General features: G+C 73.9%; 58 protein-coding genes, 1 tRNA gene and 1 pseudogene (2 of these 60 running past the window's edge). 45 read left to right on the top strand and 15 right to left on the bottom strand.

Features of this window, described 5'->3' with window-relative positions:
• The 5 genes and pseudogenes from O2W16_RS02590 to holA all read left to right on the top strand — a co-directional run.
• A protein-coding gene (locus O2W16_RS02590) for a histidine phosphatase family protein (RefSeq protein ID WP_269157232.1) crosses the window boundary here: on the top strand, nt 1-755 show its 3' portion. It extends 16 nt beyond the left edge of the window; only the last 755 of its 771 coding nucleotides appear in the window; the start codon falls outside the window, past its left edge; its stop codon occupies nt 753-755.
• A 46-nt stretch (nt 756-801) separates the two neighbouring features.
• On the top strand, nt 802-1728 hold the full coding sequence (locus tag O2W16_RS02585) for a DegV family protein (protein ID WP_269157231.1): 927 nt from the start codon (nt 802-804) through the stop codon (nt 1726-1728).
• Nucleotides 1729-1866: 138 nt separating this feature from the next.
• A complete protein-coding gene (locus O2W16_RS02580) occupies nt 1867-2742 on the top strand; it encodes a ComEA family DNA-binding protein (RefSeq protein ID WP_269157230.1) in 876 nt (291 codons plus the stop codon).
• A gap of 2 nt (nt 2743-2744) precedes the next feature.
• Nucleotides 2745-4895, top strand: a pseudogene (locus O2W16_RS02575) (ComEC/Rec2 family competence protein); the annotation flags it as partial.
• Nucleotides 4896-5133: 238 nt separating this feature from the next.
• Nucleotides 5134-6258 carry a DNA polymerase III subunit delta gene (gene holA / locus O2W16_RS21640; protein ID WP_442928899.1) on the top strand — a complete coding sequence of 375 codons (1125 nt, stop codon included), beginning with the start codon at nt 5134-5136 and terminating at the stop codon, nt 6256-6258.
• A gap of 111 nt (nt 6259-6369) precedes the next feature.
• Here holA and rpsT read toward each other — a convergent pair whose 3' ends face one another.
• A complete protein-coding gene (gene rpsT, locus O2W16_RS02565; protein ID WP_036336679.1) occupies nt 6370-6630 on the bottom strand; it encodes a 30S ribosomal protein S20 in 261 nt (86 codons plus the stop codon).
• 212 nt (nt 6631-6842) lie between these two features.
• Here rpsT and lepA point away from each other — a divergent pair, with 212 nt between their 5' ends.
• Entirely contained in the window at nt 6843-8690 is a 1848-nt protein-coding gene (gene lepA, locus O2W16_RS02560; protein ID WP_269157227.1) for a translation elongation factor 4, read from the top strand.
• Nucleotides 8687-9340, top strand: coding sequence for an MOSC domain-containing protein (locus tag O2W16_RS02555; protein ID WP_269157226.1), 654 nt, complete (start codon nt 8687-8689; stop codon nt 9338-9340). The genes lepA and O2W16_RS02555 overlap by 4 nt, the downstream gene beginning before the upstream one ends.
• 4 nt (nt 9341-9344) lie before the next feature.
• Here the strand turns inward: O2W16_RS02555 and O2W16_RS02550 are convergent, their stop codons facing one another.
• A complete protein-coding gene (locus O2W16_RS02550; protein WP_269157225.1) occupies nt 9345-10310 on the bottom strand; it encodes a zinc-binding dehydrogenase in 966 nt (321 codons plus the stop codon).
• Nucleotides 10311-10365: 55 nt separating this feature from the next.
• Nucleotides 10366-11373, bottom strand: a complete 1008-nt coding sequence (gene selD, locus O2W16_RS02545) for a selenide, water dikinase SelD (RefSeq protein ID WP_269157224.1) — start codon at nt 11371-11373, stop codon at nt 10366-10368.
• 208 nt (nt 11374-11581) lie between these two features.
• Between selD and O2W16_RS02540 the strand changes: the two genes are divergently transcribed.
• The 10 genes from O2W16_RS02540 (at nt 11582) to O2W16_RS02495 (ending at nt 22840) form a co-directional block, all read left to right on the top strand.
• Nucleotides 11582-12580: a LacI family DNA-binding transcriptional regulator gene (locus O2W16_RS02540; protein ID WP_269157223.1), complete on the top strand. Its 999-nt coding sequence runs from the start codon at nt 11582-11584 to the stop codon at nt 12578-12580.
• Nucleotides 12581-12945: 365 nt separating this feature from the next.
• Nucleotides 12946-14298, top strand: a complete 1353-nt coding sequence (locus O2W16_RS02535) for an extracellular solute-binding protein (protein ID WP_269157222.1) — start codon at nt 12946-12948, stop codon at nt 14296-14298.
• A 103-nt stretch (nt 14299-14401) separates the two neighbouring features.
• Nucleotides 14402-15358 (top strand): carbohydrate ABC transporter permease, encoded by a 957-nt coding sequence (locus tag O2W16_RS02530; protein WP_269157221.1) that lies wholly within the window; start codon nt 14402-14404, stop codon nt 15356-15358.
• Nucleotides 15355-16281 (top strand): carbohydrate ABC transporter permease, encoded by a 927-nt coding sequence (locus O2W16_RS02525; RefSeq protein ID WP_269157220.1) that lies wholly within the window; start codon nt 15355-15357, stop codon nt 16279-16281. The genes O2W16_RS02530 and O2W16_RS02525 overlap by 4 nt, the downstream gene beginning before the upstream one ends.
• A 145-nt stretch (nt 16282-16426) precedes the next feature.
• Nucleotides 16427-17938 carry an arabinosylfuranosidase ArfA gene (arfA, locus tag O2W16_RS02520; RefSeq protein WP_269157219.1) on the top strand — a complete coding sequence of 504 codons (1512 nt, stop codon included), beginning with the start codon at nt 16427-16429 and terminating at the stop codon, nt 17936-17938.
• A gap of 80 nt (nt 17939-18018) precedes the next feature.
• Nucleotides 18019-19092, top strand: a complete 1074-nt coding sequence (locus tag O2W16_RS02515) for an ABC transporter ATP-binding protein (RefSeq protein ID WP_269157218.1) — start codon at nt 18019-18021, stop codon at nt 19090-19092.
• A 64-nt stretch (nt 19093-19156) separates the two neighbouring features.
• Nucleotides 19157-19252, top strand: a tRNA-OTHER gene (locus tag O2W16_RS02510).
• Nucleotides 19253-19312: 60 nt separating this feature from the next.
• A complete protein-coding gene (selA, locus tag O2W16_RS02505; protein ID WP_269157217.1) occupies nt 19313-20650 on the top strand; it encodes an L-seryl-tRNA(Sec) selenium transferase in 1338 nt (445 codons plus the stop codon).
• Nucleotides 20641-22416 carry a selenocysteine-specific translation elongation factor gene (gene selB / locus O2W16_RS02500; RefSeq protein WP_269157216.1) on the top strand — a complete coding sequence of 592 codons (1776 nt, stop codon included), beginning with the start codon at nt 20641-20643 and terminating at the stop codon, nt 22414-22416. The genes selA and selB overlap by 10 nt, the downstream gene beginning before the upstream one ends.
• Nucleotides 22417-22465: 49 nt before the next feature.
• The gene (locus tag O2W16_RS02495) at nt 22466-22840 is read left to right on the top strand and encodes a PH domain-containing protein (RefSeq protein WP_036336656.1); all 375 of its coding nucleotides are present in this window, start codon (nt 22466-22468) and stop codon (nt 22838-22840) included.
• Nucleotides 22841-22864: 24 nt separating this feature from the next.
• On the opposite strand, the gene O2W16_RS02490 is transcribed toward O2W16_RS02495, so the two are convergent.
• Together O2W16_RS02490 and O2W16_RS02485 are read right to left on the bottom strand one after the other, a co-directional pair.
• The gene (locus O2W16_RS02490) at nt 22865-23026 is read right to left on the bottom strand and encodes a hypothetical protein (RefSeq protein WP_269157215.1); all 162 of its coding nucleotides are present in this window, start codon (nt 23024-23026) and stop codon (nt 22865-22867) included.
• Between the two features lie 98 nt (nt 23027-23124).
• Nucleotides 23125-23910 carry an enoyl-CoA hydratase-related protein gene (locus O2W16_RS02485; protein WP_269157214.1) on the bottom strand — a complete coding sequence of 262 codons (786 nt, stop codon included), beginning with the start codon at nt 23908-23910 and terminating at the stop codon, nt 23125-23127.
• 39 nt (nt 23911-23949) lie between these two features.
• On the opposite strand from O2W16_RS02485, the gene hemW reads away from it, so the two are divergent.
• Nucleotides 23950-25182, top strand: a complete 1233-nt coding sequence (hemW, locus tag O2W16_RS02480; protein ID WP_269157213.1) for a radical SAM family heme chaperone HemW — start codon at nt 23950-23952, stop codon at nt 25180-25182.
• Nucleotides 25183-25254: 72 nt separating this feature from the next.
• On the opposite strand, the gene recQ is transcribed toward hemW, so the two are convergent.
• Complete coding sequence (gene recQ / locus O2W16_RS02475) at nt 25255-27108, bottom strand: DNA helicase RecQ (protein ID WP_269157212.1); 1854 nt, start codon at nt 27106-27108, stop codon at nt 25255-25257.
• Nucleotides 27109-27213: 105 nt separating this feature from the next.
• On the opposite strand from recQ, the gene O2W16_RS02470 reads away from it, so the two are divergent.
• The 4 genes from O2W16_RS02470 to O2W16_RS02455 are packed head-to-tail and all read left to right on the top strand — an operon-like array spanning nt 27214 to nt 30619.
• Complete coding sequence (locus tag O2W16_RS02470; protein WP_269157211.1) at nt 27214-28116, top strand: ATP-binding cassette domain-containing protein; 903 nt, start codon at nt 27214-27216, stop codon at nt 28114-28116.
• A complete protein-coding gene (locus O2W16_RS02465) occupies nt 28113-28853 on the top strand; it encodes an ABC transporter permease (protein ID WP_269157210.1) in 741 nt (246 codons plus the stop codon). The genes O2W16_RS02470 and O2W16_RS02465 overlap by 4 nt, the downstream gene beginning before the upstream one ends.
• A gap of 36 nt (nt 28854-28889) precedes the next feature.
• Nucleotides 28890-30014, top strand: a complete 1125-nt coding sequence (locus O2W16_RS02460) for a sensor histidine kinase (RefSeq protein WP_269157209.1) — start codon at nt 28890-28892, stop codon at nt 30012-30014.
• A complete protein-coding gene (locus tag O2W16_RS02455) occupies nt 30011-30619 on the top strand; it encodes a response regulator transcription factor (protein ID WP_269157208.1) in 609 nt (202 codons plus the stop codon). The genes O2W16_RS02460 and O2W16_RS02455 overlap by 4 nt, the downstream gene beginning before the upstream one ends.
• Before the next feature lie 4 nt (nt 30620-30623).
• Here the strand turns inward: O2W16_RS02455 and O2W16_RS02450 are convergent, their stop codons facing one another.
• Entirely contained in the window at nt 30624-30989 is a 366-nt protein-coding gene (locus O2W16_RS02450; protein ID WP_442928898.1) for a type II toxin-antitoxin system VapB family antitoxin, read from the bottom strand.
• 246 nt (nt 30990-31235) lie between these two features.
• Here O2W16_RS02450 and hrcA point away from each other — a divergent pair, with 246 nt between their 5' ends.
• From hrcA to O2W16_RS02435, 3 genes are read left to right on the top strand one after another with little or no spacing between them, the layout of a single operon-like run.
• Nucleotides 31236-32258 (top strand): heat-inducible transcriptional repressor HrcA, encoded by a 1023-nt coding sequence (hrcA, locus tag O2W16_RS02445; protein ID WP_269157207.1) that lies wholly within the window; start codon nt 31236-31238, stop codon nt 32256-32258.
• A gap of 16 nt (nt 32259-32274) precedes the next feature.
• Nucleotides 32275-33414 carry a molecular chaperone DnaJ gene (gene dnaJ / locus O2W16_RS02440; RefSeq protein ID WP_269157206.1) on the top strand — a complete coding sequence of 380 codons (1140 nt, stop codon included), beginning with the start codon at nt 32275-32277 and terminating at the stop codon, nt 33412-33414.
• Entirely contained in the window at nt 33411-34169 is a 759-nt protein-coding gene (locus tag O2W16_RS02435; RefSeq protein WP_269157205.1) for a 16S rRNA (uracil(1498)-N(3))-methyltransferase, read from the top strand. The genes dnaJ and O2W16_RS02435 overlap by 4 nt, the downstream gene beginning before the upstream one ends.
• Nucleotides 34170-34233: 64 nt before the next feature.
• Here O2W16_RS02435 and O2W16_RS02430 read toward each other — a convergent pair whose 3' ends face one another.
• From O2W16_RS02430 to O2W16_RS02415, 4 genes are all read right to left on the bottom strand, one after another.
• A complete protein-coding gene (locus O2W16_RS02430; RefSeq protein ID WP_269157204.1) occupies nt 34234-35850 on the bottom strand; it encodes a PhnE/PtxC family ABC transporter permease in 1617 nt (538 codons plus the stop codon).
• Nucleotides 35847-36536: a phosphonate ABC transporter ATP-binding protein gene (locus O2W16_RS02425; protein WP_269157472.1), complete on the bottom strand. Its 690-nt coding sequence runs from the start codon at nt 36534-36536 to the stop codon at nt 35847-35849. The genes O2W16_RS02430 and O2W16_RS02425 overlap by 4 nt, the downstream gene beginning before the upstream one ends.
• 53 nt (nt 36537-36589) lie before the next feature.
• Nucleotides 36590-37552 carry a putative selenate ABC transporter substrate-binding protein gene (locus O2W16_RS02420; RefSeq protein WP_269157203.1) on the bottom strand — a complete coding sequence of 321 codons (963 nt, stop codon included), beginning with the start codon at nt 37550-37552 and terminating at the stop codon, nt 36590-36592.
• A 142-nt stretch (nt 37553-37694) separates the two neighbouring features.
• Entirely contained in the window at nt 37695-39254 is a 1560-nt protein-coding gene (locus tag O2W16_RS02415) for a GAF domain-containing protein (RefSeq protein ID WP_269157202.1), read from the bottom strand.
• Between the two features lie 153 nt (nt 39255-39407).
• Between O2W16_RS02415 and O2W16_RS02410 the strand changes: the two genes are divergently transcribed.
• The 8 genes from O2W16_RS02410 to O2W16_RS02375 all read left to right on the top strand — a co-directional run bounded on the left by O2W16_RS02410 (nt 39408) and on the right by O2W16_RS02375 (nt 45976).
• Nucleotides 39408-39779 (top strand): histidine triad nucleotide-binding protein, encoded by a 372-nt coding sequence (locus O2W16_RS02410; protein ID WP_269157201.1) that lies wholly within the window; start codon nt 39408-39410, stop codon nt 39777-39779.
• Nucleotides 39780-39872: 93 nt separating this feature from the next.
• Nucleotides 39873-40997 (top strand): PhoH family protein, encoded by a 1125-nt coding sequence (locus tag O2W16_RS02405; protein WP_269157200.1) that lies wholly within the window; start codon nt 39873-39875, stop codon nt 40995-40997.
• Nucleotides 40998-40999: 2 nt separating this feature from the next.
• Complete coding sequence (ybeY, locus tag O2W16_RS02400; RefSeq protein WP_269157199.1) at nt 41000-41497, top strand: rRNA maturation RNase YbeY; 498 nt, start codon at nt 41000-41002, stop codon at nt 41495-41497.
• Nucleotides 41494-42834 (top strand): hemolysin family protein, encoded by a 1341-nt coding sequence (locus tag O2W16_RS02395; RefSeq protein ID WP_269157198.1) that lies wholly within the window; start codon nt 41494-41496, stop codon nt 42832-42834. Before ybeY ends, O2W16_RS02395 begins: the two co-directional genes overlap by 4 nt.
• An 87-nt stretch (nt 42835-42921) precedes the next feature.
• Nucleotides 42922-43254, top strand: coding sequence for a cytidine deaminase (locus tag O2W16_RS02390; RefSeq protein WP_269157197.1), 333 nt, complete (start codon nt 42922-42924; stop codon nt 43252-43254).
• A gap of 108 nt (nt 43255-43362) precedes the next feature.
• Complete coding sequence (locus tag O2W16_RS02385) at nt 43363-44244, top strand: UbiA family prenyltransferase (protein WP_269157196.1); 882 nt, start codon at nt 43363-43365, stop codon at nt 44242-44244.
• Entirely contained in the window at nt 44241-45320 is a 1080-nt protein-coding gene (locus O2W16_RS02380; RefSeq protein ID WP_269157195.1) for a sensor histidine kinase, read from the top strand. The genes O2W16_RS02385 and O2W16_RS02380 overlap by 4 nt, the downstream gene beginning before the upstream one ends.
• Nucleotides 45317-45976, top strand: coding sequence for a response regulator transcription factor (locus O2W16_RS02375; protein ID WP_269157194.1), 660 nt, complete (start codon nt 45317-45319; stop codon nt 45974-45976). Before O2W16_RS02380 ends, O2W16_RS02375 begins: the two co-directional genes overlap by 4 nt.
• On the opposite strand, the gene O2W16_RS02370 is transcribed toward O2W16_RS02375, so the two are convergent.
• Complete coding sequence (locus O2W16_RS02370; protein WP_269157193.1) at nt 45977-46576, bottom strand: hypothetical protein; 600 nt, start codon at nt 46574-46576, stop codon at nt 45977-45979.
• Between the two features lie 75 nt (nt 46577-46651).
• Here O2W16_RS02370 and era point away from each other — a divergent pair, with 75 nt between their 5' ends.
• From era to O2W16_RS02355, 3 genes are all read left to right on the top strand, one after another.
• Nucleotides 46652-47569 carry a GTPase Era gene (gene era / locus O2W16_RS02365; RefSeq protein ID WP_269157192.1) on the top strand — a complete coding sequence of 306 codons (918 nt, stop codon included), beginning with the start codon at nt 46652-46654 and terminating at the stop codon, nt 47567-47569.
• Nucleotides 47570-47653: 84 nt separating this feature from the next.
• Nucleotides 47654-48400, top strand: coding sequence for a DNA repair protein RecO (gene recO, locus O2W16_RS02360; RefSeq protein ID WP_269157191.1), 747 nt, complete (start codon nt 47654-47656; stop codon nt 48398-48400).
• Entirely contained in the window at nt 48397-49161 is a 765-nt protein-coding gene (locus O2W16_RS02355; protein WP_269157190.1) for an isoprenyl transferase, read from the top strand. The genes recO and O2W16_RS02355 overlap by 4 nt, the downstream gene beginning before the upstream one ends.
• 58 nt (nt 49162-49219) lie before the next feature.
• Here O2W16_RS02355 and O2W16_RS02350 read toward each other — a convergent pair whose 3' ends face one another.
• Nucleotides 49220-49591: an ArsR/SmtB family transcription factor gene (locus O2W16_RS02350; RefSeq protein WP_269157189.1), complete on the bottom strand. Its 372-nt coding sequence runs from the start codon at nt 49589-49591 to the stop codon at nt 49220-49222.
• 66 nt (nt 49592-49657) lie between these two features.
• On the opposite strand from O2W16_RS02350, the gene O2W16_RS02345 reads away from it, so the two are divergent.
• The 4 genes from O2W16_RS02345 to O2W16_RS02330 all read left to right on the top strand — a co-directional run bounded on the left by O2W16_RS02345 (nt 49658) and on the right by O2W16_RS02330 (nt 52224).
• A complete protein-coding gene (locus O2W16_RS02345) occupies nt 49658-49933 on the top strand; it encodes an antibiotic biosynthesis monooxygenase family protein (protein ID WP_269157188.1) in 276 nt (91 codons plus the stop codon).
• Between the two features lie 72 nt (nt 49934-50005).
• The gene (locus tag O2W16_RS02340) at nt 50006-50452 is read left to right on the top strand and encodes a DUF1622 domain-containing protein (RefSeq protein ID WP_269157187.1); all 447 of its coding nucleotides are present in this window, start codon (nt 50006-50008) and stop codon (nt 50450-50452) included.
• A 16-nt stretch (nt 50453-50468) separates the two neighbouring features.
• Entirely contained in the window at nt 50469-50732 is a 264-nt protein-coding gene (locus O2W16_RS02335) for a hypothetical protein (RefSeq protein WP_269157186.1), read from the top strand.
• Between the two features lie 79 nt (nt 50733-50811).
• The gene (locus tag O2W16_RS02330) at nt 50812-52224 is read left to right on the top strand and encodes a glycine--tRNA ligase (protein ID WP_269157185.1); all 1413 of its coding nucleotides are present in this window, start codon (nt 50812-50814) and stop codon (nt 52222-52224) included.
• A 90-nt stretch (nt 52225-52314) separates the two neighbouring features.
• On the opposite strand, the gene O2W16_RS02325 is transcribed toward O2W16_RS02330, so the two are convergent.
• The gene (locus tag O2W16_RS02325) at nt 52315-53019 is read right to left on the bottom strand and encodes a hypothetical protein (RefSeq protein ID WP_269157184.1); all 705 of its coding nucleotides are present in this window, start codon (nt 53017-53019) and stop codon (nt 52315-52317) included.
• Complete coding sequence (locus O2W16_RS02320; RefSeq protein WP_269157183.1) at nt 52980-53384, bottom strand: type IV toxin-antitoxin system AbiEi family antitoxin domain-containing protein; 405 nt, start codon at nt 53382-53384, stop codon at nt 52980-52982. Before O2W16_RS02320 ends, O2W16_RS02325 begins: the two co-directional genes overlap by 40 nt.
• Nucleotides 53385-53624: 240 nt before the next feature.
• Here O2W16_RS02320 and dusB point away from each other — a divergent pair, with 240 nt between their 5' ends.
• From dusB to dnaG, 5 genes are all read left to right on the top strand, one after another.
• Nucleotides 53625-54782 carry a tRNA dihydrouridine synthase DusB gene (dusB, locus tag O2W16_RS02315; RefSeq protein ID WP_269157182.1) on the top strand — a complete coding sequence of 386 codons (1158 nt, stop codon included), beginning with the start codon at nt 53625-53627 and terminating at the stop codon, nt 54780-54782.
• 36 nt (nt 54783-54818) lie between these two features.
• Nucleotides 54819-55277, top strand: a complete 459-nt coding sequence (locus tag O2W16_RS02310; RefSeq protein WP_269157181.1) for an Rv0361 family membrane protein — start codon at nt 54819-54821, stop codon at nt 55275-55277.
• Between the two features lie 70 nt (nt 55278-55347).
• Nucleotides 55348-55977 (top strand): YdcF family protein, encoded by a 630-nt coding sequence (locus tag O2W16_RS02305; protein WP_269157180.1) that lies wholly within the window; start codon nt 55348-55350, stop codon nt 55975-55977.
• An 8-nt stretch (nt 55978-55985) separates the two neighbouring features.
• Entirely contained in the window at nt 55986-56483 is a 498-nt protein-coding gene (locus O2W16_RS02300; protein ID WP_269157179.1) for a hypothetical protein, read from the top strand.
• On the top strand, nt 56483-56666 hold the 5' end (the start) of the coding sequence (dnaG, locus tag O2W16_RS02295) for a DNA primase (RefSeq protein ID WP_269157178.1). It continues 1703 nt past the right edge of the window; only the first 184 of its 1887 coding nucleotides appear in the window; it begins with the start codon at nt 56483-56485; its stop codon lies beyond the right edge, outside the window. Before O2W16_RS02300 ends, dnaG begins: the two co-directional genes overlap by 1 nt.

Raw genomic sequence — 56666 nt, 5'->3', positions numbered from 1 at the left:
ACGCCCCGGCGGTGTCCCGCCTCCTCGTGTGGCGGCACGGCCGTACCGAGTGGAACGCCGCCGGGCGCTTCCAGGGTCAGCTCGACCCGCCGTTGGACGCCGAGGGGCGGTCCCAGGCTGCTCGCACCGCACCCCACCTCGCCGCCCTGCTGGACGGGCAGGAGGCGCTGCTGGTCTCCAGTGACCTGCAGCGCGCGGTCGACACGGCCGGGGCGCTCGCCCCGCTGCTGGGCGTGCCGCTGCGCATCGACGAACGGCTGCGCGAGCACGGACTGGGCAGCTGGGAGGGCCTGACCCGTCACGAGGTGGCCGACCGGCACCCGGACCAGTACGCCGACTGGATGGCCGGCCGGCCGGTGCCCGGACGTGGTGGAGAGGCGCAGGCCGACGTCGCCGCCCGGGCCCTCGCCGCGGTGGCCGACCTGCCGCCGGCGGCCACCGCCGTGCTGGTGACCCACGGGGGCACGGCGGGCCGGTTGATCGAAGGGCTGCTGGGGCTGGGCGCGGAGCACAAGCGCGTCTTCGGCCCGCTGGGCAACTGCCACTGGAGCGAGCTGTCCTTCCAGGCCTCGGGGTGGCGGCTGATGCGGCACAACCTGTCGGCCCTGACACCCGAGCGCACGGAGGGCGGCGTGCGATCGCCCGGTGACCGCGGGCCCTTCCCCGAGCTGTCGGCCACCGACGCCCCCGACGCACCGCGGGCGGGGGCCAGCCCCGAGGAGGGTGCCCCCGTGACCGATGCCGACGCGGGCTGACCGGCCACCCCCGCAGCGCTGCGCCGCACGCGGCTAGCCTCGCGCCATGTCCGTCGCCGTGGTCACCGACTCGACGGCCTACCTGCCGGCCGACGTCGTCGAGCACTACGGCATCGAGGTCGTGCCGCTGTACGTCGTGCTCGCCGGGCGTTCGGGCCGGGAGGGCAGCGACGTCACCTCCGCCGAGGTCGCCCGTTCGCTCTCCGTGCGGGGCGGGCACGTCAGCACGTCGCGCCCGACGCCGGGGGACTTCGTGGCCGTGTACCGGCGGCTGCTGGACGGCGGCGCCGACCGGCTGGTGTCGGTGCACCTGTCCGGCGAGCTGTCGGGCACGTGGGACGCCGCCCGAGTGGCGGCGGCACAGGTCGGTGAGCACCTGGTGACCGTGCTGGACTCCCGGTCGGCCGCGATGGGCACCGGGTTCGCCGTGCTCGCCGCCGCCCGGGCCGCCGCCGCCGGTGCCTCCGCCGCCGAGGTGGCCGACGCGGCCCGGGAGACCGCGGCAGCGACCCGCACGTTCTTCGTCGTCGACACCCTGGAACACCTGCGGCGGGGTGGACGGATCGGCGCCGCCGCCGCGCTGCTCGGCAGTGCCCTGGCGGTGAAGCCCGTGCTGCACGTGACCGACGGCCAGGTGGTCGCCCTGGAGAAGGTGCGCACCTCGGCCCGGGCGCTGAACCGGCTGGTCCAGCGCGCGGCCGACGTAGCCGGTGACGCCCCGGTGGCCGCCGCGGTGCACCACCTCGCCGCCCCGGAGCGCGCCCAGCGGCTCGCCGACCAGCTCGCCGACCGGCTGCCGGCGCTCACCGAGCTGTACGTGAGCGAACTGGGGGCCGCCGTCGGGGCGCACGTCGGGCCGGGGGCGGTCGGTGTGGTCGTCGACCCGACCCCGCGTCCGGGCGCCGAGCCAGGTCAGCGGCGCGAGGACGGGCCACCACCGTCGCCGGACCCGTCGGAGCAGGTCCAGGACTGAGAACGGGAGGCCGGGCACCCGGTCACGGTCGGGTGGCGCCGGCCGTGGACGCGCGCCGCCGTCCACAACGGTGCGCCCCGTCCACAACCCGGCCGCGGCCCTCGTCGGTGGTGGAGTCGGCTCCCTAGCGTCCGTGCCGTGCGCCCTCCTGCCCGTCGCAGCGACGACTCCGACGTGATCCGGGCGCGGCTGCGGGCGTTGCTCGCCGAGGGGCAGCACGGCAGCGGCTGGGTCCCCGACACCGACGAGCCGGACGAGCTCCCCGGCGACGACGGCGACTGGTCGGCCGACGAGGACGACCGCACGACCCAGCCCGTCGAGCCGGCGCACCTCCCCGCTGGGCTGGGCCGGCACCGCGCACCCGGGCGGGCTGCCCGCCTCGACCCCGGCCGTCCCGGCGCCTGGGCGTTGTGGACGGTCGCGGTGGTGGCGGCCGTCGTGGTCGTCGGCTGGACGTGGGTCGGCCGCCCGGTCGTCGACCAGGTGCCGGCTGCCGCGGCGAGCGGCGCCCCGGCCGCGTCGGTGGCCGCACCGCCGCCCACCCCGACCGACCCCTCACCCGTGGGGGAGGACCCCGAGGGCGCGGCCACCGGCACGGTCGTGGTGTCGGTCGTCGGGCTGGTCGGCGCCCCGGGGCTGGTCACCCTGCCGGCCGGCGCTCGGGTGGCCGACGCGCTGGCGGCGGCCGGTGGGCTGCTGCCCGAGGCCGACCCGGCGTCGGTGAACGCCGCGGCGGTGGTGAGCGACGGCCAGCAGATCGCCGTCGGGGTGCCCGGGGCGGTGCTCGGCACGGGTGGCCCGGATGGGCCCGGAGCAGTCGGCGCGGTGCTCGACCTGAACACGGCCACCGTCGCGGAGCTGGACGCCCTGCCGGGGATCGGTCCCGTGCTCGCCCAGCGGATCGTCGACCACCGCTCCACCCACGGGCCGTTCACCAGCGTCAACCGGCTGGACGACGTCAGCGGCATCGGCCCGGCGATCTTCGCCGAACTCGCCGAACGGGTGCGGGTCTGACGATGCCACCGTCCGGTGCGGGACGGCCGGTCCACCGCGTGCAGACGACGGACCGGTGGTCTTGGCTCGACCTGCGCCTCGTCCCTCCTGCGCTCACCGTGTGGGTGCTGACCCTGCTGGCACCCCACCTGCCCGCCGGCCTGCTCCTCGCCCTCGCGGCGGCCTCGGCCCTGGGCGCCGCCGGCCTGCTGCTGGCCGGCCGGTCCCACGGCGCACGCCGGCAGCTCGCGGCGCGCGGGGTCGTCATCGGTTGCCTGGCCGCGGTCACCGTCACCGGAGCCACCTCGGCGGTCCGGGCCCAGGCGCGGGCGGCCGCCCCGCTGCTGGCGATCGCCGACCGCGGGTCGGTCGTCGAGGTGCTCCTGGAGCTGACCGACGACCCCCGGCCGGTGGCCGGCGCCGGAGCAGCCCGGGTGCTGGTCCACGGCATCGCCTCACTGCCCGGGGACGAGACGGGCGGCGGCGACCCGGTGCTGCTGTTCGGCGCCGCGGAGGAGTGGGCCGGGCTGCTCCCCGGTCAGTCGGTGCGACTCCACGCCCTGGTGCGGCCGGCGGAGCCGGGGGACGACGTCGTGGCGGTCCTGTCCGCGCGCTCGCCACCGGACCCGGTGGGTGGGCCCGGCGCGGTGCAGGACGTGGCCGGGTCCCTGCGCACCGGCTTGGCCGAATCGGCTGCCCGGACCCTGCCCGACCGCGCCGCCGGGCTGCTCCCCGGCCTGGTGGTGGGGGACACCAGCGCCATGGACCCCGCGCTGGTCGAGGAGTTCCGGCGGGCTGGTCTGGCCCACCTCACCGCCGTCTCCGGGGCCAACGTGGCGATCGTGGTGGGCCTGGTGCTCTGGCCGCTGCGGGCCCGGGCCGTCGACCGGCGGTGGCAGGCGCTGGCCGCGGCGCTGGCGATCGCCGGGTTCGTCGTCCTCGCCCGCCCGGGGGCCAGCGTGCTGCGGGCTGCGGCCATGGGCGCGGTGGCGGTGCTGGCGCTCGCCTCCGGCCGGGTCCGTGCCGCGGTGCCGGCGCTGGCGGTCACCGTGCTGGTGCTGCTGCTCCTCTCACCCGGGCTGGCCGGCGACGTCGGGTTCGCCCTGTCGGTCGCTGCCACGGCGGCGATCGTGCTGCTGGCCCCGGGGTGGTCCCGGGCGCTCCGCCGGCACCGTGCTCCCCGGCCCGTGGCCGACGCCGTGGCGGTCAGCGCGGCCGCCGGCCTGGCCACCGCACCGCTGGTGGCCGGTCTCGCCGGGCTGGTCAGCCTGGTGTCCCTGCCGGCCAACCTGCTGGCGGCGCCCGCGGTGCCACCGGCGACCGTGCTGGGCGTGCTGGCCGCCCTGGTGTCGCCCGCAGCGCCCTGGCTGGCCGACGTGCTCACCTGGCTGGCCGGCTGGCCGGTGCGCTGGCTGGTCGTCGTCGCCGAGCGCGCCGCGGCGGTGCCCGACGGCACCACCGGCTGGCCGGCCGGCACCCGGGGTGCGGTCCTGCTGGCCGTTCTCCTCGCCGTCGTGGTCTGGGCGCTGTGGCGGTGGCCCCGGCTGCGTCCGCTGGCGGTGGCCGCCCTGGTGGGGGTCGTGCTGGTCGGCTGGCCGTTGCGCCAGGCCGGCCGGGGGTGGCCGCTGCCGGACACGGTCGTGGTGGCCTGCGACGTCGGGCAGGGGGATGCGCTCGTGCTGCCGACCGGTCCGGACGAGGCGGTGCTGGTCGACGCCGGGCCGGATCCCGTCCTCGTCGACGGCTGCCTGCGCCGGCTGGGCGTCGACCGCCTGCCGCTGGTCCTCCTCTCGCACCTGGACGCCGACCACGTGGGCGGGCTGGCCGGTGCGCTGGCCGGGCGGGACGTCGGGGAGGTGGCGACCGGGGCGTTGACGCCGGACGACGAACGGGTGCCGCGGCTGGACCGGGCGGTGGCCGAGGCCGGTGCGCGGCACGTCGTCCTGCGGCCGGGGGACCGGCGCACGGTGGGGAGCGCCGGCTTCGAGGTGCTCGCACCCGATCCGGCCGAGGCGGTCGCCGGGGCCGAGCCCAACGACCTCAGCCTCGTCGTGCGGGCCACCCAGCGGGGCCTGCGGGTGCTGCTCACCGGCGACCTCGGCGCGGGAGCAGAGGCACGCCTGGTCGCGGCCGGCCTCGACCTGGGCGCCGATGTGTTCAAGGTGCCGCACCACGGCAGCGCCGACGCCGATCCCGGCTTCCTCGCTGCCAGCGGGGCGGCCGTCGCGCTGATCTCGGTGGGCGCCGACAACAGCTACGGCCACCCGACCCGACGGCTGCTGGACTGGCTGGCCGACGCGGGGATGCGCACCTACCGCACCGACCGGGACGGCGACGTCGCCGTGGTCGGCCGGGCGGGAGAGTGGGGAGTGGCGGTGCGGGGACCGGACGCCGTGCTGCGCGCCGGTGCCGATGCCCAGCCACCGGAGGCGGGCACGCCGAAGGGGAGCACGTCGGGAGCGCGGCGGGCGGGTGCGGTCGCGACCCGGTCGGCGACCCGGTCCTGTCGGCGCCCCGTGGCAGCATGGGCACGTGGCAACCGCAGCACCTCCGGCACCGACCTCCCGGCTCCGGGTCGTGGTGGGCGAGGAGGAGCTGCTGCGCGCCCGAGCCGTCTCCGCGGTGCGCGCGGCGGTCCGCGAGCGCCACCCCGACAGCGAGGAGCACGAGCTCCCCGCAGCCGGCCTGGCGGTCGGCCAGCTGGCCGACGTGCTGGCCCCCTCCCTGTTCGGTGGGCACCGGCTGGTCGTCGTCACCGGGGTGCAGGAGTCCGCGGCGGCGCTGGCCGACTCCCTGGTGAGCTACACCAAGGAGCCCGACCCGGAGCTCACGCTGGTCGTCGTCCACTCCGGCGGGAAGCGGAACGAGGCGCTGCTGAAGGCGTTCAAGGCAGCCGGGGCGGCGGTCGACGAGTGCCCGAAGATCAGCTCTGCGGGGGAGCGGGTCGCCTTCGTGCGCAACGAGGTGCGGTTCGCCGGCGGCAAGATCACCCCCGATGCGGTGACCGCGTTGCTGGACGCGGTGGGCAACGACCTCCGCGGGCTGTCTGCGGCCGCCAGCCAGCTCGTGTCGGACTTCGGCGGGGTCATCGACGCCGACGCCGTCGCCCGGTTCCACCGAGGCCAGGCCGAGGTCACCGGGTTCACCGTCGCCGAGCGGGTGCTGGTCGGGGACATGGCCGGCTCGGTGGAGATGTTGCGGTGGGCGCTGGATCGCGGGGTGGCCCACGTGCTGATCGCCGATGCGCTCGCCGACGGGGTGCGCACCGCCGCTCGGGTCGCCTCGCTGAACACGACGAACATCGGTGAGCTGGCCCGCCAGCTCAAGCTGCCGCCGTGGAAGGTGAAGAAGGCGCAGGCGCAGGCGCGGGGCTGGAGCATCGACGCGCTGCAGCAGGCGATCGGGGTGGCGGCCGACCTCAACGCCGACGTGAAGGGTGCCGCCGCCAGCGCGGACTACGCGCTGGAGCGCGCGATCCGCCGGATGGTGGAGATCCGCGCGGCCGCGGCCGGCGGTCGGGCTCGCGCCCTCCGCTGACGGCCCGAGCGGGTCACCGGCCCGCCAGCTCGGTGGCCCCGATGGACGGCCACAGACGCGACGAGCCCCCTCCCGCGCAGGGAGGGGGCTCGTCGCGGAGCGGTGCGCAGCTCAGAGGCTGGCGACCTTCTTGGCCAGCGCCGACTTGCGGTTCGCAGCCTGGTTCTTGTGGATGACGCCCTTGCTGGCGGCCTTGTCCAGGGCCTTCGAGGCGGTCGCGAGGGCGGCCTCGGCCGCTGCCTTGTCCCCGGCGTCGGCGGCCGTGCGGAAACGCCGCACCTGCGTCTTCAGGGCGGACCGCACAGCGACGTTGCGCTGACGAGCGATCTCGTTGGTCTTGATCCGCTTGATCTGGGACTTGATGTTCGCCACGCGTGAGCCTCGGATGTGTCGCAGGGAGGTGTACTTCTGACAGTGCGTCCACGGCACAACGAAGCGCAGCGCGGACCGGCTTGCAAAGATACCAGCACGCCGCCCCGCACCCCAACCGGTGCAGCTCCGACCGGGCTCGGCAGAGCCGCGCTCGACGTCGTCGCCGGGCAATCGTCCTGTCCGGGCGGAGTCCGTGGGACGATGGGCGCACTGTGACGACTCCTGCATCCACCGATCCCGCCCGGATCCGGAACTTCTGCATCATCGCCCACATCGACCACGGCAAGTCGACGCTGGCAGACCGCATGCTCGAGGTGACCGGGCTCGTCGAGGGCCGCAACATGCGCGCCCAGTATCTCGACCGGATGGACATCGAGCGCGAACGCGGCATCACCATCAAGGCGCAGAACGTCCGCCTGCCCTGGACGCCCCGCAGCGGCGACGACACGAGCACCGAGTTCGTGCTCGACATGATCGACACCCCGGGCCACGTCGACTTCACCTACGAGGTGTCCCGGTCGCTGGCCGCCTGCGAGGGCGCCGTCCTGCTGGTCGACGCCGCCCAGGGCATCGAGGCGCAGACGCTGGCCAACCTGTACCTGGCGCTGGAGAACGACCTCGCGATCATCCCGGTGCTCAACAAGATCGACCTGCCCGCGGCGCAGCCGGAGAAGTACGCCGCCGAGATCGCCCACATCATCGGCTGCGACCCCGACGACGTCCTGCGGGTCAGCGGCAAGACCGGCCAGGGTGTGCCGGAGCTGCTCGACCGGATCGTGCAGGAGGTCCCGGCGCCGACCGGTGCCGACTCGGGCCCTGCCCGGGCGATGATCTTCGACTCGGTCTACGACATCTACCGCGGCGTCATCACCTACGTCCGGGTCGTCGACGGTCGGATCTCCGCCCGCGACAAGATCAAGATGATGTCGACCGGCGCCACGCACGAGCTGCTGGAGATCGGCGTCATCTCCCCGGAGCCCAAGCAGGTGGACAGCCTGGGCGTCGGCGAGGTCGGCTACTTCATCACCGGGGTGAAGGACGTCCGCCAGTCCCGCGTCGGTGACACCGTCACCCTCCAGCACAAGCCGGCCGCCGAGTCGATCGGCGGCTACCGCGACCCCAAGCCGATGGTCTACTCCGGCCTCTACCCGATCGACGGCAGCGACTACCCGCTGCTGCGCGAGGCGCTGGACAAGCTGCTGCTCAACGACGCCGCGCTGACCTACGAGCCGGAGACGTCGGCGGCCCTGGGCTTCGGGTTCCGGGTCGGCTTCCTCGGCCTGCTGCACCTGGAGATCGTCCGCGAGCGGCTGGAGCGCGAGGCCGGCATCAGCCTGATCTCCACCGCGCCCAACGTGGTCTACCGGGTGATCATGGAGGACGGCTCCGAGGTCACCGTGACCAACCCGAGCGACTGGCCCAGCGGCAAGATCGGCACGATCTACGAGCCGATCGTCAAGGCCACCGTCATCGCGCCCAGCGACTACACCGGCGTGATCATGGAGCTCTGCCAGGGGCGCCGCGGTCAGCTGGGCGGGATGGACTACCTGTCCGAGTCGCGGGTCGAGCTGCGGTACACCCTGCCGCTCGGCGAGATCATCTTCGACTTCTTCGACGCGCTGAAGTCCCGCACCCGCGGCTACGCGAGCCTGGACTACGCCGAGGCCGGCGAGCAGGAGTCGAAGCTGGTGAAGGTCGACATCCTGCTGCAGGGCGAGGCCGTCGACGCGTTCTCCGCGATCGTGCACACCGACAAGGCGTACAGCTACGGGGTGCTGATGGCCGGGAAGCTGCGCGAACTCATCCCGCGCCAGCAGTTCGAGGTGCCGATCCAGGCCGCCGTCGGCTCCCGGGTGATCGCCCGCGAGACGGTCCGCGCCATCCGCAAGGACGTGCTGGCCAAGTGCTACGGCGGTGACATCACCCGCAAGCGCAAGCTGCTGGAGAAGCAGAAGGAGGGCAAGAAGCGGATGAAGATGGTCGGCCGCGTCGAGGTCCCCCAGGAGGCCTTCGTGGCCGCGCTCTCCACCAACGAGTCCACCGCCAGCAAGCCCAAGTGAGCGGGCGGGTCAGCGCGGTCTGCGTCTCGGGTGCCGACCTGCTGCCGCTGCCGGACAAGCGCCCCAACCGCTCCGGCATCCGGAAGTCGCCGGTCGAGGGCCGGGTCGCCGTCCACCGCCTCGGGCTGGAGGGCGACGTCCAGGTCAACAGGAAGCACCACGGCGGTGAGGGCCAGGCGGTCTACGCCTACGCCCAGGAGGACGCCGACTGGTGGGTGGCCGAGCTGGACCGGGACCTGCCGCCCGGCCGCTTCGGCGAGAACCTGCGGACCGTCGGCCTCGACCTGGTCAACGCCGTCATCGGTGAGCAGTGGCGGGCCGGGACGGCGCTGTTCCAGGTGACCGCCTGGCGAACCCCGTGCGCCAACTTCGCCCGCTACTGGGGGGTTCCGGACCTGGTGAAGCGTTTCTCCGCCCGCGGTGCCACCGGCGCCTACCTGCGGGTGCTGGAGACCGGCGAGGTGGGTGCCGGCGACGCCGTCACGATCGTCTCCCGCCCCGACCACGGCGTCACTGTGGCGAGCGCGTTCCGGATCGTGATGACCGAGAAGTCCCGGCTGCCCGAGCTGACGCCGGTGCTGCCGTTCCTCGCGGAGAAGGACCGGCCGGTGCTCGCCGCCAGGATCGAGCGGGTCGCCGGCCGGGCCTGACCGCTCAGACCGTGAAGACGATCTTCCCGGCGGTGCGGCCCTCGAGCATCCGCGCGAAGCCGTCCCGGGCCTGGGACAGCGGCAGCTCGACGTCGATCTGCGGCCGGACCCCGGTGATCCGGCACATCTGGATCAGGTCGTCGAGCTCGTCCCGGGTGCCCATCGTCGAGCCGATCACCGACAGCTGGGTGAAGAAGACCCGGTTCAGCTCGGCGCCGGGGTTGAAGCCTGTGGTCGCCCCGCAGGTCACCACCACGCCACCGGGCTTGAGCGACTTGATGCTGTGCGACCAGGTGGCCTCGCCGACGGTCTCCATCACGCCGTCCACCCGCTCGGGGAGCCGGGCGCCGGTCTCGAACGCCTGGTCCGCGCCGAGCGCGAGCGCCGCCGTCCGCTTCTCCTCGCTGCGGCCGGTGACCCAGACCCGGTAGCCGGCCGCGCTGCCGAGCTTGATCAGCGCTGTGGCCACCCCGCCGCTGGCCCCCTGCACCAGGACCGTCGACCCGGGGCGCAGCCCGGAGCGGACGAAGAGCATCCGGTAGGCCGTCAGCCAGGCGGTGGGCAGGCAGGCGGCCTCGGCGAAGGAGAGCTCGGCCGGCTTGGGGACGACGTTGCGCCGCGGCACGACGACCTGCTCGGCGAGCGTCCCCTGGTGCACCTCCGACAGCAGCGAGCGCTTCGGGTCCATCGTCTCGTCACCGGTCCAGCCGGGGGAGGTGAGGACCGCGTGCACGACCACCTCGTTGCCGTCGGCGTCGATCCCCGCCGCGTCGCAACCCAGGATCATCGGCATCCGCTCGGCGGGCAGGCCGACCCCGCGCAGGCTGAACAGGTCGTGGTGGTTCAGCGAGGCGGCCTTCACCTGGACCGTCGTCCAGCCCTCGGGGGCCTCCGGTTCTGGCCGGTCACCGACCTCGAGCACGGAGAGCGGGTCCTCAGGGGCGGGGGTGGACACGAAGGCAGCGAGCATGAGCGGACGCTAACCGAGTACCACCACCGCTGCGACGCGGGTCACTGGCTGGGCCTCAGCGGACGACGACGGCGTGCTCCTGCTGCGCCACGAACTCGCCGATCACCGGGGCGCCGGGCACCTCGCCGCCGAGCAGCAGCCCGCCGGAGGTCTGGGCGTCGGCCAGCAGCAGCGCCTCGTCCTCGCTGATCGCGGACAGGTCGGCGTGCGGGCGCACCCAGTCCAGGTTCCGCCGGGTGCCGCCGGAGACCCAGCCGTCGGCCAACGCCTGCCGGGCCCCGGCCAGGTAGGGGACGGCGGCGGCGTCGACCACCGCGGTGACCCCGCTGGCCCGGGCCATCTTGTAGAGGTGGCCGAGCAGGCCGAAGCCGGTGACGTCGGTGCCCGCCCGGATCCCGGCGGCGAGTGCGGCGACCGAGGCCTCGGCGTTGAGCGCGGTCATCGAGGCGACCGCCTCCGCGGACACCTCGCCGGTGTTCTTGTGCCGGCTGTTGAGCACGCCCACGCCCAGCGGCTTGGTCAGCGACAGCGCCGTCCCGGGGACGGCGGCGTCGTTGCGGATCAACCGGTCGAGGTCCACCAGGCCGGTGACCGCCATCCCGTACTTGGGCTCGGGGTCGTCGATGGAGTGCCCGCCGCCGACGTGGCAGCCGGCCTCGTGCGCGACCTCGAGCCCGCCGCGCAGCACCTCGGCGGCCAGCTCGGCCGGCAGCACGTCCCGCGGCCAGCCCAGCAGGTTCACCGCCATGACGGGGGTGCCGCCCATCGCGTAGACGTCGGAGAGCGCGTTGGCCGCGGCGATCCGGCCGAAGGTGTACGCGTCGTCGACCACGGGCGTGAAGAAGTCGGTGGTGAGGACCAGCCCCTGGCCGCCGGGGATCCGCACCACGGCGGCGTCGTCACCGTCGTCGAGGCCGACGACGAGCTCGGCCGCCGGGTCACGCGGGCCGGTGTGGGTGAGGCCGGCGACCACTGCCTCGAGCTCACCGGGCGGGATCTTGCAGGCGCACCCGCCGCCGTGCGCGTACTGGGTCAGCCGGACGGGCGGTGCGGTGGTGGTCACGTCGAACCAATCTAGATGGACCGCCGGACGGCCGGCCGAACTCGATGCGGCGTCGGCGCCGACAGCGGGGGAGTGCCTCGTCCGGTTGTCCCCGGGGGGTGGCGGGCTGTGGCAGTCTCCCGGAGACCAGGGCGGCGAGGCCGGGGAGACCCCCGACCTGCCGGGGCAGGCGCCGGAGAGCCTGGTAGCAACGGGAGGAGCGCCGGACGTGGCCGCCACACTGCACGACGTGGCCCGCCTTGCAGGGGTCTCCTTCAAGACGGTGTCGAACGTGGTGAACGACTACCCGCACGTCCGCCCCAGCACCCGGCAGCGTGTGCAGGAGGCCATCGCGCAGCTGGGGTACCAGCCGAACCTCTCCGCACGCAGCCTCCGATCCGGCCGCAGCGACGCCATCAGCCTCGCCGTCCCGGAGCTGCGGCTGCCGTACTTCGCCGAGCTGGCCGACGAGGTGATCCGGGCAGCCGAGCGCCGGGGCCTGGTCGTGCTCATCGAGCAGACCAACCGGGACCGCAAGCGGGAGCTCGACCTGCTCGGCAGCGCCCGGCTGCGGATGGTCGACGGGCTCCTGTTCAGCCCGCTGGGGCTCACCGCCGAGGACGCCTCGATGGTCGAGATCGACACCCCGCTGGTGCTGCTCGGTGAACGCCTCTTCCACCCCGCGGTCGACCACGTGACCATGCAGAACGTCGCCGCAGCGCGCGCGGCCACCGAGCACCTCCTCGCCCGCGGTCGCCGGCGCATCGCGGTCGTCGGCTCGCACCCCGGTGAGGTGATCGGCTCGGCCGGGCTGCGCCTGCAGGGGTACCGCGCGGCGCTGGACGCGGCGGGCATCCCGTTCGACGAGCGTCTGCTGGGCCCGGCGGAGCTGTGGCACCGTCGGGAGGGGGCCGAGGCGGCGCAGGCGCTGATCGCCTCCGGGGTGGACTTCGACGCGGTGTTCGCGTTTAACGACACGCTCGCCCTGGGTGCCATGCACGCGCTGATCGCAGCCGGCCGGCGGGTCCCCGACGACGTCGCGGTGATCGGCTTCGACAACACCGACGACGGCATGTTCTCCCAGCCGACGCTCAGCACCGTCGACCCGGGGCGCCGGGAGATCGCCGAGCGGGCGGTCGAGACGGTCGTGCAGCGGATCGCCGACCGGGGCATCGCCCCGCAGCACGTGGAAGTGGGCTACTCGATCGTCCAGCGCGAGTCCAGCTGAGGCTTCGATCGCCGGTCGTCCGTTGCGGGGCGGGCCCTCGAGCCGGTCGTTCGGGCGGCCCCTCGGCGCCCCCGTCCACCACGTCGGCGTGTTCTGCAGAGCCCTCTTGACACCGGTCGTGGGATGGGCCACATTGCTCTTCACAACGTTGTAGAAGGTGCCCTACGGCACAGTCGCCAACGTGTGCGGCGCTCCGGCGCCTCTCCCGGTCACCACCCAGCGACCGGGTGAACCCGCGCGCGGCGCTGGGCGACATCCTCGCCCACTGCAGCTCGTCGCACCTCGCTCCACCGGGAGCCGGACGTGCAGCCGGCTCCAGCCACCGACGACGGCGTCCGTGGCCGTCACTCCGAGAGGGACCTCCCGTGAACAAGAAGCTCATGACCGCACTGTTCGGTGCGGGGACCGTCATGACCAGCGTCACCGCCTGTGGCGGAGGTGGGGACGGCGAGGCCGCCGCCAGCGGCGGCGGGTCCTGCAGCGTGCCGATCGTCAACGAGGAGGCGCCGGTCGTCTCCGTGTGGGCGTGGTACCCGAACATGAAGACGGTGGTGGAGAACTTCAACGACACCCACACCGACGTGCAGGTCTGCCTCACCAACGCCGGCCAGGGGGCCGACGAGTACGCCAAGTTCCAGACCGCCGTCTCGGCCGGCCGCGGCGCCCCGGACGTGATCATGCTCGAGACCGACACCATCCCGGTCTTCGCCCTGCAGGAGGCGCTGGTCGACCTGAGCGAGTACGGCGCCAGCGAGGTCGAGGGCAACTTCGGCGAGGGTGCCTGGCGCGACGTCTCCAGCGGCGACGCGGTGTACGGCATCCCGATCGACGGTGGCCCGATGGCGATGATGTACCGCCAGGACATCTTCGACCAGTACGGCATCACCCCGCCCACCACCTGGGACGAGTACCGGGCCGCGGCGGAGAAGCTGAAGGCCGCCGGTGGGCCGCTGATGGGCGACCTCCCGGCGAACGTCCCGGCCCCCACCGTGGCCCTGATGCAGCAGAACGGCGCGGAGCCGTGGACCTACGACTCGGCGAACCCGACCGAGCTGGAGATCGACCTCAACAGCCCGGAGAGCAAGGAGGTGTTGGACTACTGGGCCGGCCTGGTCGAGGACGGGCTCATCGGCACCCAGGACCAGTTCACCACCGAGTACATCTCCGGTGCGATCAACGGCGACTACGCCACCTACATCTCCGCCGCCTGGGCCCCCGGCTACCTGACCGGCGCCGGTGCGGGTGAGGGTGCGGACGCGGGCACCTGGCGCGTCGCCCCGCTGCCGCAGTGGGACCCGGCCAACCCCGTCTCGGTCAACTGGGGTGGTTCGGTCCTCGCGGTGACCAGCCAGGCGGAGAACCCGGAGCTGGCCGCCCAGGTCGCGAAGGAGCTGTACGCCGACGAGCCGTCGCTGACCGACGGGTGGACGTCGCAGACGATCTTCCCGCTGAACCAGTCGGTGCTGAACTCGCAGGAGTTCATCGACCACGAGTCGGAGTTCTTCGACGGCCAGACCGCCAACAAGGACGTCTACATCCCGGCGGCCAACGCCTACGAGGGGTCGACCTACAGCCCCTTCGGCACGACGTTCTACGCCCAGTTCACCGAGGAGATCGCCGCCATCAACGCCGGTGAGAAGACGGGCTCGGAGGCGCTGGACGACCTGCAGGCGGAGATGGAGGCCTACGCCGAGCAGCAGGGCTTCACGCTCAACTGAGCCTGCCGGCCCAGCCGGACGACTCCGTCCGGTCGCGGGGAGGGCGCACCGCCCTCCCCGCGACCGGACACCCCCACCTCCCCAGAACGAGAGCGAGACGGTGATGGCAACGCTGGACACGGCACCGCGGCCGGTGTCCCCTGCGGCAGGGGCCACGTCGGCCACCGGACGGCGGGGCACCCGCCGACGCAAGCGGCGCGGCAACGGGCTGGTCGGCTGGCTGTTCCTGGCCCCGTTCGCGGTGGTCTTCCTGCTGTTCCTGGTCGGTCCGCTGCTGTACGCCTTCTACCTCAGCCTCTTCACCAACGGGCTGGCCACCGGTGAGGAGTTCGCCGGTCTGGCGAACTACAGCCGGGCCTTCACCGACCCGGCGTTCCTGTCCGGTGTCTGGTTCGTGGTGCGCTTCGCCGTCCTGGTGATCCCGGCCCAGATGCTCGTCGCCCTGCTCGCCGCGCTGGTGCTCGACTCGCTCACCACCCGCTTCGCCAAGTTCTCGCGGCTGATGATCTTCGTCCCCTACGCGATCCCCGCCGTCATCGGCGCGGTGCTGTGGGGCTTCCTCTACAGCCCGAACTTCGGGCCGCTGGAGCAGCTGTTCGGGGAGAGCGCACCGTTCCTGCTCAGCCCGGACAACCTGTTCTACGGGCTGACGAACGTGGTGACCTGGCAGTGGGCCGGCTACTACATGATCATCATCTACGCGGCGCTGCAGGGGATCGACCCGGCCATCTACGAGGCGGCCCGGATGGACGGCGCGAAGGCCTGGCAGATCGCCACGCGGATCAAGATCCCGATGATCAGCTCGGCGCTCGTGCTCATCCTGGTGTTCGCCGTCATCGGCACCCTGCAGTTCTTCACCGAACCGCAGGTGCTGTTGCCGATCTCCAACGGGTCGATCACCACCGACATCACCCCGAACGTCTACGCCTTCAACCTGGCGTTCCGGTTCGCCCAGTTCAACTACGCCTCGGCCATCTCCTTCGCCCTGGGCATCGTGGTGTTCATCGGCGTCTACATCTTCCTCTTCCTGACCCGCAAGCGTGGGGGGTTCCTCAAGTGAGCGTCCTGTCCAGCCCCGTCCGCGCCGACGATGCGGTCCACGCCCTCCGGGAGGGCCGCCGTGCCCGACGCCCGCGTCGGCGTCGTACCGGCTCGCACCTGTTCCTCGCCTTCCTCGTCCTCTACTTCGTGCTGCCGCTGTGGTTCCTCATCGTGGCCAGCACCAAGAGCCCCGGCGGGCTGTTCAACTCGCCGAACGGCGCCCTGTGGTTCGGGGAGGAGTTCGCCCTCTTCGACAACCTCTCGACGCTGTTCACCTACAACGACGGCATCTACCTCAGGTGGCTGGGCAACTCGCTGCTCTACGCCTTCGGTGGCGGCATCGGGGCCACCGTCCTGGCCGTGCTCGCCGGGTACGCCTTCGCCAAGTTCGACTTCCCGGGCCGCCGGATCTCCTTCGCGCTGCTGCTCGGCGCGGTCATGGTCCCGATGACCGCCCTGGTCATCCCCACCTTCGTGATGCTGTCGGAGGTCGAGCTCACCAACACCGCGTGGGCGGTGATCCTGCCGTCGATGCTCAGCCCGTTCGGCGTGTACCTGATGCGGGTCTACACCGCCGACGGCGTGCCCGACGAGCTGCTGGACGCGGCTCGGATGGACGGCGCGGGGGAGTTCCGCACGTTCTTCCAGGTCGCACTGCCCCTGATGCGCCCGGCGATCGTCACGGTGCTGCTGCTGTCGGTCGTGGGCACCTGGAACAACTACTTCCTGCCCCTCGCCGTCCTGTCGGACTCCGAGCTCTTCCCGATCACCGTGGGGATCAACCTCTGGCAGGGCCTCGCCGGGGCCAACAACGGCGGCGGCGTCTCCCTCTACACGCTGATCGTCGTCGGCTCGCTGGTGTCGATCATCCCGCTGATCGCCGCCTTCCTCGGTCTGCAGCGGTACTGGCAGGGCGGCCTGTCCATCGGCAGCCTCAAGTAGCTCCCCGGCGGCCCGCCACCGGCGTCGGGCCCCGGCCGGCGCGGCGCACGTCCTCGTGCTGCCCGCCGGACCTCCCTCTGACGGACCTGTTCCAGGCCCGTCGCCCCATCGCGCGGCCCGGCCGCCCCCACGTCGAGGAACCCTCATGTCCACTGCACACCTGACGCTCGACCCCCGCTTCACCATCGGCGCCGTCCACCGGCGGGTCTTCGGCTCCTTCGTCGAGCACCTGGGCCGCTGCGTCTACGACGGCCTCTACGAGCCCGGTCACCCGACGGCCGACGAGGAGGGCTTCCGGACCGACGTGCTCGAGCTGGTCCGTGAGCTGGGGGTGTCGACCATCCGCTACCCCGGCGGCAACTTCGTCTCCGGCTACCGGTGGGAGGACGGCGTGGGGCCGCGAGAGTCCCGGCCCAAGCGCCTGGACCTGGCCTGGCACTCGCTGGAGACCAACCAGGTCGGCCTGCACGAGTTCGCCCGCTGGAACGACAAGGCGGGCAGCGAGCTGATGTTGGCGGTCAACCTCGGCACCCGCGGTGTGCTGGAGGCCCTGGACCTCCTGGAGTACAGCAACGTCCGGTCCGGATCGGCCCTGTCGGACCAGCGGATCGCCGACGGCACCACGGAGCCCTTCGGCGTGAAGATGTGGTGCCTGGGCAACGAGATGGACGGCCCCTGGCAGCTGGGGCACCGCAGTGCGGAGGACTACGGCAAGATCGCCGCCCAGACCGCCAAGGCCATGCGCCAGCTGGACCCGTCGGTCGAGCTCGTGGTGTGCGGCAGCTCCAACTCGGCCATGCCGACGTTCGGCGCGTGGGAGCGCACCGTGCTGGAGCACACCTACGAGGACGTCGACTACATCTCCTGCCACGCCTACTACGCCGAGCGGAACGGCGACCTGGCCGGCTTCCTCGCCTCGGCCGTCGACATGGACCACTTCATCGAGTCCGTCGTCGCCACCGCGGACCACGTCAAGGCCGAGCTGCGCAGCGCCAAGACGATCAACATCGCCTTCGACGAGTGGAACGTCTGGTACCAGGAGCGCTTCCACGCCGAGGACCAGATCACCGACATCGAGCAGTGGCCCTACGCGCCCCGCCTCCTCGAGGACGCGTACCACGTCGCCGACGCCGTCGTGGTCGGCAGCCTGCTCATCTCGCTGCTCAAGCACGCCGACCGGGTCACCTCCGCCAGCCTGGCGCAGTTGGTCAACGTCATCGCCCCGATCATGACCGAGCCCGGTGGCCCGGCCTGGCGGCAGACGACGTTCTTCCCGTTCGCGCTGACCTCCCGGCTGGCCCGGGGCACCGCGCTGCGGGTCGAGCTGTCCAGCGAGACCTACCGCACCACCGAGCACGGGGACGTCCCGCTGGTCGATGCGGTGGCCACCCACGACCCGGAGACCGGCGCCACGGCCGTCTTCCTGGTCAACCGGGCGATCGAGGGGCCGACGACGGTGACCGTCGACGCCCGCAGCCTGGGCGACGTGCGGGTCCTGGAGACGCACACCCTCGCCGACGACGACCCCTACGCGGTCAACACCCTGGCCGAGCCGACCCGGGTCGCCCCGGGGGCCAACAAGAGCGCCCACCTGCAGGACGGCGTCCTCACCATCGAGCTGCCCCCGGTGTCCTGGACGGCGGTCTCCCTTGGCTGACCCCCGACCCACGCAGCACCCGATGACCTCTCCCTCGTCCCCCGGATCCCCGGCATCTCAGATCACCAGGAGTGCGCCCGATGGCGACCGTCACCTATGACCGAGCGACCCGGCTCTACCCCGGCAGCGACAGGCCGGCGGTCGACCAGCTCGAGCTGCAGATCGAGGACGGCGAGTTCCTGGTGCTCGTCGGCCCCTCCGGGTGCGGCAAGTCCACCTCGCTGCGGATGCTCGCCGGCCTGGAGGACGTCGACGGCGGCGCGATCCGGATCGGGGAGACCGACGTCACCGACGTCGCGCCCAAGGACCGGGACATCGCGATGGTGTTCCAGAACTACGCGCTCTACCCGCACATGAGCGTCGCGGACAACATGGGCTTCGCGCTGAAGATCGCCGGGATGGGCAAGGAGGAGCGCCGCACCCGGGTGGAGGAGGCGGCCAGGCTCCTGGACCTGGAGCCCTACCTGGACCGCAAGCCCAAGGCGCTCTCCGGTGGTCAGCGGCAGCGGGTGGCGATGGGGCGGGCGATCGTGCGCAAGCCGCAGGTGTTCCTGATGGACGAGCCGCTGTCGAACCTGGACGCCAAGCTGCGGGTGCAGACGCGTACGCAGATCGCCTCGCTGCAGCGCCGGCTGGGCATCACCACCGTCTACGTCACCCACGACCAGGTCGAGGCGATGACCATGGGGGACCGGGTCGCGGTGCTCAAGGACGGCCTGCTCATGCAGGTCGGTGCCCCCCGTGAGCTCTACGACCGCCCGGCCAACGTCTTCGTGGCCGGTTTCATCGGCTCCCCGGCGATGAACCTCTTCGAGGTGCCGGTGACCGACGGGGGCGTCCGCTTCGGGGACCGCGTCCACCCGGTGGCGCGGCAGTCCCTCGCCGCCAGCGCGGGCGAGACGATGACCCTCGGCGTCCGTCCCGAGGACTTCGAGGTCTCCGACGCCGGCGCGGTGGTCGAGGTCGACGTGGTCGAGGAGCTGGGCGCCGACGCCTATCTCTACGGACGGCTCCTCCAGGAGGGCACTGAGTCCATCGTCACGGTCCGCGTCGACGGCCGGCGGCCGCCACAGCGGGGTGAGCGGGTCCACGTCGTGCCGCGGGCCGACCACGTCCACCTCTTCGGCAGCGACGGGACCCGGCTCGCCGGCTGACCCGTCGGGTCCGCCGGGTGGGTGGGAGCTGCCGGTCCGGGTGTCGGGACGTAGGGTCGGCGGCGGAGACGTCAGGGTGTCTGGTGGCCCCCGCGGCCTCTAAAGCCGACGTGGCCGAGCAACTCGGTCAGGCGGGTTCGATTCCCGTCCGTCTCCGCCAGCCGCTCCGCGGAGCCGGCCCTCGGGTCGGCTCCGCGACGGGCACCTACGCTCGGCCGCGATGACCACGGAAGCCACGACCACCGCCGCGGCCACCGACCCGCGCCGGCAGGTGCCCCGGACCGACACCGTGCTCGCCGACCCCGCCGTCGCGGCTGCGGCGCAGCGGCTGGGCCGGGAGCTGGTGAAGCGCGCCGTGCAGGTCGCGCAGCAGCGTGTCCGGGACGGCGACGTCGCGCCGGAGGACGTCGCCGCGGCGGTCCTGGACGGGCTGCCGGGCACCGCCAGCAGCCTGTCGCCGGTGCTGAACGCGACCGGCGTGCTCGTGCACACCAACCTCGGCCGGGCACCGCTGTCCGGCGCGGCCGTGGCGGCGGTGGTGGCCGCCAGCGGCACCACCGACGTCGAGCTCGACCTCGGTACCGGCCGGCGCGGCCCGCGGGGGGAGGGGGCGCTGTCGGCGTTGCTGGCCGCCGTGCCCGCCGCCGAGGCCGCGCTGGTGGTGAACAACTGCGCCGCCGCGCTGGCGCTGGTGGCCACCGCGTTCGGCGGTGAGCTGGTCATCGCCCGCGGGGAGCTGGTCGAGATCGGCGACGGCTTCCGCATCCCCGACCTGCTGGTCAGCACCGGCGCCCGGCTGCGCGAGGTCGGGACGACGAACCGGGTCTCGCTGGCCGACTACACCGACGCGCTCGGCCCGGACACCGGCGCGGTGCTCAAGGTGCACCCCTCCAACTTCGTCGTCCGCGGCTTCACCCGGTCCGCCGACGTCGCCGAGCTGGCTCCGGCGCTGGCCGGCACCGGGGTGCCGCTGGTCGCCGACGTGGGCAGTGGACTGCTCCGCCCGCACCCGCTGCTGCCCGACGAGCCGGACCTGCAGACGACGCTGGCCGCCGGTGCGGACCTGGTGCTGTGCAGCGGCGACAAGCTGCTCGGCGGGCCGCAGGCCGGGATCGTGCTGGGCTCCGCGGCGCTGGTCCAGCGGCTGCGGCGACACCCCCTCTACCGGGCGCTGCGGGTCGACAAGACGACCCTCGCGGCGCTCGAGGCGACGCTGCGCGGCCCGGTGCCACCGGTCCGGGAGATGCTCGACGCCGACCTGGCCGGCCTGCAGGCCCGCGCCGCAGCGGTCGCCGCCGCGCTGCAGGCCTGCGGGGTCGAGGCCGTCGCCGTCCCGGCGACCGCGCGGGTCGGCGGTGGGGGAGCCCCGGAGTTCGAGCTGCCCAGCGCCGCCGTCGCCCTGGACCCCCGCTTCGCCGCGCCGCTGCGCGCCGGCAGCCCGCCGGTGGTGGGCTACCTGGAGGGCGACCGCACCCTGCTGGACCTGCGCAGCCTGCTCCCCGCCGACGACGAGCGGCTCACCGCGGCCGTGTCGGAGGTGGCCCGCCGGTGGAGGTGACCGCTGCCCGCACGTCCCGGATGGACGTCCTGGCGACCGCCGGCCACGTCGACCACGGCAAGTCGACCCTGGTGACGGCGCTGACCGGGATGGAGCCCGACCGGTGGGAGGAGGAGCGCCGGCGCGGGCTCACCATCGACCTCGGGTTCGCCTGGACGACGCTGCCCTCCGGCCGCCGGCTGGCGGTCGTCGACGTGCCCGGGCACGAGCGGTTCGTGGGCAACATGCTCGCCGGGGTCGGGTCGGTCCCCGCCGCGCTGGTCGTGGTCGCCGCCGACGACGGCTGGTCGGCGCAGACGGCCGAGCACGTCGCCGTCCTGGACGCCCTCGGGGTGCGGCACGGGCTGCTCGCCGTCACCAAGTCCGACCTGGCCGATCCCGCACCGGTGCTCGCCGACGCCGCCGAGCGGCTGGCCGGGACGTCGCTGGGCCGGGTCCCGGCCGTGGCGGTCAGCGCCCGTGCCGGCACCGGGCTGCCGGAGCTGGCGGGCGCGCTGGAGCAGGTGCTGGCCGGACTGCCTGCACCCGAGCCGGCCGCGCCGGTGCGGCTGTGGATCGACCGGGCCTTCACCATCCGGGGCGCCGGCACCATCGTGACCGGCACCCTGGCCGCCGGGACGGTGACCACCGGCGACCGCCTGGACCTGGCCGGACGTGCGGTGACCGTGCGGGGGCTGCAGTCGCTGGGCGCGCCGGTCGACTCGGCCTCGGCCACCGCCCGGGTGGCGCTCAACCTGCGCGGCGTGGCGGTCGAGGAGCTCTCCCGCGGCGACGCGCTGCTCACCCCCGACGCGTTCCGGCGCACCGCCGACCTGGACGTGACCCTGGTGCGACCGGTCGAGGAGAAGCTGCCCGCGGAGCTGATCGTGCACATCGGGTCGGCCACGGTCGCCGCACGCGTGCGGCCGCTGGACGGGTCGGCACTCCGGCTGCGGCTGGCCACCGAGCTGCCGCTCCGGGTGGGTGACCGGCTGCTGCTGCGCGACCCCGGTGCCCGCCGGGTGCACGGCGCCGACGTGCGCGACGTGGACCCGCCGGAGCTGCGCCGCCGCGGCGCCGCCCGGAGCCGCGCGACCGAGCTGGCCGAGCAGCCGCTGGGTGAGGCCGGGGCGCGGGCGGACCTGATGCGGCGACGGTTCGTGCGCCGCGCCGACTTCGTCGCCATGGGCTGGCCGGTGCCCGCCGACGCCACGGTGGTCGGCCCCTGGCTGCTGGCGCCGGGGCTGGCCGACGAGCTGGCCGCCCGGGTGCCGCAGGTGGTGGCCCGCTACCGGCAGCTGCGCCCGCTGGAGGCCGGCCCGCCGACCGCGGTGCTGCGGTCGGCCCTGGAGCTGCCCGACGTGGAGCTGGTGCCCGCTCTCGTCCGGGAGCCCCTGGCGCTGCGGGACGGCCGGGTCGTCGCCGGTGCCGCGGCGCTGCCACCGGCGGTGCAACGGGCGGTGGACGGCATCCGGGCCCGGCTGGTCCAGGAGCCGTTCGCCGCACCCGAGGCCGGTGACCTGGTGGCCGCCGGGCTGGGGCCGCGGGAGCTGGCAGCGGCGGTGCGCGACGAGCAGCTGGTGCGGATCGCCGAGGGCATCTACCTGGCCCCCGGCGTCGCCGAGCAGGCGCGGACCCGGCTGGCGACGCTGCCGCAGCCGTTCACGCTCAGCGAGGCGCGCAAGGCCTGGGGGACCACCCGCCGGGTCGCCGTCCCGCTGGCCGAGTGGCTCGACGCCCGCGGGGTCACCGTCCGCCAGCCGGACAACACCCGCCGCCTGCGCTGACCCGGCGTGGGATCCGTGCGCCGCCCGGACGGCTCCCTACGGTGACGCGGTGATCGACTTCTCGAACGGTTCCGTCTTCAAACTCAGTCCCTGCGACATGAAGGACATCGCGCCGGCCGTTGCGCCGCTGCTCGTCGCGGGCGAGCAGTTCGTCGCGTCCTTCAAGGGCGTGCGCGACTTCGTCGTCTTCACCGACAAGCGACTGATCGCGGTCAACGTGCAGGGCATCACCGGCAAGAAGCGCGACTTCACCTCGCTGCCGTACAGCAAGGTGCAGGCCTTCTCCATCGAGACCGCGGGGACCTTCGACCTGGACGCCGAACTCGACCTCTGGTTCAGCGGGCTGGGCAAGGTCCGCCTGGAGTTCCGGGGGAACGCCGACATCCGCCAGCTCGGTCAGATGATCGCCACCTACGTGCTCTGAGCGCGGACGCGCCGAGCCGCTGACTCAGACCGGGCCGCCGCCGGCGGCCAGCTGCCGCAGGTCGGCGTGGGCCGGCGTCTCCACCGGCAGCGGGGGATCGGCGTCGTGGACCTCGACGAGCTGGTCCGGGTGCACCGGATCCGGGAGCTGGCGGAACTGCGCCCGGGGGTCCACCTGCTCGGTCATGGACCCAGGGTGCGGCCGCGGGCACGAGCCCGGCAAGGGGGTCGGGCACGCTCGTGCTCTGGCTGCACTGGTGCACCAGAGCACGAGCGTGCGCGGAGCTACTCGCCGGCCGGCACCCAGCGGGCGGGGCGCTTCTCCCGGAAGGCGGCGATGCCCTCCTGGCCCTCCTCGCCGGCGAAGAACCGCGCCGACAGCTCCAGCAGCCCGGGGAACTGCCCGGCCAGGTCGGTGCCCGACCGCAGCAGCCGCTTGGTCTCCGCCAGCGCGGTCGGCGCTCCGGCGGCCAGCGCGGTGACCTGGGCGGCGACGGTGGCGTCGACCTCGTCGTCGGGCACCGCCAGGTCGACCAGCCCGCCGGCGGCGGCGGTCGCGGCGTCGAAGACCTCGCCGGTGAGCATCAGCCGGTGGACGACGTTCGGCAGCATCCGCGGCCGGCACACCGCGGAGATCACCGCCGGGACGAGGCCGATCCGCACCTCGGTGAACGCGAACGTGGCGCCGGCACCGGCCACCACCACGTCACAGGCGGCGGCCAGCCCCACGCCGCCCGCGCGCGCCGGGCCGCGGACGGCGGCGAGCACCGGCTTGGGTGCGTGCCAGATCAGCTGCAGCAGCTCGGGGAACTCGTTGACGCCCTGGTCGGCGGCGGCGCCGCCGGTGGCCTCGGCGAGGTCCATGCCGGAGCAGAACACCCGGCCGGTGTGGTCCAGGACCACCACCCGCACGGCGTCGTCGGCGAAGGCCTCGGTGAGGGCGGCGCGGAGCTGGGCGCGCATCGCGCGGGAGAGGGCGTTGCGGTTGGCGGGGGAGTCGAGGGTCAGTCGGGCCACGCCGGCGGACACCTCGACGGAGAGCACGCGGTCGTCATTGGTCGCGGAGGTCACGCCGCCATCTTGCCGGGGGCGGTCACACTGGGTGCAGCGATGACTGCCACCCTCCCTCTCCTCGGCCAGACCCCGGCGCTGCCCGCGGACCCCTCGATGCTCCCGGCGTCGGCCCGCGAAGGGCTGCCGACGACGCCGTTCGGGCTCTACGTGCACGTGCCGTTCTGCGCGACCCGCTGCGGCTACTGCGACTTCAACACCTACACCTCCGACGAGCTGGGCCCCGGCGCCAACCGCAGCGAGTACGCCGGCACCGCGATCGCCGAGCTGCGGCTGGCCGCCGAGGTGCTGGGACCGGACCGTCCCACCGTGCAGACCGTCTTCGTCGGCGGGGGCACGCCGACGCTGCTGCCGGCGCAGGACCTGGTGGCCGTCATGGACGCCGTCCGGGAGCTCTTCCCGGTGGCCCCCGACGTCGAGGTGACCACCGAGGCCAACCCCGAGTCGGTGACGCCGGAGTCGCTGGCCACCCTGCGGGCCGGCGGCTTCACCCGGATCAGCCTGGGCATGCAGTCCGCCGCCGAGCACGTGCTCGCCGTGCTGGACCGCCGGCACACCCCCGGCCGGGCGGTGCAGGCCGCGCACGAGGCCCGCGCCGCCGGGTTCGAGCACGTCAACCTGGACCTGATCTACGGCGCGCCGGGAGAGACCGACGCCGACTGGCAGGCCTCGCTCGACGCCGTCCTGGCCGCTCCGGTCGACCACGTCAGCGCCTATGCGCTGATCGTCGAGCAGGGCACCCGGCTGGCCCGGCGGGTCGCTCGCGGCGAGCTCCCGATGCCCGACGACGACGTGCTCGCCGACCGCTACGAGCAGGCCGACCGGGCGTTCGGCGGCGCCGGGCTGGGCTGGTACGAGGTGTCGAACTGGGCCCGCGACCGGGCGGCCCGCTGCCGGCACAACGAGCTGTACTGGGCCAACGCGAACTGGTGGGGCATCGGGCCGGGCGCGCACTCGCACGTCGGCGGGCTGCGCTGGTGGAACGTCAAGCACCCGGCCGCCTACGCCGACCGGCTCGCCGCCGGCCTGCACCCGGCCGCCGACACCGAGCTGCTGACGGCGGAGGACCAGGCGCTGGAGCGGGTGATGCTGGGGCTGCGGCTGCGCGACGGGCTGCCGCTGGCCGCCCTGTCGCCGGCCGGGCAGGCGCGGGCCGCGGAGGCATGCGTCCGAGGGCTGCTGGCGGCCGGGCCGCACGAGGCCGGGCTCGCCGTCCTCACCGACCGGGGCCGGCTGCTCGCCGACGCCGTCGTCCGCGACCTCACCGACTGAAGAAGGGCCCCGCTGCCCCCACCGCTCGCAAGCTCGCGGTGGGCCCCTGCAGCGGGGCCGGAGGACGGGGTGTCAGCCGTGCAGCGCGGCCAGGACCTGGTCGCCGAACTTCTCCAGCTTCGTGGCGCCGACGCCGCCGATCGTGCCCAGGGCGGCCAGGGTCGCCGGCTCCTCGGTGGCGATCTGCCGCAGCGTCGCGTCGTGGAAGACCACGTAGGCGGGCACGCCCTGCTCCTTCGCGGTGACGGCCCGCCAGGCCCGCAGCCGCTCGAAGGCGCCGGCGGCCGACGCGGGCAGCTCCGGCGCGGCGGCCTTGCCCCCACGGGCCCGGGCGGCCCGCACCGGACGGTCGGGCTCGCGGCGCATCAGCACCTCGCGCTCCCGGCGCAGCACCGGCCCGCTCGCCTCGTTGAGCGCCAACGTGCCGTACTCGCCCTGCACGGCGAGCAGCCCCTGGGCCAGCAGCTGGCGGACGACGCCGCGCCACTGGCCCTCGGTGAGGTCGGTGCCGATGCCGAAGACGGTCAGCTCGTCGTGGCTGTGCTGAGCGACCTTGTCGGTGCGCCTGCCCAGCAGGATGTCGATCGACTGGCCCGCGCCGAAGGACTGCCCGCGCTCGCGCTGCAGCCGCAGGACCGTGGACAGCAGCATCTGCGCCGGGACGGTGGCGTCCCAGGACTCCGGCGGGTTCAGGCAGGTGTCGCAGTTCCCGCACGGTGAGCTCTCCTGGCCGAAGTGGGCCAGCAGCCGCACCCGCCGGCACTCGACGGTCTCGCAGAGCGCCAGCATCGCGTCGAGCTGCGCCGACAGCACCCGGCGGTGCGCGGCATCGCCCTCGGAGGAGTCGATCATCTTGCGCTGCTGCACGACGTCGGCGAGCCCGTAGGCCAGCCACGCGGTCGACGGGAGTCCGTCACGGCCGGCGCGGCCGGTCTCCTGGTAATAGCCCTCCACCGACTTGGGCAGGTCGAGGTGGGCGACGAACCGGACGTCGGGCTTGTCGATGCCCATGCCGAACGCGATGGTCGCCACCATCACCAGGCCGTCCTCGCGGAGGAAGCGGGACTGGTGCGTCGCGCGGGTCCGCTGGTCCAGCCCCGCGTGGTACGGCAGGGCCGCGATGCCCTGGCCGACCAGGAACTCCGCGGTCTTCTCCACCGAGGCCCGGGACAGGCAGTAGACGATCCCGGCGTCCCCGGGGTGCTCGGTGCGCAGCAGGTCCAGCAGCTGCTTGCGTGGCTCGTTCTTCGGCGCGATCCGGTACTGGATGTTCGGCCGGTCGAACCCGGCGACCACGTGGAGCGCGTCGTCCAGCTGCAGCCGGGTGCTGATCTCGGTGTGCGTGGCGCGGGTGGCCGTCGCCGTCAGGGCGATCCGGGGGACGTCGGGCCAGCGCTCGTGCAGCATCGACAGCGCGAGGTAGTCGGGCCGGAAGTCGTGCCCCCACTGCGCAACGCAGTGCGCCTCGTCGATGGCGAACAGGGCGATCCGGCCGCGCTCGAGCAGGCGGGCGGTGGGGGAGGCGCCCCCGCCGAGGGACTCCGGGGCCACGTAGAGCAGGTCGAGCTCCTCGGCGAGGAAGGCCTCCTCGACGGCCCGGCGTTCGGCGCGGTCCTGGCTGGAGTTGAGGAACCCGGCGCGGACGCCGAGGGTGCGCAGCGTGTCGACCTGGTCCTGCATGAGCGCGATCAGCGGCGAGATCACGACCCCGACGCCGTCCCGCAGCAGGGCCGGCACCTGGTAGCACAACGACTTGCCGCCACCGGTGGGCATGAGCACCAGCGCGTCACCACCGGCGACGACGTGGTCGACGACCTCGCGCTGCGGTCCGCGGAAGGCGTCGTAGCCGAACACCCGGCCGAGCACCTCGAGGGCCGGGTCCTGGATCGCGGGGTCCTGGAGCGCGGGGTCCTCGATCACGTCCACCAGGCGAGGGTAGGCGGGTCGGGGCCGGTGGTCTGACATCCGTCACGAGGTGTGGACGACGTCTCACACTGCCGCCGGACCCCCGGTGACCGCCAGGCTCGTGTCATGCCCGAGACCCCCGCCCTCGACGTCCGCGGACTGACCGTCCGGTACGGCGACGTCACCGCTGTGCACGACCTGACCCTGGCCGTCCCCCGCGGGGAGACCGTCGCCCTGCTCGGCGCGAACGGGGCCGGGAAGTCCTCCGTCGTCAACGCCGCGCTCGGCCTGTTCCGCCCGGCCGCCGGCACGGTCCGGCTGCTCGGGCGCGAGCCGGTGGCGGCGCTGGAGGCCGGCGGCGTCGGCGCGATGCTGCAGCACGGCGGCCTGCCCAGCGAGGCCCGCGTCGGCGAGGTGCTGGCGCTGGTGCGCGGTCGCTACGAGGACCCGTGGCCGCTGGCGGACCTGGCCGCCACGGCCGGCATCGGCGGCCTGCTCGACCGCTCGGTCGACGCGCTGTCCGGCGGTCAGCGCCAGCGGGTGCTGCTCGCCCTGGCCCTGGCCGGGGCGCCCCCGCTGCTGCTGCTGGACGAGCCGACCTCGGCGATGGACGTCGAGGGGCGGCAGGCCTTCTGGGCCACGATGCGCGACCTGGCCGGGCGCGGGCACACCGTCGTCTTCGCCACCCACCACCTCGACGAGGCCGACGCCGTCGCCGACCGGGTCGTGGTCGTCGCCGGTGGGCGGGTCGTCGCCGACGGGACGGCGGCGGCGATCAAGGCACGCATCGGCGGGCGCACCGTCCGGTTCCGCTGCCCCGGGCCGCGCGACGGCCTGTCGGGGCTGCCCGGCGTCACCGGCACGAGCGGGGGCGGCGACTGGGTCGAGCTGGCCACCTCCGACGCCGAAGCCACCCTGCGCGCGCTGCTCGCCGGCCGCACCGCACTGCCCGACCTCGAGGTGCGCGGCGCCAGCCTCGAACAGGCCTTCCTGCACCTCACGAGCACCGCGGACGGAGTCTTGCGATGACCGACCTCTTCCTCTTCCAGCTCCGCCGGGTGGGGCGCAACAAGCAGTACCTGTTCTTCACGGTGCTGCTGCCGGCGCTGTTCACGATCTTCTTCACCCAGGTCATCGGCGGGCAGGCGCCGGCCGGTGAGTTCCAGGACCTGGCCGGCGCCGTCCTGGTCTCGATGATGGCCTACGGGGCGATCGGGGCGGCGCTCGGCGCGACGATCCGGATCGCCTTCGACCGCTCCTCCGGCTGGCTGCGGCAGCTGCGCGTGACGCCCGTGCCCGCCGGGTCGGTGTTCGCCGTCGACGTGGCCGTCGGGGCGCTGCTGGTGCTGCCCAGCCTGGTCGTCGTCGCGCTGGTCGGGCGGTTCGTCAACGGCGTCGAGTTCGGCCTGGGCACCTGGGTGGCGCTGGTCGGGTCGCTGTGGGTCGGGTCGCTGGTCTTCGTCGCCCTCGGCGTGGCCGTGGGGCTGGCGCTGGACGCCCAGGCCGCGGGTGCGGCGATCGGGATCCTCGGCACGGTGCTGGCCGCGCTCGGTGGCCTGTGGTTCCCGGTGGAGATGTTCCCCGGCGGGATGGTGGCCCTGGCCCGCGCGCTGCCGTCCTACTGGTTCGCCGAGCTGGGCCGGGACGTGGCGGCCGGCACGTTCACCGGCACGCCGGTGCTCGTGCTGGCCGGCTACGGCGTCGTCTTCGCCGCCGCCGCGCTGGTGGTGGCCCGGCGGCGCCCGCTGCACGCGGTGGCGGGCTGACCCGTGACCGGGCAGCCGAGCGCTAGCGTCCGTCTCGTGGACCGGACGAACTGGTGGGGGCAGGCGATCTGGGCGGTGCCCTGGCTGCTGTTCCAGGTCTTCCCGATCGCCGACCTCGTCACCACCGACCGCCCGACGGCGGCGCGCTGGGTCGGCGCGATCGGGCTGCTCGTCTTCACCGTGGTCTACCTGCGGGTGATGGGTCAGCTCGGCCGGCCGCGGGCGCTGCGGCCGGAGTTCGCGGTGACCGCGGTGCTGGCCGTCGCGCTGGCGGTCGGGTTCGGGCCGGCCTTCGCCGGGCTGATGATCTACGTGTCGGCAGCCGCCGCAGCCACGCTGCCCGGGCGCTGGGTGTGGCCGGCCGTGATCGGCGCGGCGCTGGTGTGCCTGGCGGTGCCCCTTGTCTCGCGGGACCCCGGCCTGCTGTTCCTGTCGCCCATCTGCCTGCTCACCGCCTTCGGGATCCGGGGCACCGGCTACCTGATCACCGTGAACCGCGAGCTGCAGGAGGCCCGCGAGGAGCTGGCCCGCACCGCCGTCACCGAGGAGCGGCTGCGCTTCGCCCGCGACCTGCACGACCTGCTCGGCCACTCGCTGTCGCTGATCGCGCTCAAGAGCGAGCTCGCCCGCCGGCTGGCCGAGGCCGACCCGGCCCGCGCGGAGGCGGAGATGGCCGACGTCGAGGCGGCGGCCCGCGGGGCGCTGGCCGAGGTGCGGGACGCCGTCAGCGGCTACCGGCAGGTCACCTGCGCCCAGGCGCTCGCGGAGGCCCGATCCGCGCTGAGCGGGGCCGGGATCGACGTCCGGCTGCCCGACCGGGTGCCGGCGCTGCCGGGCACGGTCGACGCTGCGCTCGGCTGGGTGGTGCGCGAGGCGACGACCAACGTGCTGCGGCACAGCCGGGCCGGCGCGGTGACGATCGGCCTGATCGAGGACGGGGTGCGGGCGGTGCTGACGGTGACCGACGACGGTCGTGGCGCGGAGGACCCGGTCACCGTGCTGGGGACCTCGCCGGGGTCGGGGCTGGCCGGGCTGCGCGAGCGGGTCGGTGCGCTGGGCGGTGAGCTGACGGCCGGCCCGGTGGACGGCGGTGGGTACCGACTGAGGGCCACCGTGCCGCTGCTCCCGGTCTCGGTGAGCACGGCGACGGTGCCCGCGTGACGATCCGGGTGCTGCTGGCCGAGGACCAGGCGCTGGTGCGGGGCGCGCTGCGGGCGCTGCTCGACCTCGAGGAGGACATCGAGGTGGTGGCCGAGGTCGGGCGCGGTGACGAGGTGCTCGACGCCGCCCGCGCCTGCCGCCCGGACGTCGCGCTGCTGGACATCGAGATGCCGGGGCAGGACGGGATCGAGGCCGCCCGGGAGCTGGCTGCCGCGCTGCCGGAGGTGCGCGCCGTCGTCCTCACCACGTTCGGCCGGCCCGGGTTCCTGCGCCGGGCGATGGAGGTCGGCGCCGCCGGCTTCCTCGTCAAGGACTCACCGGTGGCCGAGCTGGCCCGGGGCATCCGGGCGGTGATGGCGGGGGAGCGGGTGATCGACCGGGACCTGGCCGCCGCGGCGCTGGCGATCGGCGCGACACCGTTGTCCGGCCGCGAGGCCGACGTGCTCCGGGCGGCGGCCGACGGGGCGACGGTCGCCGACATCGCCGGGCGGCTGTTCCTGTCCGAGGGGACGGTGCGGAACTACCTGTCCTCGGCGATCGGCAAGACCGGGGCCCGCACCCGGGTGGAGGCGGCGCGGGTCGCGGAGGAGAAGGGCTGGCTGTGAACCGTCAGCGCGCCTGGCCGGCGTCGGCCGGGGTGGTGTCCGCTGCGGGCCGTTCGGCCGGGGTCTGGGCCGGCATCAACGAGTCGAGGTCGAGCACCCGGACGTGGATGACGTTGCGCTGCTGCAGGGCCGCGCGCAGGGCGCGGTGCAGGCCGTCCTCCAGGTACGTCTCGCCCTGCCACTGCACCGCGTGCGGGAACAGGTCGCCGTAGAAGGTCGAGTCGTCGGCGAGCAGGGTGTCCAGGGCCAGCTCGCGCTTGGTCGTGACGAGGGTGTCCATCCGGATCTGCCGGGGCGGGATCATCGCCCAGTCGCGGGTGGAGAAGCCGTGGTCGGGGTAGGGGCGTCCATCACGCACCGCCTTGAAGATCAGGGCTGAGCCTCCCGCTCCCCGGCCCCCCGGTGGGGTCCGTCGACCCCGCCCACACTAGTGGCGTCGCGAGGCCGTCGCCGACGCTCCGCGGCCGGGATCGATCCCATCCGGCGGTGCGGCACTGCGAGCCGGAGGACGCCCTGGCCGGCCGGTCGTATGCTGGCACTCGGTCCACGCGAGTGCCAGGCACCTGCCCGGGCAGCCACCGCGGACCACGTCGATCCGGTACGGGAGGTGTCAGCCGTGGCGCACGACGACCGGCGCCTGCGGGTGCTGCGGGCGATCGTCCAGGACTACGTCTCCACCAACGACCCGGTGGGGAGCAAGGCCCTGGCCGCCCGCTACGACCTCGGGGTGAGCCCAGCCACGATCCGCAACGACATGGCGGTGCTGGAGGAGGAGGGGTACATCACCCAGCCGCACACCAGTGCCGGCCGGGTGCCCACCGACAAGGGCTACCGCTTCTTCGTCGACCGGCTGAGTGCGATCAAGCCGCTGTCGGCCGCCGAGCGCAAGGCGATCGAGAAGTTCCTCGACGGCGCCGTCGACCTGCACGACGTGCTGGGCCGCAGCGTCCGGCTGCTGGCCCAGCTGACCCGCCAGGTCGCCGTCGTCCAGTACCCGACGCTGTCGCGCAGCGCCGTCCGGCACCTGGAGCTGGTGCCGCTGTCGACGTCCCGGCTGCTGATGGTGCTGATCACCGACACCGGCCGGGTCGAGCAGCGCGTGGTGGAGGTGCCGGTCGACACCGAGGCCGAGACGGTCGCCGAGCTGCGCACGCTGCTCAACACCGCCTTCACCGGGGCGAAGCTGGGGGAGGCCAGCGACAAGGTCGGTGACCTGGTCGACAACTCCGCCCCGCACCTCCGCCCGCTCGTCGCCGCGGTCAGCGCCACCATGCTGGAGACCCTGGTCGAGCCCTCGGAGGACCGGCTGGTCATCGGCGGGACGGCCAACCTCGCGCAGGGCAGCGCCCTGGACTTCCCCGGCACCTTCCGGCCGTTGCTGGAGGCGCTGGAAGAACAGGTGGTCGTCCTGCGGTTGATGGCCGAGGTGGGGCCCAGCACGGTGACCGTGAGCATCGGTGAGGAGAACGAGCACGAGGCACTGACCGCCGCGTCGTTCGTCTCCGTGGGCTACGGGTCCGGCGACCAGGCGCTCGGTGGCCTGGGTGTCGTCGGCCCCACTCGCATGGACTACGCAGGGAACATCGCCGCGGTACGAGCCGTGGCCCGCTACGTCGGCCATCTGCTGGCCGAGAGCTGAGGACTGAGAACGCTTCATGGCAACCGACTACTACGGCGTGCTGGGCCTTGCCCGCGGGGCCAGTGACACCGAGATCAAGCGCGCCTACCGCAAGATGGCGCGCGACCTGCACCCCGACGTCAACCCCGACCCGGGCGCGAAGGAGAGGTTCGGCGAGGTCAGCCGGGCCTACGAGGCGCTGACCGACCCGGAGAAGCGTCGGATCATCGACCTCGGCGGTGACCCCTACGAGACCGGCGGTGGCCGCGGCGGCAGCCCGTTCGGCAACGCCGCCGGCTTCGGCGGCCTCGGCGACATCATGGACGCCTTCTTCGGCGGTGCGGGCGGCGGACGCGGCCCACGCGGCCGCACCCGGGAGGGCGAGGACGCGCTGATCCGGGTCGAGCTGGACCTGGACGAGACCGTGTTCGGCACGACGACGGAGGTCACCGTCGACACCGCCGTGCTCTGCGACGTCTGCACCGGTGCCGGCACCGCTCCCGGCACCCACCCGGAGACCTGCTCCACCTGCAACGGCCGCGGCGAGGTGCAGAGCGTGCAGCGCTCCTTCCTCGGTCAGGTCATCGCCAGCCGCCCGTGCCCCACCTGCCAGGCCACCGGCCAGGTCATCCCCAACCCGTGCCCGAAGTGCGCCGGTGACGGCCGGGTGCGCTCCCGCCGCACCATCCCGGTGAAGGTCCCGGCCGGCGTCGAGGACGGCATGCGGATCCGGCTGGCCGGCTACGGCGAGGTCGGTCCCGGTGGCGGCCCGGCCGGCGACCTCTACGTCGAGGTCCGCGAGCGCCCGCACGACGTCTTCACCCGCGACGGCGAGGACCTGCACTGCCGGGTCACGCTGCCGATGACCGCAGCGGCGCTGGGCACCACGCTGAAGCTGGAGACCCTCGACGGCGTCGAGGACCTCACGATCAAGGCCGGCACCCAGTCCGGCAGCGTGCTCACCCTGCGCGCCCACGGCGCACCGCGGCTGCGCGGCACCGGCCGGGGCAACCTGCTCGTGCACCTGGACGTGCAGACGCCCACCCGGATCGACGGCCGCCAGTCCGAGCTGCTGCGCGAGCTGGCCGGGCTGCGCGGGGAGGACCTCACCGACGGCAACAGCGCCAACCACGGCGGTCTCTTCACCCGGGTGCGCGACGCGTTCAACGGCCGATGAGCCAGGCCCCGGACGCGCTCTCCGCCGACGGTGCCCCGCTCTTCCTGCTCGACCAGGTGCCGGACGGCGACGTCCTCACCGTGGACGGCGCCGAGGGCCGGCACGCCGTCGACGTGCTGCGGCTCGGGGTCGGTGAGCGGGTCCGGGTGAGCGACGGGCAGGGGCTGCTGGTCGAGGGCTCCGTGCTCGCGGCCGAGGGGTCGGCGCTGCGCGTCCAGGTGCTCGCCCGGCACGACGTCCCCGCGCCGCAGCCGGAGTTCGTGCTGGTGCAGGCGCTGCCCAAGGGCGACCGCGGCCCGCTCGCCGTCGACCTGGCCACCGAGCTGGGCGTCGACCGGATCGTGCCGTGGACGGCGGCCCACTGCGTCACCCGGTGGCGGGAGGACCGGGTCGACAAGGGCCTGGCCAAGTGGCGCTCGGCCGCCCGGGCCGCGACCAAGCAGGCCCGCCGTCCGAGGGTGCCCGAGGTGACCGAGCCGATGAGCACCCGGCAGGTCTGCGGGATGCTCGCCGACGTCGACCTGGCGCTGGTGCTGCACGAGCAGGCCCGCCAGCCGTTCGCGCAGGTCGAGGTGCCGACGACCGGGACGATCGCCGTCATCGTCGGCCCCGAGGGCGGGCTCACCGACGGCGAGGTGGTCGCCTTCCGGGCTGCCGGCGCGCACTCGGTGCGGCTGGGCCCTGAGGTGCTCCGGACGTCGACCGCCGGCGCCGCCGCGCTCGCCGCACTCAGCGTTCGCACCCGCTGGCGGTAGCCGCGCGTTGATCATCGGCGAACGGCTGCGCGCCACGCCGATTCGGGCAGCCGAACGCCGGTGATCAACTCCTGAGGGCGGCCCGCGCGCGGGCGCTGACCAGGTCGACCGCGGCGGTCAGCAGCACCAGCGCCACCAGCACGGTGGTCACCGCGCCCCAGTCGAAGGCGGCCACCCGGGAGGCGAGCAGCGCACCGAGCCCGCCGGCGCCGAGCAGCCCGACCAGCACGGTGTCCCGGATCGCGACCTCCCACCGGTACAACGCGAACGCCAGCACCGGCCCGGTCGCCGCCGGCAGCACCGCGTACAGCCAGCCGCCCACGGGCCCGGCGCCCAGCGCGGTCAGCGCCGCCCGTGGCCGCGGGTCCAGCTCCTCGGTCGCCTCCGCGGCCAGCCGCCCCAGCACCCCGAGGGTGTAGACGCCCAGCGCCAGCGCGCCGGGCAGGATCCCGGGCAGCAGCACGAACAGCAGCACCAGCGCCCACACCGGCGGCGGCACGGCCCGCAGCAGCAGCAGGGCGAGTCGGACGACGGTCCCGGCCAGTCGACGTCCGGCGGACGCCCGGGCCGGGCGAGCGGCCACCCCGGCCAGCAGCACCGCCCCGGCGGTGGCGACGGCGATCGCGATCACCGACATCTGCACCGTGTCGACCGCCGCGACGGCGACCGCGGAGAGCAGGGGCGCGTCGACGTCCGGAGGCCAGGCGGCCGTCAGCACGTAGCGGAGCTGTTCGCCGGTGCGGTCGGCGACCAAGGTGGCCGGGGAGATCGCCAGGTACCACCACGACCAGGCGACCGCGGCCAGCGTGCCCAGCACCGCGGTGGTCAGCGCCGGGTCGCGGCGCAGCCGGTCCCCGGAGGAGCGCGGTGCGGCCACCCGCCGGCGCACCGCGCGCCCGCCGACGTCGGCGAGCAGGCACAGCAGCGCCAGGGCGTACACGCAGGACCACACCTGCTCCCAGCGCAGCGAGCTGAACGACAGCAGCAGCTGGTAGCCCAGCCCACCGGCGCCGATCAGCCCGAGCACCACGGCCGAGCGCACCGCGCACTCCAGCCGGTAGAAGGAGTACGACAGCAGCCCGCCGGACGCCGGCGGCAGCAGCCCGTACAGCGCGGCCGGCACCCGCCCCACCCCGCCGGCCAGCAGCGCCTCGTAGCCGCCGCGGGGCACCTCGTCGAGCAGGTCGGCGAAGACCTTCGCGGTCACCGCGCCGTAGGGGACGCCGATCGCCAGCACCCCGACCCAGGGGTCCAGGCCGAGCAGGTTGACCAGCAGCAGCCCCCACACCGCCTCGTGCAGCCCGCGGGGGACGGCGAGCGCCCCGCGGGACAGCGTCCAGCCCAGCCGGCGTCGTCCCCAGGTGGTCCGGGCGACCGCCACCGCGCCGACCGCGCCCAGCAGCACGGCCAGCGCCGCCCCGAGGGTGGCGTAGGCGACGGTGACCAGCACCGAGTCGGTGAGCACCCGCAGGAACTCGCCGTCCAGGGCGGGGGAGAGGGCGGCGGAGGCGAACCGGCCGAACTGCCCGGCGCCGGCCGGGTTGACGACGTCGCCGGCGAACGCCCCGGCCCCGGCCAGCGACCAGCCGAGGACGGCGAGCGCCCCCAGCCCCCACGCCCAGCGGGTCCGCACCCGCTGCAGCCGTGGCGGCGCCTGCGGCCGGTCCAGGACGGCGGTCACCGCGGGGCGCCGTAGAAGTCGGCGAGGTCCCCGACCGTGAGCGCGGCCGCCGGGGCGTCGAGCACCACACGGCCCTCGACCAGGCCGACCACCCGGGTGCAGTGCCGCAGCGCCAGCGCCGGGTCGTGCAGCGAGGCGACGAGCGCGCCACCCCGGTCGGCGGCCAGCCCGGCGAGCAGGGCGAGGGCACGCTCGGCCAGCACCGGGTCCAGCGCCGAGGCCGGTTCGTCGGCGAGCACCAACTCGGGCTGCTGCACCAGCAGCCGGGCGAGCGCGACCCGTTGCCGCTGGCCGCCGGAGAGCCGCTCGGTGCGCTCGAACACCCGGTCGGCCAGCCCGACCCCCTCCAGTGCGGCGAGCACCTCGGGCACGCCCTGCGGGCGCACCAGCGACCACGCCGCCCGCCAGGCCGGCCAGCTGGACAGCCGCCCGGCGTTGACGTTGTGCACCACCCGCAGCTGCCCGACGAGCTCCAGGTGCTGGTGGACGGTGCCGACCCGGGCACGCAGCTCCCGCTGGGCCCGGCCGCGCAGCGCCGTCGGGTCGGTCCCGAGCACCTCGACGGTGCCGGCGGTGGGCGGCACCGAGCCGTTGACCAGCCCGAGCAGCGTCGACTTGCCCGCTCCCGAGGGGCCGACCAGGGCCACCCGCTGGCCGGCGTCGACGGTGAGGTCGACGCCGGCCAGGGCGCGGGTGGTGCCGTAGCGGACCTCGACGCCGTCCAGCCGGAGGACGGCGGTCAGCTGATCAGCCCCAGGTCGCGGCCGATCGCCTCGATCTGGGTGTAGTTCGCCGCCTCGGTCGGGATGAACGACCCGGCGCCGAAGAGCTCCAGCACCTCGTCCCCGGCGGGCAGGCCGGTGAAGTACTCCAGCAGCCGGTCGGGCAGATCCGCACCCAGCCGCTCGACCGCCTCTGGGCTGAGCAGCCAGTGGTAGTCGTGGTACTCCGGGGTGCGGGCGTACTGGACCACCGCGGCGGGGTCGACGGTGCCGTCCTCGACGCGGGACCGCCACACCTGCTCGTTGAGCACCCCGGCCTGGTAGCTGCCGGAGGAGACCAGCGAGATCGTCGCGTCGTGCGAGCCGGAGAACCCGGGGCCGCCGGGGAAGCCCTGCGGGTCCACGCCCTGCTCGGTGAGGAAGTAGGCGGGCATCAGCCGGCCGGACGTCGACGTCTCGCTGCCGTAGGTGAACCGCAGGTCGGCCAGCGGGGTGAGGTCGTCGGCCGGGGTGAGCCCGGTGGCGGGGTTGACGATGAAGACCGAGTGGAACGACTCGTCGATGTCGCGCTGGGCGATCGGCTCGGCGCCGGGGGTCTGCAGCCGTGCCTGCACGCCGGTGAGCCCGCCGAACCAGACCAGGTCGAGGTCGCCGGTGCGGAAGAGGGAGACGGCGGCGCCGTAGTCGGTGACCGGCTGGTAGCGGACGTCGAGGTCCAGCGCCTCCGACATCGAGTCGGCGAGCGTGCCGTACAGCCGTTGCAGGACCTCGGGGTCCTGGTCGGGGATCGCGCCGATGGTCAGCGAGCCCGGCGAGCCGGACGACGAGCCGGCCGGGCCCCCGGACGACGACACGGGGGAGGTGCGGCCGCAGGCGGCGAGCCCGGCGGCGAGGACCGCGGCGCTCCCGGCGAGGAGGCTGCGCCTGCTCAGTGCGTGTTCTCCGAAGCCACCCGACCGGACGGCACGACGGCTGCTCACTACGTCCTCGGGTGGGGCTGGGGTGCGGACACGGGAGACCTCCAGGGAAGAGGGACGAGGCGGACTCGCCCATCGTCGCCCACCCCGTCCTGCACGGCGGCACCGACCACCACAATGGCCATCTTGGTGGTCGGCGGGACGGTCAGGACAGTTCGACGATGCTGCGGGTGACCGCCGCCTGCTCGGTGAGCACACCCCCGATGAGGTGCTGGGTCTCGTTGATCCGCTCCACGATGTCCCGGATCGAGGCGAGCGCGCCCACCACGTTCTGCACGTCGCCCTGGATGGCCGCGACCCGGCTGCTGACGTCCTCGGTCGCCTGGGCGGTCTCCCGGGCCAGCTCCTTCACCTCACCGGCGACCACGGCGAACCCCTTGCCGGCCTCCCCGGCCCGGGCGGCCTCGATCGTGGCGTTCAGCGCCAGCAGGTTGGTCTGCTCGGCGATCCCGGTGATCACCTTCACCACCTTGTCGATCTCCGCGCTGGAACGTCCCAGCCCCGCCACGAACTCGGTGGCCTCGCCGGCGACGCGCTGGCCGTCACCGGCCACCTTGGTGGCCTCGGCGACGTTGCGCTCCACCTCGTCGATCGAGGCGACCATCTCCCGGCCGGCGTCGGCGATGCGCTGGGTGGCCGCCAACCGCTCCAGCGTCTGGGAGATCAGGAAGGCGGTGTTGCGCAGCGCGTCCCGCCGGCTGTCGGCCAGGATCAGCGTCCGCTTGGCGAAGAAGTCCATCGTGCCGACGATCCGGCCGCCGACGGTGATCGGCAGGCAGACCCCGGAGCGGACGCCGGCGTTGCGCGCGGCCGGGGCGCGCACGCAGTCGTGCACCTGGCCGAGGTCCTCGACGAACACCAGTTCGCCGGCGGCCCAGGTCCTGCCGGCGACGCCGACGCCCTTGGCGAACCCCGACTCCAGCGTGATCCGCCGGAACTCCGGCCCCAGGTCGCCGGACTCCTGGGCGAACCGCAGGTCGTTCGTCGAGGCGTCCAGCGCCCAGTACGAGCCGTAGTGCCAGTCGAACTCCCGCCGGATGGTGTCCAGCGCGATGGACAGCGTCTCCTCCTGGGTGCGTGCCCGGGCGAGCCCGCGGAGCAGGCCGTTGATCGCCGCGACGTCACCGGCGGCACGCTTCTGGTCGGCGACCTCGGCCACCCGGCCGAAGGCCTGGGAGACCAGCAGCCCCACCGCCCGCAGCGCGTCGAGCCGCTCGGCCGACGGAGCCAGGGTCTCCATGGTGAAGAAGTCCATCGTCCCGACGACCCGGCCCTGCTGGATGATCGGGAAGCACACCCCGCTCTTCACCCCGACCCGTTGGGCCACCGGGGCGCGCACGCAGTCGGTCATCTCGCCGAGGTCGGCGACGAAGAAGAGGTCCCGGGCCTTCCAGGCCCGCCCGGAGAGCCCGACACCCTCGGCGAAGGAGGCGCTCCTGGTCACCGCGCGGAACTCCGGCCCGGCGTCACCGGACTCCACGGTGAAGTGCAGCTGCCCGTCCTCCGGCGCGACCATCCAGTAGGAGCCGTACGCCCAGCCGAAGCTGTCCCGGACGGTGTCGAGCGCGACCCGGGCCACCTCCTCGCAGGTGGTGGCCCGGTCCAGCGCGCCGAGGACCCGGGTGACCGCGGCGATGTCGGAGCGTGCCTCGTCGAGTTCGGCGGCGTGCTGCAGAGCGGTGCGTCGTGCCGCGGTGATGCGCATGGCGGGTCCCTCGGAGGTGTCGGGCCGCCTGCTGCTCGACGGTTCAGTCCCGTGGTCGGCAGCACGCCCCGAGCGATTGAGTCGAATCGATCAGATCGTGCGCGATCCAACGGACTCGTTCGTCCCGTTGCCGGCCCGTCCTAGAGTCCGGACATGACCCAGGGCCCGAGTGACTGCCTGTTCTGCCGGATGGTGGCCGGGGAGATCCCGCCGGACGTCGTCCGGGAGACCGACCGCACGCTCGCCTTCCGGGACATCAACCCGCAGGCGCCCACCCACGTGCTGGTCGTCCCGAAGGAGCACCACGCCACCCTCGGCGCGCTGGCCGGGGCGGACCCCGGGCTCACCGCCGAGCTGATCGCCGCCGCCCACGCCGTGGCGGTCCAGGAGGGGCTGGTGACGGCGGAGGCGCCCGAGCCCGGCTACCGCCTCGTGGCCAACACCGGCCCGCAGGCCGGGCAGAGCGTCCACCACGTGCACCTGCACGTCCTCGGCGGCCGCGGTCTGGGCTGGCCCCCCGGCTGAGCCGCGCGGCCCGAGCGGGGTGTCGACGTGGCCCGCGCGGGTACGCTGGGCCGGGTCACAACCCCCGTCGCAGGAAGGCAGGGTCGAGCGTTCTTGCCCGACACCTCACCAGACGCCGTACCGGAGACCATCGCGTCCTCCCGTGAGCTCTCCGCGCGTGCCGCGGCAGCCGGCGTCCCGGACCAGGCCGTACCGGCCGAGGTCCGCACCTCCATCACCGTCCCCGACAGCGTCTCCATGGTGGCCCTCCTCGGGTCCGGGGACGAGCTCCTCCGCCTGATCGAGACCGAGCTCGCCGCCGACGTGCACGTGCGCGGCAACGAGATCGCCATCACCGGGCAGCCGGCCGACAACGCCTTCGCCGTCCGGGTCTTCGACGAGCTGATCGCCCTGCTGGCGACCGGCCAGGCGCTGCGCCCGGACTCGGTCCGCCGTGTGGTCGGCATGCTGCGGGCCGGCGGCTCCGAGCGCCCCGCGGACGTGCTGAGCCTCGACATCATCAGCCGCCGCGGCCGCACCATCCGGCCGAAGACGCTGAACCAGAAGCGGTACGTCGACGCCATCGACCAGCACAGCGTCATCTTCGGCATCGGCCCGGCCGGCACCGGCAAGACCTACCTGGCGATGGCCAAGGCCGTGCAGGCGCTGACCACCAAGCAGGTCAACCGGATCATCCTGACCCGCCCCGCGGTGGAGGCCGGTGAGCGGCTGGGCTACCTGCCCGGCTCGCTGTCGGAGAAGATCGACCCCTACCTGCGGCCGCTGTACGACGCGCTGCACGACATGGTCGACCCGGAGTCGATCCCGCGGCTGATGCAGGCCGGCACCATCGAGGTCGCCCCCCTGGCCTACATGCGCGGCCGCACGCTCAACGACGCGTTCGTCATCCTCGACGAGGCGCAGAACACGACCGCCGAGCAGATGAAGATGTTCCTCACCCGGCTCGGGTTCGGCTCGAAGATGGTCGTCACCGGCGACGTCACCCAGGTCGACCTGCCCGGGGGTGCACAGAGCGGCCTGCGCATCGTGCGCGAGATCCTCGACGGCATCGACGACGTCCACTTCTCCACGCTGACCAGCTCCGACGTCGTCCGGCACCGGCTGGTCGGCGACATCGTGGACGCCTACGAGCGCTGGGACGCCACCCGGCAGACCCCGGCGCAGGCGACCGGCACGCGCCCGGCCCGGCGCGCGCAGCCCCGGCAGCAAGGGAGCTGAGCGTGCCCGTCGAGGTCGCGAACGAGTCCGAGATCTCCGTCGACGAAGGCGCGCTCGCCGGCGTCTGCCGGTACGTGCTGGACGCCATGGAGGTCAGCCCGCTGGCCGAGCTGTCGGTGCTCTGCGTCGACGTCGACTACATGGCCAGCCTGCACGAGCGGTGGATGGGCGAGAAGGGCCCGACCGACGTGCTGGCCTTCCCGATGGACGAGCTGGACACCGCCCGTCCCGACGACCCGGACCCCGGCCCGGCGCTCCTCGGTGACGTGGTGCTCTGCCCGGCCGTCGCCGTCCGGCAGGCCCGCGCCGCCGGCCACTCGACGGCGGACGAGCTGCTCCTGCTGGCCACCCACGGCGTGCTCCACCTGCTGGGCTACGACCACATGGAGCCCGACGAGGAGAAGGAGATGTTCGGCCTGCAGTCCAAGCTCCTCGAGGGGTGGCGCGCCACCCCGCGAGAGCCGGTGACCGGCGAGCCGATGGAGCCGGAGACCCGATGAGCTCGACCGCGATCGTCCTGCTGGGCATCGCCGTCGTCCTGGTCCTCGTCGCAGGCGTCTTCGCCGCACTGGACGCCGCCCTGCAGCGGCTGTCCAAGGCCGCGGTGGAGGAGCTGCGGCGGGACGGCGCCAAGCGGGCCGGCCCGCTGAACCAGGTCATGGAGGACCGGGCCCGGCACGTGGCGTTGTTGCTGCTGCTGCGGATCGTCTGCGAGACGGCGGCGACCGTCATCGTCGCGGTGATCCTGGACGGGCTGTTCGCCAGCATCGCCCTGGGCGTCCTCGTCGCCATCGCGGTGATGACGGTGGTCAGCTACGTGCTGATCGGCGTCGGCCCGCGGACTCTCGGCCGCCAGCACGCCTACCCGATCGCGCTGGCCGCGGCCTCGCTGATCCGGCTGCTGGGCCGGCTGCTCGGCCCGATCGCCACGCTGCTGATCCTCATCGGCAACGCGATCACCCCGGGCCGGGGCTACCGCGACGGCCCGTTCAGCAGCGAGGTCGAGCTGCGCGAGCTGGTCGACATGGCCGAGGAGCGCGGCGTCGTCGAGGCCGGCGAGCGGAACATGATCCACGGCGTCTTCGAGCTCGGCGACACCATCGCCCGCGAGGTGATGGTGCCCCGGCCCGACGTGGTGTGGATCGAGCGCGGCAAGACGCTGCGACAGGCCCTGGCGCTGTGCCTGCGCAGCGGCTTCAGCCGGCTGCCGGTCATCGGGGAGAACGTCGACGACATCATCGGCGTCGTCTTCCTCAAGGACCTGGTGCGGCGCACGCAGGGCGCCACCGACCCCCGGGCCAGCGAGCCGAAGGTCGAGGACGTGCTGCGCCCGGCCAGCTTCGTGCCGGAGTCCAAGCCGGTGGACGAGCTGCTCCGGGAGATGCAGGCCTCCCGCACCCACATGGCCGTCGTCGTCGACGAGTACGGCGGCTTCGCCGGGCTGGTCACCATCGAGGACATCCTCGAGGAGATCGTCGGCGAGATCGACGACGAGCACGACACCGTCCAGCGCCCGCCGATCGAGGAGTTGGAGGACGGCTCGGTCCGGATCACCGCCCGGCTGCCGGTCGAGGACCTCGCCGACCTGTTCCGCGTCGAGCTCCCCGACGACGACGGGGTGGAGACCGTCGGTGGTCTGCTGGCCCGGGAGATCGGCGTGGTGCCGATCGAGGGGTCGGAGGCCGAGGTCGGCGGGCTGCGGCTGGTCGCCGAGAGCACCGGCGGGCGGCGCAACCAGATCGACACGATCCTGGTCTGCCGGGTCTCCGAGCCCGGCACCGAGGACGAGGCCGACGAGCCCGCCCGCGAGCCCGAACCGGCGGCCGTGGAAAGCTGAGAAAGGACCCTCCCGCCCCCCACCACTCGCAGGCTCGCGGCGGGACCCTGCGGAAGGGCCGGGACCGACGGATGGGAGACTGATCCGGTGGCTGAGCTGGACCCCGAGGACGCCAAGCTGATCACGCTGGCCCGTTCTGCCCGGAGCCGGACCGGCGCCGCGGAAGGTGCCGCGGTCCGGGACACCGACGGCCGCACGTACCTCGCGGCCACGGTGGCCCTGCCCTCGCTGCAGCTGTCCGCGCTGCAGGCCGCCGTCGCCGCCGCCGTCTCCAGCGGGGTCGACGGGCTCGAGGCAGCCGCCGTCGTCAGCGCGGCGGAGGCCGTCGAGGAGGCCGGGCTGGCCGCCGTCCACGACCTGACGGCGGCAGCGCCGGTCCTGCTCGCCGGCCCCGACGGGGTGCTCCGCACCACCCGCTAGTCCCCGCCGCGCCGGGCAGCGGGCCGACATGTGTCGAAGGGTGTAGTCGAGCTACATCCTTCGGGGCGCGGAGATCGGTGCCGCGTGGCCCAAGGTGGAGCTGTGTCCGTGACACAGCGACCAGCCGGGCTCGGTGTGCTGCACCTGCTCTGGGCGGAGGCCCGGCCGGTGGTGCAGGCGCTCTTCGCGCTGCGGTACGCGGTCGGAGCCGTCGTCGGGGTGGCCGGCGCGGGAGTGCTGAGGCCGGCGGTCGTGGTCGGTGCGCTGGCCTGGGTGCTGCTGATGACGAGCATCTACCTGGTCAACGGGGTCTCCGACCTGCTCGGCGACCGGGCCAACGGGAGCACCCGCCCCCTGGCCTCCGGCCGGCTCGCGGTGCGGGTCGCGGTGCGGACGGCGGGGGCGCTCGCCGGAGCAGGCCTGCTGCTGGCGGCCTGTTCCGGGGTGCCGGCTCTGCTGGCCTGCGCGCTGGCGACGGCCGTGCTCGGCTGGGCCTACAGCGTCGGACCGAGGCCGCTGAAGCACACCGTGGCCGGCACCACGGTCGCCGCGATCGGGGGCGGGCTGCTCAGCTACGGCGCCGGTGTGGCGGCCGCCGGTGGCGGCCTGACGGCCCCGTACGCAGCGGTGTTCCTCCTCCTGTGCGCCTGGATGGCCGTTGTCGGCACGTCCAAGGACCTCGGTGACCGGGAGGGGGACCGGCTGACCGGACGACGTAGCTTGCCGGTCGTGGCCGGACACCGCACCGCCGTCCGGGTGATCGCCGGGGGCTCGCTGCTGCTCGGGCTCACCGCCCTCGCGCTCGCCGGGGTCTGGCCGCAGCTCCTCGCGCCCGCCGCCGCGCTGTGCCTGGGCGGTGAGGTCGTCGCCGTGCTCGCGCTGCCGACGCCGGAGGGCGGTCCACGGCAGCGCCGGCGTCGGCCCTACCGTGCCTTCATGGTCACCCAGTACCTGGCGAACCCGCTCGTCGTCGTCAGCGTGCTGCTGTGACCGCACCGGAGGACGCCGGCCGGATCACCGATCTCGATGCCGAGCTCGACGCCGCGATCGCCGACACGGTCCTGGCCGATGCCGCCGTCGTCGCACCTCGGCTGTCGGCGGACCCCGCCCGGGCCGCCCAGCTGCACGGTCGCCTCCTCGCCGTGCTGCGAGTGACCCACGCCCGGGTCCGCGGGCTGCCGCCGGCCGCGGCCCCGGCCGCCCAGGCCGACGTCGGTGCCGACCGGGCCCGCACCGGCCTGCACCCGGCGGAGTCGCTGCGGGTGGCCAGCCTGCTGTTCCAGCGTGGGCTGCCCGCGCTCGTCGCGCACCACGGGGACGACGCGGTGCCCGGCGCCCGGTCCGCCACCGAGCAGGTCGCGCTGGTGCTGCACCAGGTGATCGACGAGCTGGTGATCCCGGCGTCGATCTCCTACGTCGACGTGCTGCTCGCGCGGATCAGCGACGCCAACCGGGACGAACGCCGCCGGGTCGCCCGCGACCTGCACGACCACACCAGCCACGGGATCGGTGCGGCCATGCAGGGGATCGACCTGGCCCTGCACCTGCACGCCACCGGCCAGCCGCTGGACGTGGAACGGCTGCGCACCACCCGGCAGCTGCTGCTGGACACGCTCAACGACGTGCGTGGCATGGCCACCCGGCTGCGCGACGTGGTCGGGGACCGCACGCTCGGCCAGGCGCTGCAGGAGTACCTGGACTTCACCGCCCCGGTCGGGCTGGAGGTCACGCTCGCCGAGTTCGGCGAGGACGTGACGCCGCTGCCCGGCCACGTCAAGGAGGAGAGCTACCTCATCGTGCGCGAGGCGATCCGCAACTCGTTCCTGCACGGCCGACGGGCGACCCGGCTCGACGTCGCCGTCCGGGTCGCCGAGGGTCAGCTGACGGCCACCGTGGCCGACGACGGCTCCGGCTTCGACCCCGCGGCGGTCGACGCCACCCGCAGCGTGGGGCTCTCCTCGATACGCGAGCGCGCCGCGGGCCTCGGCGGCAGCGTGGCCCTCGCCACCGGGCCGGGCGGCGTCCGGCTCGTGCTCACCGTGCCGGTGCCCGGGGCGTCGACGTGACCGGCGCCGAGCGCGCTCTCCGGGTGGTCCTGGTCGACGACCACCGCCTGTTCCGCGAGAGCCTGGGGGCGCTGCTCGCCGTCCACCAGGGCATCGAGGTGGTCGCGGAGGGTGCGAACGGGGAGGAGGCGGTCCGGCTGGCCCGCCTCCACCAGCCCGACGTGGTGCTGCTGGACGTGGAGATGCCGGGCCAGTCGGTGCTGACCTCGCTGGTCGAGATCCGCAGCGCCTCCCCGTCGACCCGCATCGTCGTCCTGACCATGCACGAGAACACCCCGCTGGCCCGCCAGCTGCTGCTGCGCGGCGCCTCCGCCTACCTGATCAAGACGATCGGGCACCACGAACTGGTCTCGGCGATCCGGGCCGCCACCGACCGTGAGCAGGACCTGATCACCCTCTCGGTGTCCCGGGGTGGACTGGCCGGTCTCACCTCGGGGGGCGGGCCGATCCTCTCCGAACGCGAGGTGGAGGTGCTCGCCCTCGTCGGCAAGGCCCGCTCCAACGCCGCGATCGCGGCCGAGCTGCGGATCAGCGAGGGCACGGTGAAGCGGCACCTGAGCAACATCAACGCCAAGTTGGGGTCGACGTCCCGGCTGGACGCCGTGCGGCGCGCGACCCGGGCGCGGCTGCTCGCCCCCGGCCTCGGCGACGACTGATCAGTCGCGGAGCGGGCGGCCCAGGGCGTCGGCGACCGCGGCGGGGTCGCGCACCCACGCGGTGAACGCCTTCGGGGTCTCGCCGTCGGGGTCCAGGTGCCGGACGCTGATCCGGTGCCGGCCCGGCCACCAGCCGCCGCGCCCCTTCGCCTTCGGCCAGCCGGCCGGCGGCGCTCCCGGCACCACCTCGCCGATCAGCACGAGCGGGACGACGCCGAAGGACGACGTCTGCCGCAGCCCGGCGATGTCGGTGGAGACCGCGAAGTCGGAGACGGTGAACCGGCCGGTCGACACCACCAGCACCAGCAGCCCGAGCCCCAGGGCGACCGGTGCCTCGGCGGCGGCCGCGGCGGCGCCGTCCCGCCAGCCCAGGAACCCGAGCCAGGCGGCGACGGCGAGCACGGTCAGCGCGGTCACCCGCGGCGAGGCCGGGTCGTACTGCCAGTACCGCAGCGGCCGCGGGGTCACCGTGACGTGCCGCTTGGGGCCGCGGCGGGCGAAGTAGCCGTAGCTGGTGACCTGGTCGATGTGCCGCTCCCGGTCCCGGGCGGCCTGCACGATCAGGGGCTCGCTGTTGTCGCGTCGGGACCGGGGTGGCATGCCCGCCATGATCCCAGGGCAGCTCCCGCCCCGGCCGCGGCAGTGCTGTCGGTGCGCAGTGGGAGACTGGACGGCGTGACCTCCTCCGATCAGCCGCCGTACCGCAGCGGCTTCGCCTGCCTGGTCGGCCGGCCCAACGCGGGCAAGACCACGCTGACGAACGCCCTGGTCGGCGAGAAGGTCGGCATCGTCAGCAACCGGCCGCAGACCACCCGGCATGCCATCCGCGGGGTCGTGCACCGCCCGGCGGGTCAGCTGGTGCTCGTCGACACGCCTGGGCTGCACAAGCCCAAGAGCCTGCTCGGCCAGCGGCTGAACGACGTCGTCCGCGACACGCTCTCCGAGGTCGACGTCATCGTCTTCTGCATCCCCGCCGACCAGCCGGTGGGCGCCGGTGACGCGTTCATCGCCCGGCAGCTCAAGGCGGTGACCACCCCGATCGTCGTGGTGGTCACCAAGACCGACGCGGCCGGCAAGAAGGCGATCACCGAGCAGCTGGTCGCCGCCAGCCAGCTGGTCGAGGCGCGCGAGATCGTGCCGGTCAGCGCCGTGGCCGGTGACCAGGTCGGCCTGCTGGAGGACCTGCTGATCGGGATGCTGCCCGAGGGTCCGCCGATGTACCCCGACGAGCAGACCACCGACGAGGACGTCGAGCGGCAGATCGCCGAGCTGGTGCGGGAGGCGGCGCTGGAGAAGGTCCGCCAGGAGGTGCCGCACTCCCTGGCCGTCACCGTCGAGGAGATCAACCGCAAGCCCGACCCGCGCGACCCCGACGCCGTCTTCACCGAGGTGCACGCCCTGCTGCACGTCGAGCGGGCCAGCCAGAAGCCGATGCTGCTGGGCAAGGGCGGCGCGACGATCAAGGCGATCGGCAGCGAGGCCCGGGTCGGGCTGGAGACGCTGCTCGGCGGCCGGGTGCACCTGGCCCTGCACGTCACCGTGCTGGGGGAGTGGCAGGACGACCCGAAGAAGCTGCACCGGCTTGGCTACTGAGGCAGCAGGCGAGTGAGCATCGCAGGGAGCGCCAGCGACCGAGGAGCGGAGCGATCTGCTGCCGGGGAACAGGGCTGCTAGGCCGTGAGCACCACACCGCAGTCCCTCTACCGGGACGAGGGCGTCGTGCTGCGCACCCAGAAGCTGGGTGAGGCCGACCGGATCGTCACCGTGCTGACCCGCCGCACCGGCAAGGTGCGCGCGGTCGCCAAGGGGGTGCGGCGCACCAAGAGCAAGTTCGGCGCCCGGCTGGAGCCGTTCAGCCACGTCGACCTGCAGCTCTACACCGGCCGCAACCTCGACATCGTCAGCCAGGCCGAGTCGATCCGGTCCTACGGCACCGAGATCGTCGGCGACTACCGCGCCTACACCGCCGGCACCGCCGTGCTGGAGACGGCCGACCGGCTGACGGTGGAGGAGAAGGAGCCGTCGCTGCGGATGTTCCTGCTCGTCGTCGGGGCGCTGCGCACGCTGGCCGAGGGGGTCAAGCCGGCCCCGCTCGTGCTGGACGCGTTCCTGCTCCGGGCGATGTCGGTCGCCGGCTGGGAGCCGGCGCTGGGCGACTGCGCCCGGTGCGGCGAGGCCGGCCCGCACCGGCACTTCTCCGTCCCGGCCGGGGGCACCGTCTGCCCGTCCTGCCGGCCCACGGGCTCGGCGATGCCCAGCCCGGTCACCATCGAACTGCTGGAGGCGCTGTTGTCCGGCGACTGGGGGCGGGCCGAGGCCAGCCTCGGCACCAACCGGCGGGAGGGCAGCGGCCTGGTCGCGGCGCTGCTGCAGTGGCACCTGGAGCGCGGCCTGCGCTCGCTGCCGCTGGTGGACCGCACATGAGGCGCGAGGTGAAGGCCCCGAACCCGCACCCCTCGGGCGCCACCCCGCCGGCCATCCCGGCCGACAAGGTGCCGCAGCACGTGGCGATCGTGATGGACGGCAACGGCCGCTGGGCGAAGCAGCGCGGGCTGCCGCGCACCGCCGGGCACGAGGCGGGGGAGTCCTCGCTCTTCGACTGCGTCGAGGGGGCCATCGAGCTGGGCATCGGGGCGATCAGCGCCTACGCGTTCTCCACCGAGAACTGGCGGCGCAGCCCCGACGAGGTCCGCTTCCTGATGGGCTTCAACCGCGACGTCATCCGCCGCCGCCGCGACGAGATGCACGAGCTCGGGGTTCGGGTGCGCTGGGCCGGGCGGCGTCCCAAGCTCTGGCGCAGCGTGATCAAGGAGCTGGAGGTCGCCGAGGAGCTCACCCAGGACAACGACGTCCTGACCCTCACCATGTGCGTCAACTACGGCGGCCGGGCCGAGATCGCCGACGCCGCGGCGGCGATCGCCCGCGAGGTGGCCGCCGGCCGGATCAAGCCGGACAAGGTCACCGAGGAGACGGTCGCCCGGTTCCTCGACGAGCCGGACATGCCCGACGTCGACCTGTTCGTGCGCAGCTCCGGGGAGAACCGCACCAGCAACTTCCTGCTGTGGCAGTCGGCCTACGCCGAGCTGGTCTTCCTGGACACGCTCTGGCCGGACTTCGACCGCCGGCACCTGTGGCAGGCGGTCGAGGAGTACGCCAGCCGGCAGCGTCGTTTCGGCAGCGCCTGAGGAGGTCGTTTCGGCAGCGCCTGAGGGGGCCGTTTCGGCAGCGCCTGAAGGAGCCGCTTCAGGCGGTGTCGGAGGAATCAGTGTCGGTGTCGGTGGACTCGGTGGCGTGGCCGGCGTGGGCGAGGGCGTCCCGGACGATGTGCGCCACGTGCCCGTCGACCAGGCGGTAGTCGACCTCGCGGTGCCGGCGGACGCCGGTCACCAGCCCGGCGCCGCGCAGCACCCGCAGGTGCTGGGAGACCAGCGGCTGCGGCACCCCGAGCGCGTTGACCAGCTGGTGCACGCAGCGGGAGCCGTGCTCGTCGAGCAGGGTCACGATCGACATCCGCAGCGGTGAGGCGAGGGCGGCCAGCAGCTCGCTGGCGGCCTGGACGTCGGCGGGGACGTTCCGGGACCCAGGCCTCGGGGACGGGGTCACGGACGTGGTCATGGCACCATGGTCGGAGCGCCTGAGAACGGTTGTCAACTCTTGCCGCAGCGAAGGGGGAGGTGCCCGGTGTTCGCCGTGACCCGCCTGCGCGTCGCAGACGACGACGTCGCCGCATTCCTCGCCACCACCGATGAGCTGCTCGCGGCGCTGCGGACGCGCCCCGGCTTCCTCGGCGGCGAGCTGGGCCGCGCCGCAGACGAACCGGAGCTGTTCGCCCTCTGCACCCGCTGGGAGGGTGTCGGCGCCTACCGTCGGGGCCTGTCCGCGGCCGAGGTGAAGATCGCCGGTGCGCCGGTGTGGGTGCACGCCCTGGACGAGCCCGGCGTCTACCTCACCGACTGAGCACATCGGTGCGGGCCTGGTTGCCGGGCACGTCCGGGAGTAGCCGGGCAGCGGACGGGGCAGGACTGCCCGGTGGACGTGCTGGCGGCAGAAGAGACGACCGGGTTCCCCCACAGCTTCCTCTCCGAGGAGCTGCTCGAGGACTACGTGAACCTCTTCATCCGGGTGGTCGAGGCCGTCGGGGCGATCGTGATCTTCATCGGCGCGGTGATCGCCACCGTCCAGTTCGTCCGCGCGGCCGTCCGCGGCCGGCACCGCGACGAGTTCGTCCGGGTCCGGCTGGGGCTGGCCCGCTACCTGCTGCTCGGCCTGGAGTTCCAGCTGGCCAGCGACGTCCTGCGCACCGCCATCGCGCCGTCGTTCGAGGAGATCGGCAAGCTCGCCGCGATCGCGGCCATCCGGACCGCGCTGAACTACTTCCTGGGCAAGGAGATCGCCGAGGAACGCGAAGAGGTCGAGAAGAACGACGAGAGGCGCCGCGAACGCGAGGGTGGGCGCGCCGGCGGTGACCGGACGTGAACCGCGGAGAGCCGGCATGAGCCCGTTGGTGGAGGACGCCGCACTGCTGGTGGCTGTGCTGGGCCTGGTCTGTGGCCTGATCACGCTGGTGCGGCTGCGCGACGTCCTGCTGGCGATCGGCGTCCTGCTGGACTTCCTGATCGCCGCCGGCCTGATCCGGCTCGCCGGCGAGCTGACCTTCCGCGGCCTCGTCGGCGTGGCCGTGGTGATCGCCGTCCGGAAGCTGGTCATGCACGCGCTGGGGGCGGACCGGCGGGTGCCGACCACCGCCGGGAGGTGACGCCCGTGGCCGGGCGGCGGCACACCGGCGGCTAACGTCTGGGGGTCACTCGCCGACACCCCAGCCGGATGGAGCCCCCGTGCCCAGCGACACCGCCCCCGCCCGTACCGCCGACCCCGCTCGCCTGGACAAGGTGGTCAACCTCTGCAAGCGCCGGGGGTTCGTCTTCCCCTCCGGTGAGATCTACGGCGGCACCCGCTCGGCCTGGGACTACGGGCCGCTGGGCGTGGAGCTGAAGGAGAACATCAAGAAGCAGTGGTGGCGCACCGTCGTCCAGGGCCGGGACGACATCGTCGGCCTGGACTCCTCGGTGATCCTGCCCCGCCAGACCTGGGTCGCCTCTGGTCACGTCGGCGTCTTCACCGACCCGCTGACCGAGTGCCAGAACTGCCACAAGCGGTTCCGCGCCGACCACCTCGAAGAGGAGTTCGAGGAGAAGAAGGGCCGGCTGCCGGAGAACGGGCTGGCCGACATCTCCTGCCCGAACTGTGGCGTGAAGGGCTCCTGGACCGAGCCGCGCGACTTCAACATGATGCTGAAGACCCACCTCGGCCCGGTCGAGGACGAGTCGGGGCTGCACTACCTGCGCCCGGAGACCGCCCAGGGCATCTTCGTGAACTTCGCCAACGTCATGGGCGCCGCGCGCAAGAAGCCGCCGTTCGGCATCGGGCAGATCGGCAAGTCCTTCCGCAACGAGATCACCCCGGGCAACTTCATCTTCCGGACGCGTGAGTTCGAGCAGATGGAGATGGAGTTCTTCGTCGAGCCCGGCACCGACGAGGAGTGGCACCAGTACTGGATCGACGCCCGCACCGCCTGGTACACCGACCTGGGCATCTCGGCGGACAACCTGCGCCACTACGAGCACCCGAAGGAGAAGCTGAGCCACTACTCGACGCGCACCGTCGACATCGAGTACCGGTTCGGCTTCACCGGTTCGGAGTGGGGCGAGCTCGAGGGCATCGCCAACCGCACCGACTTCGACCTGAAGACCCACTCGGAGCACTCCGGCACCGACCTGTCCTACTTCGACCAGGCCTCCGGGGAGCGCTGGACGCCGTACGTCATCGAGCCGGCGGCCGGGCTCACCCGCTCGCTGATGGCCTTCCTCGTCGAGGCCTACACCGAGGACGAGGCCCCCAACGCCAAGGGCGGCGTCGACACCCGCACGGTGCTCAAGCTCGACCCGCGGCTGGCGCCGGTGAAGGCCGCCGTCCTGCCGCTGTCGCGCAACTCCGACCTCTCGCCCAAGGCCCGTGACCTGGCGGCGACGCTGCGGCGGAACTGGAACGTCGACTTCGACGACGCCGGCGCGATCGGCCGCCGCTACCGCCGGCAGGACGAGATCGGCACGCCCTTCTGCCTGACCGTCGACTTCGACACCCTCGAGGACGACGCGGTGACCATCCGGGAGCGCGACTCGATGACCCAGGAGCGGGTCGCCCTGTCCCAGGTCGTCAGCTACCTCGGAGCCCGCCTCCCCGGCTGCTGAGCCCGACCCCGGCCTGCTGTCGGGCGGGTCAACCCGGCTGACCTGACGTTGAGCCGTGTCACGGCGCGGCTCAACGTCAGGTCGACCGGCTCAACCCGCCCCGACCAGGTCGTCGGCCCGGGCCAGCCACCCGTCGTCCCCGTCGCATCGGTCCCGGGGGCGGCCGGTGGCCCGGGGGACCTCGGTCCAGTCCCGGGTCGCGGGTCCGGGGGTGGACAGCATCCGTCGGACGAGGCAGTCGAACTCGGCACGCCGGGCGCCCAGGTCGACCGCTGCGGCGCGGACGAACCGGACACCCCGGGACCGGAGCTGGTCCTCGGCCCGCTTCTCCTGCCAGAGCGAGTCCTCCGGGGTCCGGCCGAACGCCGGACGGCGGTACTTCACCCGGCCGTCGAACTCGAGGGCCACGGCCTGCTCGGCGTACCAGCCGTCGACGACCTTCACCAGCCTCCCGTCCACCCGGAGCTCCACCTGCGGGACGAACGGCGGCAGGCCGAGCGCGGCAACCGTCAGCCGGCCGTGGGTCTCCAGCCACGACTCGGCCCGGCCGTCTGCGAGTGCGACCGCCCGCACGCTCCGCGGGACGCCGGGCACGCACGCCTGCCTCTCCAGCACCCGGCCCAGCTCGTCGCGGGTGGTCAGCCCGCGCAGCAGGGCGGCATCGACGGCGGCCACGGCGTCCACCTCCGGCCAGTCCCGGGCCAGGTCGACGACGGTGCGTGCCGCCGTCGTGACCCGGTAGGCGCCGCGCACGGTCACCTCGTCGGCCGGCAGCTCGGCCCGGTCATCAGCCATCCACGCCCACGGCGCCACCGGTGCGGATCGGTCAGCTCGACCGTCGGCGGGGCGGACCTCGGACGGGGCAGCCCCCAGATCCACGCGGCCGTCGCACCACTCAGGACGGCGGACGACCGGGCCAGGCCGGCGGTGACCGCCACCGCGTCGAGCCCAGGGCGTCGTCCGGTCCGCTCGACCTCGGCGAGGTCGGCCGCGGTGATGAAGACGCCGGTGCGCAGCCGCACCCACACGCCGGCCCGTACCGCCGTCCGGACCTCGCTCTCCCCGATACCCGCGGCGGCGAGCTCAGCGGTGGTGAAGACCCCCAACCGACGACGTCCGGGCTCGTCGACGGCCATCGGGACGGGCACCGGGACGGTCATCCGAGCAGCCTGACCACCCGCCGGACGAAGGGCGCGCCCTCGGAGCCACCGGTGGACGGGGCGCTCGCCGGGGGACATCGGCGGGCGCTCCAGCCGGGGACCCGGTAGGCGTCGACCGGCTTGACCTACGTGACCTGAGGTTGAGCCGGGTCACGGCACGGTTCAACGCCAGGTCAGCCGGGTTGACCCACCTCGCGGCCGTGAGCCCGGGCACACCCCGCGCCCACCTACCCTGGGGTCGTGACCAGCACCCTCTCGCGCGCGACGGCGCTGCCGTCGTTGCAGCTCGGTGGGCTGACGGTCGACCCCGCCGTGGTGCTCGCCCCGATGGCCGGGATCACCAACCCGGCCTTCCGGACGCTGTGCCGGGAGTTCGGGGCCGGGCTCTACGTGTGCGAGATGATCACCACCCGGGCGTTGGTCGAGCGGAACGCCAAGACGCTGAAGATGGTGCAGGCCGCCCCGGGGGAGGCCGACGCGTTCAGCGTGCAGCTCTACGGGGTCGACCCGGCCACCGTCGGGCGGGCGGTGCAGATGCTCGTCGACGAGCAGGTCGCCGGCACCCGCCCCGCGCACATCGACCTCAACTTCGGCTGCCCGGTGCCCAAGGTGACCCGCAAGGGCGGCGGCTCGGCTCTGCCCTGGCGCCGCCGGCTGTTCGGCAACATCGTGCGGGCCGCGGTGCAGGCCGCCGGCGACGTCCCGGTGACGGTGAAGACCCGGGTCGGCATCGACGCCGAGCACGTCACCTACCTCGACGCCGGCCGGATCGCGCAGGACGAGGGCGCCGCGGCGATCACCCTGCACGGGCGCACCGCCGACCAGCTCTACAGCGGCACCGCCGACTGGTCGCACATCGCCCGGCTGGTCGAGGAGGTCGCCATCCCGGTGCTCGGCAACGGTGACCTGTGGGAGGCCGACGACGCGGTGCGGATGGTCGCCGAGACCGGCTGCGCCGGCGTCGTCGTGGGCCGGGGCTGCCTGGGCCGGCCGTGGCTGTTCGGCGACCTGGCTGCCGCCTTCGCCGGCTCGCCGCACCGCACGCTGCCCACCTTCCGGCAGGTCGCCGAGATCATGCACCGGCACGCCACCCTGCTGGCGGCCGACCAGGGCGAGGTGCACGGCTGCAGCGACTTCCGCAAGCACGTCGCCTGGTACCTCAAGGGCTTCTCGGTCCCCTCCGACGTCCGTCGGGCACTGGCCATGGTCTCCGGGCTCGACGAGTTGGCCGGCCTGCTCGACTCGATCCCCGACCAGCCCTACCCCCAGGGCGTGCTCGGGGCGCCTCGCGGGCGCACCACCCCGCCGCGGCCGGTCGCCCTCCCCGAGGGCTGGCTGGCCGACCGCGACGACCCCCGGCCGCCGGCCGGGGCCGAGCTGCTGGTGAGCGGCGGATGAGCACCACGACATGAGCACCACGACAGGAGTCCAGCGGTGACCCAGGGTCCCTTCCTCTACGACGACGACCCGGCGCCGCTGCACACCGGCACCCCGCAGAACCACAACAAGCTGCTGATCGGCATCTTCGGGGCGACGGTGCTGGTCGCGGTGGTCATGGTGGTGCTGATGCCGTTCTTCAAGGGATCCGGTGAGGACCAGGCGCGCGAGGTGGCCGGGGTGTTCACCGCCGCGCTGAGCCAGGGCGACCTGGAGACCGCCTACGGCCTCGTCTGCGACGACGTGCGCGCCCGGGTGGCCCCCGCCGACCTGGCCGACCAGTACCTGCAGCCAGGTATCCCGACGGTGACCGGGGCGACCGACAGCGAGGACGACGGGGAGCCGGTGCAGCTGGTCGACGTCCGCTGGGACGACGACGGCGCGGTGACGACCACCCAGTTGACGATCGTGCCCGAGGGTGGCACGAAGGTCTGCGGCACGAGCGCTGCTGGGTGAGCCCGGACGCAGGCGGCACGCCGTCCCCAGGGGTTCCGCCGGTGCCAGCCAGCCGTGGTACCCATGACGGGTGGCAGCGGTGGCGGGGAGGCTGGTCGTCCGGGTGCTCGGGGCAGCGGTGACCGCAGCTCTGCTGCTGGCCGCGTCCACGGCCTCGGCCATCTGGTGGATCGCCCGGCAGGATGCACGCCCGACCTCGGACGCGATCGTGGTGCTGGGCTCGGCGCAGTACAACGGCGTCCCGTCCTCCATCTTCGAGGCCCGGCTGGAGCACGCCCGGGAGCTCTACGAGGAGGGGGTGGCCCCGGTGATCGTGACGGTGGGCGGCAAGGCGACCGGCGACGCGTTCTCCGAGGCCGAGGCGGGCCGCGACTACCTGGCCCAGACCGGCGTGCCGACGGATGCGCTGCTGGCCGTGCCCGAGGGCGTCGACACGCTGGAGAGCGTGCGAGCGGTGGCCGCCGAGTTCGATGCGCGGAACTGGAGCAGCGCCGTCCTGGTCAGCGACCCGTGGCACGCGATGCGCGCCGAGCGGATGACCGAGGACGCCGGGCTGGACGCGTGGAGCTCACCGACCCGGCAGGGGCCGGCCGTGCAGACCCGGGCCACCCAGTTCCGCTACATCATGCGGGAGACCGCCGCCTACCTGCTCTACCGCGCGACCGGCGAGAGCGTCGCCGGAGCGCCGGGGATCGGCTGAGGAGCACCATGCTGGAGCTGGGCAAGAGCGGGTCGCACGGCACCGACCGGGGCATCGTCCCGGTGCTCTCCGACGGCGCCTTGGTGGCGACGCTGCGCGCCGCCACCTGGAAGGAGGCCGCCAACTGGAAGGAGGCCGCCACGGCCGAGGTGGGGGACCGGAATTGGGCCTTCCAGCGGGGGGGCACCCGTGAGCTGGTCGGTCGCTGGGCCCAGGAGCCGGCGGAGAGCGTGCGGCTGCGCGCCCACCAGGTCTCGGTCTGGAAGGACAGCTGGACGATGGAGCTCGACGGCCTGGCCGTCGACGTGGCGAGGACGTCGATCTGGAAGGGCACCCATCGCTACGAGAGCGGTGGCCGCCGGCTCGCCGAGAGCGGCACCACCGGCGGCTGGAAGCCGCGGCCCACGCTGACCACCGAGCCCGGCCTGCCGCTGGACTCGGCCGTCTTCCTGCTGTGGTTCGAGTTCGTGCTGGGCCGGCGGCGCATCGCCGCGGCGGCGGCCTGATGGCCGGGCGAGGGCGCATCCGCGCCGCGGACATCGCGACGGTCCGCGAGCGGACCAAGATCGACGAGATCATCGGCGAGCACCTGCAGCTCAAGCGCGCCGGTGGCGGGAGCCTCAAAGGGCTCTGCCCGTTCCACGACGAGAAGTCGCCGTCCTTCCAGGTCACTCCGTCGCGCGGGCTGT

The organism is Modestobacter sp. VKM Ac-2984 (genome assembly GCF_026967985.1).
Lineage (GTDB): Bacteria > Actinomycetota > Actinomycetes > Mycobacteriales > Geodermatophilaceae > Modestobacter.
This window is presented reverse-complemented; position numbering and strand designations above follow the sequence as displayed.

Coding starts and splice junctions, on each gene's coding strand:
- O2W16_RS02585 (WP_269157231.1), top strand. CDS start 802: ATGTCCGTCGCCGTGGTCACCGACTCGACGGCCTACCTGCCGGCCGAC.
- holA (WP_442928899.1), top strand. CDS start 5,134: ATGCCCAGCCACCGGAGGCGGGCACGCCGAAGGGGAGCACGTCGGGAG.
- O2W16_RS02550 (WP_269157225.1), bottom strand. CDS start 10,310: ATGCTCGCTGCCTTCGTGTCCACCCCCGCCCCTGAGGACCCGCTCTCC.
- O2W16_RS02530 (WP_269157221.1), top strand. CDS start 14,402: ATGGCAACGCTGGACACGGCACCGCGGCCGGTGTCCCCTGCGGCAGGG.
- arfA (WP_269157219.1), top strand. CDS start 16,427: ATGTCCACTGCACACCTGACGCTCGACCCCCGCTTCACCATCGGCGCC.
- O2W16_RS02515 (WP_269157218.1), top strand. CDS start 18,019: ATGGCGACCGTCACCTATGACCGAGCGACCCGGCTCTACCCCGGCAGC.
- selA (WP_269157217.1), top strand. CDS start 19,313: ATGACCACGGAAGCCACGACCACCGCCGCGGCCACCGACCCGCGCCGG.
- O2W16_RS02490 (WP_269157215.1), bottom strand. CDS start 23,026: ATGACCGAGCAGGTGGACCCCCGGGCGCAGTTCCGCCAGCTCCCGGAT.
- hemW (WP_269157213.1), top strand. CDS start 23,950: ATGACTGCCACCCTCCCTCTCCTCGGCCAGACCCCGGCGCTGCCCGCG.
- O2W16_RS02470 (WP_269157211.1), top strand. CDS start 27,214: ATGCCCGAGACCCCCGCCCTCGACGTCCGCGGACTGACCGTCCGGTAC.
- O2W16_RS02465 (WP_269157210.1), top strand. CDS start 28,113: ATGACCGACCTCTTCCTCTTCCAGCTCCGCCGGGTGGGGCGCAACAAG.
- dnaJ (WP_269157206.1), top strand. CDS start 32,275: ATGGCAACCGACTACTACGGCGTGCTGGGCCTTGCCCGCGGGGCCAGT.
- O2W16_RS02435 (WP_269157205.1), top strand. CDS start 33,411: ATGAGCCAGGCCCCGGACGCGCTCTCCGCCGACGGTGCCCCGCTCTTC.
- O2W16_RS02415 (WP_269157202.1), bottom strand. CDS start 39,254: ATGCGCATCACCGCGGCACGACGCACCGCTCTGCAGCACGCCGCCGAA.
- O2W16_RS02410 (WP_269157201.1), top strand. CDS start 39,408: ATGACCCAGGGCCCGAGTGACTGCCTGTTCTGCCGGATGGTGGCCGGG.
- O2W16_RS02395 (WP_269157198.1), top strand. CDS start 41,494: ATGAGCTCGACCGCGATCGTCCTGCTGGGCATCGCCGTCGTCCTGGTC.
- O2W16_RS02370 (WP_269157193.1), bottom strand. CDS start 46,576: ATGCCACCCCGGTCCCGACGCGACAACAGCGAGCCCCTGATCGTGCAG.
- O2W16_RS02355 (WP_269157190.1), top strand. CDS start 48,397: ATGAGGCGCGAGGTGAAGGCCCCGAACCCGCACCCCTCGGGCGCCACC.
- O2W16_RS02350 (WP_269157189.1), bottom strand. CDS start 49,591: ATGACCACGTCCGTGACCCCGTCCCCGAGGCCTGGGTCCCGGAACGTC.
- O2W16_RS02335 (WP_269157186.1), top strand. CDS start 50,469: ATGAGCCCGTTGGTGGAGGACGCCGCACTGCTGGTGGCTGTGCTGGGC.
- O2W16_RS02325 (WP_269157184.1), bottom strand. CDS start 53,019: ATGGCTGATGACCGGGCCGAGCTGCCGGCCGACGAGGTGACCGTGCGC.
- O2W16_RS02320 (WP_269157183.1), bottom strand. CDS start 53,384: ATGACCGTCCCGGTGCCCGTCCCGATGGCCGTCGACGAGCCCGGACGT.
- O2W16_RS02300 (WP_269157179.1), top strand. CDS start 55,986: ATGCTGGAGCTGGGCAAGAGCGGGTCGCACGGCACCGACCGGGGCATC.